Raw genomic sequence first — 56,394 nt, 5'->3', positions numbered from 1 at the left:
GCGCTGGAACAACAGCGACTTGTCGCGCGTGGCCGCGCTGACCCTGGCGGTGATCGTGTTCCAAGCCCTGCTGGGCATGTGGACCGTGACCTGGCTGCTCAAGCCCATCGTGGTCATGGGCCATCTGCTCGGCGGCTTGCTGACTTTCTCGCTGCTGCTGTGGATGGCCTGGCGCGCGACCGATCTGCCGATCCGTCTGGCCGAGGCGGTCACGGTGCGCAAGCTGGTGATCCTGGGCATCGTCCTGCTCGGCGTGCAGATCGCGCTGGGAGGCTGGACCAGCGCCAACTACGCCGCGCTGGCTTGCGGCAACGATTTCCCGACCTGCGTCGGCCAGTGGTGGCCCAAGCACGATGTGCGCGAGGCCTTCGTGCTGTGGCGCGGCATCGGCGTGGACTACGAAGGCGGCATCCTCGACGGCGAGGCGCGCATCGCGATCCAGCTCGCCCACCGCGCGATGGCGATGGTGGTGTTCGTGTACCTGCTGGGTCTGGCGGTGAAGCTGCTGCGCACGCCGGGCATGCTCGGCTGGGGCACGCTGCTCGCGCTGCTGACCCTGGCCCAGGTCGGCCTGGGCATCGCCAACGTCAAGCTCGGCCTGCCGCTGACGGTGGCCGTGCTGCACAACGCCGGCGCGGTGCTGCTGCTGTTCGTGCTGGTGTCCCTGCTGGCGCGCCTGCGCGCGCCGGAGCACTGAGCATGGCCGCCGCCCACGCCAGCCTGCGCCAGTACTGGTCGTTGACCAAGCCGCGCGTGGTCGCGCTGATCGTCTTCACCGCCCTGGTCGGGATGCTGCTCGCCGTCGACGGCGTGCCCACCGGCGCGGAGACCTTGCGCGGGCTGCTCGGCTTCCTCGGCATCTGGTTGGCCGCGTCCAGCGCGGCGGCGATCAACCAGTTGCTGGACTCGCGCATCGACGCCAAGATGGCGCGCACCTCGTGGCGTCCCATCGTCGCCGGCCAGATCACCCCGAGCCAGGCGCTGGTGTTCGCGCTGATCCTGGCGGCGCTGTCGATGGCGATCCTGATCCTGTGGGTGAACACGCTGACGGCGGTGCTCACCTTCGCTTCGCTGATCGGTTACGCGGTGATCTACACCGTCTTCCTCAAGCGCGCGACCCCGCAGAACATCGTGATCGGCGGCATCGCCGGCGCGGCGCCGCCGGCGCTGGGCTGGGCCTCGATCACCGGCACCCTCGACCCGCACGCATTGCTGCTGGTGCTGATCATCTTCGTGTGGACGCCGCCGCACTTCTGGGCGCTGGCGATCTTCCGCCGCGAGGACTACGCGCGCGCGATGGTGCCGATGCTGCCGGTCACCCACGGCGTGCAGTACACGCGCTGGCAGATCCTGTTCTACACCGTGCTGCTGGTGGCGGTGACCGTGCTGCCCTGGGCCACCGGCATGAGCGGCCTGTTCTATCTGGGCGGCGCGCTGGTGCTGGGCGCGGTGTTCCTGGGCTATGCCTGGAAACTGATGGACCCGCCGGACGAGCTGTACGCGATGAAGGTGTTCAACTATTCCATCGTCTATCTGATGGCGCTGTTCGCGTTCCTGCTGGTCGATCACTGGCTGCTGCCGCTGATGCAGCCGACGCCGCTGTTCGAGCTGCAGCCGGTGGTTTGAGGCCCAGCCTTCAGCCGCCGCAGCGTGGCGGCCAGTTCGTATCCACCGCTGGCTGCAGGTCGACCAGGAACAGTTCGCCGGAATCGCGCTCGTTGGCGGCCTGGCCGAACAAAACCCGATCGCCTTTCGGCGACAGCAGCGGGCCGACTTGGAACACGTCCTCGCGCGCGGGCACGCGTCCGCGCGCGACCCAGCCTTTGCCCGCGCGCGCGAACCGGTACAGGTGCGAACGTCCATCGCCGCGCTGCCCGACCAGGATCAGTTGGTTCCCGTCGCGCGATACCTCGACTTCGTACTCCTGCTCGGCGGTGCTGATCGGCGGACCGACCAGCCCCACGTCCCAGCCGCCGTCCTTGCGCAGCCGGCCCTCGTAGATATCGGTCAGGCCCGGCCCGCCGGGTCGCGAGGAGCCGAAGTACAGGCGTCCGCCCGCGGTCTCGCGCGGCAGCAGTTCCGATTCGGGCGAGTTCACCGGCGCCGGCAGGCGTTGCGGCGCCGACCATGCGCCGCTGGCGTCGCGCCGCACCATCCAGATATCCAAGTCGTCGGCGTTCGCACCCTGGCGCGAGGACACGTAGTACAGGCGCTGGCCGTCGTGGCTGACAAAGGGGTCGGCCTCCTGCGCGTCCGGCGGGCCGGCGAAGGGCGGCGGCAGCGGCGCGCTCCAGCCACCGGGCTCGCAGCGCGACATCAGCAGACGGTAGCGGCCGAAGGCGCGGTCGCTGCGCATGAAGTAGAGCTCGCGGCCGTCGGGTGTGAACGTGGGCGAGGATTCGTACTGGTCGCTGGCGATCGCAGCAGGCGTCCACGGCCGCGCCTGCGGCCGGGGTTCGCCGGCATGGCAGGGCAGCGCGAGCAGAGCAGGCAGGCACCAGTCCAGGCGCGGGAATCGTCGTCGCATCGCGGCATGCTCGGGCGGTTCGGCTGCGCCCCGGTGATTCCAGGCTAGCGCGCCTCTACCGGTAAAACAAGTTTTAACGGTTATGATCGCGGCCTATCCGGAACGAGGGCGGACGATGGACAGGAGGGGCTTCTGCGCGATCGGGCTGGCGCTGCCGTTGACGGCGATGCCGGCTGCAGAGAGCAAAACGGGGCGGCGCAGCTACGCCGTCGCCGACGGCACCTACGCCCAGGCCGCGGAGATACGCGAGCCGCGGCGGCTGCTGTTCGTGAGCGGGCAGGTGCCGGCCGACGCCGAGGGCGAGGTGCCGGCGGGATTCCGCGATCAATGCGCGCTGGCCTGGCGCAACGTCGGCGCCCAGCTCGAGGCCGCGGGCATGGCCTACGAACACCTGGTCAAGGTCACGGTCTATTTGGCCAGGCGCGAGGATCGCGAGGTCGCGCGCGAGGTGCGTCAGCAGGTGCTGGGCCGTCTAGCGCATCCGCCTGCCTTGACCGTGGTCGTGGTGGAAATCTACGACGGTGCCTGGCTGCTGGAGATCGAGGCGACCGCGGCGGCGTGATCGGCGGTCGCGCCAGGGCCGGCGGCCGTCTCGGCGTGGTTCCGTCTCCCGAGCGGACGATGCGTTGAATCGGTCAATCGCGAAGGCGCGGACTGGGCTAGAGTCTGCGCGACGCACCACGGAGGGCAGGCATGATCGATCGACGCACGTTCATCGGCGCCGCGGGACTGGCCGCATTGGCCGCCGCCAGCAATCCCGTATTCGCCGCCGCGGCCGCGCCGCCGCGCTGGAAACCGTATCGCGACACCCTCGCGATCGACGCGCTCGGCGGCACCGAGCTGTTCTACATAAAGGCCGACGACCCGGGCGTGCCCCAGGCCGTGCAGGCGCTGCGCGAGTGCGGCCTGAGCGGGATCATGGCCAGCGTCGCGCCGCAGGGCCGCTTCTGGTACACCGACCAGGCTTACGCCGAAACCAAACAGCGCGTCGAGGACTGGAAGGCGGTGATCGCGCGCCATCCCGACGTGATGATGCTGGTGCGCGATGCCGCCGATCTCAAGTGCGCCCAGCGCGAGCGCCGGGTCGGCATCATCTTCACCTTCCAGGGCACCGAGCCGCTGGGCGAGGACGTCGACCGTATCGCGCAGTTCCGCGAGCAGGGCCTGCGCGTGCTGCAACTCACCCACAACCGCCGCAACCTGGTCGGCGACGGCTGCATGGAGCCGGGCAACGCCGGGCTGAGCAATTTCGGCCATCAGGTGGTCGAGCGGCTCAACGCCGAAAAGATCGTGGTCGATCTGGCCCACGGCGCGCCGCGCACCATCCGCGAAGGCATCCTCGCTTCGAAGGTGCCGGTGCTGATCGGGCATACCGGTTGCCGGGCCTTGTCCGATGTGCCGCGCATGGTCTACGACGCCGAGCTCAAGCTGCTGGCCGACCGCGGCGGCGTCGCCGGCATCATGTTCTGGCCCTACCTGCGCGCGCAGGGCCAGCAGACCTCGGCCGACATCATCCGTCACATCGAGCACGCGCTGAAGGTCTGCGGCGAGGACCACGTCGGCATCGGCACCGATCTCAACCTGACCGCGGTGGACATCACGCCCGAGTACGTGAAAGACAACACCGAGATGATCAAGGGCATGATCGGCGACGGCATCTTCGAGAAAGGACGCGATCCCAACCTGTTCCTGTTCGCGCCCGACCTCAATACCGCCGACCGTTTCGAGACCCTGGCCGGCATGCTGTCGGCACGCGGGCATTCCGATGCGCGCATCGCCAAGATCCTGGGCGGCAATTTCGCGCGGGTGATGACCGAAGTCTGGGGCTGACCCATCCACCAATGGAGAGCATTGCATGGCAAGTAGACGCGAGTTCCTGATCGGCGCCAGCGCATTGGCGCTGGCGAGTTGGGCCAAGGGCGCGCATGCGCTGACGCCGCCGGCCCCGCCGCCGACCTGGGCGCCCTACGCCAAGACCTTCGCGCTGGACGCCTGCGGCACGATCGGACGCCAGGACCATCAGCCCGACGCCATGCTCAGCGCCGCGGAACTGGCCGACCTGCGCGAATCCGGCCTCAGCGCCTTGCAGATCACGGTGGCGCCGGTCGGTCACTACCTCAACGCCTTCGAGGAGACGATGGGGCAGATCGCGTTCTGGGACGCGGAGCTGGCCGCGCACCCCGAGCAGCTGCTGTCGGTACGCGACGGCGCCGACCTGCAGCGCGCGCGCGACGAGAACAAGACCGGCCTGATCTACAACTTCCAGGACACCACGCCGTTCGGCGAGGACCTGGACCGCGTCGGCGTGTTCCATCAGCTCGGCGTGCGCTCGGTGCAGCTGACCTACAACCTGCGCAACCTGGTCGGCGACGGCTGTCTGGAACCGGCCAACGCGGGTCTGAGCAAGTTCGGCCGCCAGCTCATCGAGGCGCTCAATCAGAAGAAGATGGTGGTCGACCTTGCCCATAGCGGCCAGCGCACCGCGCTGGAAGCGATCGCGGCTTCGAAGTCGCCGGCGGTCATCAGCCACACCGGCTGCGCCGCGCTGGCCGCGCTGCCGCGCAACAAGACCGACGCAGAACTGCGCGCGGTCGCCGAGCGCGGCGGCGTGGTCGGAATCTACCTGATGCCGTTCCTGCGCACCCAGGGCCAGCCGATGGCGGCCGATCTGATCGCGCATCTGGAGCACGCGGTGAACGTGTGCGGCGAGGACCATGTCGGCATCGGCACCGACGGCACCGTGTCGGCGACCCAGCTGACCGCCGAGTACAAGGCCGAGCACCGCAAGTTCATCGCCGAGCGCCGCGCCAAGGGCATCTCGGCGCCGGGCGAGGCCGACGATGTCTACCTGATCCTGCCCGACCTCAACCATCCGCGTCGCTTCGAAACCCTGGGCGCGATGCTGTCGGCGCGCGGTCACTCGGACGCGCGCATCGGCAAGATCCTGGGCGGCAACTTCAAGCGGGTGATGAGCGACGTCTGGGGTTGAGCCCTGGGCCAGTGCCGACGGCGTCGACACGATCGAGAGCGTCGACGTAGGGTGTGGTGAGCGCTAGCGAACCGCACCGCCGCGCGAGGACGAGGCATGGCGATGATGCGGCTGTCACCGCACCCTACGGATGCTGTGAGCGCACCACGCGATTCGCCGCATCCGCTCCGCTCAGAGCGCCGGCCCCGAATAGCCCGCGATCTGCGCGCGCAGCGCGCGCGCGTCCTGCAGCAGGCGCGCGGTCTCGGCGCGCTCCTCCATGCTCAAGGCCGCGGGGCCGAGTTCGCGCAGCTTGTCGGCGATCTCGGCCTGACGCTGTTCCACCGCCTGCAGTTCGAGCTGGCTCATGGTGCCCAGGAAGTAACGGCTGATGACCTGCTCGTCGCCGACGAAGCTGCTGGCGGCGAGCTTTTGCAGCGCCTTGGCTTCCTCGCGTTCGGCGAAATGCTCGATCAGCGCGCCGGTGTTGATGTCCGGGCGCGCCGCGATGAGTCCGACGATCTCGGTCAGCAGCTCCACGCCGTTCTGGCGCAGCGCCGAGAAGCGGTAGGGCGCCTGCAATTCCAGGGCCAAAGCGGGTTGCTGCAGCAGCAGCTCGATCGCCGCGCGCACCAGCGAGCGTTTCTGCGTCGGCGCGGTACCCCGCGCTCGCTGCGCGGGCACGTGGGTCTCGGGCGTGCTCGCGCGCGCGCCCACGCCGGTGAGTTCGGTCAGGCGCTGGCGCATCAGGTCGCCGAAGGCGCCGTCGGGAATCTGCGCCAGCAGCGGCTTGGCGCGCTCGGCCAGGCGGCCCTTGCCTTCCAGGGTGCCCAGGTTGACGTCGGCGGCCAGGGAGTCGAACAGGAACTGCGACAGCGGCGTGGCCTCGCGCAGGCGCCGGTCGAAGCCCTCGGCGCCTTCCTTGCGCACCAGCGAATCCGGATCCTCGCCTTCGGGCAGGAACAGGAAGAAGGCCTGGCGGCCGTCCTTCATGCGCGGCAGCACCGATTCCACCGCTTTCCAGGCCGCGCCGCGGCCGGCGCGGTCGCCGTCGAAACAGAAATACACGTCGGCCGCGTTGCGGAACAGCAGCTCGGCGTGGTCGGGCGTGGTCGCGGTGCCGAGGGTGGCCACCGCGGTGTCCACGCCGTGCTGGAACAGCGCGACCACGTCCATGTAGCCCTCGACCACGATCAGGCGCGGGATCTTGTTGTGGGCCTGGCGCACCTGCCACAGGCCGTAGAGTTCGCGGCCCTTGTGGAACAGCTGGGTCTCGGGCGAGTTGAGGTACTTGGGCCCGTCTTCCTTGTCGAGCACGCGTCCGCCGAAGGCGATGGTGCGGCCGCGGCGGTCGTGGATCGGGAACATCACGCGGTCGCGGAATTTGTCGTAGACGCGGCCGCTGTCGTTCTTGGAGAACATGCCGGCGCGCTCCAACAGCTTCATGCGGCGCTCGTCGGTGCCGAGCGCGTCGCGCAGCGCGTTGAAGCCGTCGGGCGCATAGCCGATGCCGAAGCGCTCGCGGATGTCGGCGCTGACGCCGCGGCTGTCGAGATAGCCCTGGGCCTTGCCGCTCTGGCCGTACTGCTTCTGGAAGAAGCGCGAGGCCGCCTCGACCGCGGCGTAGAGATCGCGGCTGTCGGAATCCTCGTTGCGCTGCTGAGTATCGCGCGGTACTTCCACGCCGACGCGCTTGGCCAGTTCCTCGACCGCGTCGAGGAACTCGAGGCGGTCGTAGTTCATCAGGAAGCTGATCGCGGTGCCGTGCGCGCCGCAGCCGAAGCAGTGATAGAACTGCTTGGTCGGCGAGACCGTGAACGAAGGCGAACGCTCGTCGTGGAACGGGCACCGCGCCGAGTATTCCTTGCCCTGGCGCTTCAACGGGATGCGCGCGCCTATCAGCTCGACGATGTCGGAGCGGGCGAGGAGGTCGTCGATGAAGGCGTCGGGGATGCGGGCCATCGGAGGGCTAGGATGCCATGAGCCGGGGTCTAGGCGGGCTCGCCGTGGAATGGCTCGGCGACGATCTGTTGCAGGTCTTCGTACACGATGTAGCCGGGGCGATCGGCCATGACCATCTCGACCGGATGGCCCCGTTCCCGGAGCAGCGTCGCGACGGCCCGCATGCGGTCGACGGCCGGCGTGGCTTCGGCTTTCAGCCAGGAAACGCCATGCGTGTTCTTGTGGGACACGTTACGTTTCCGCGCGAAACGATCCGGCACCGGAAGATTCAGCTCCAGCCAGCGCAGATGTTCGCCGAGCTGCGCATGTTCCCACTCGGTGAGCTCGCCCGAACGGAGTTGCTCGTAGGCGAGCGTCAGCAGGCCAGTCGCTTGCCCGGTGCGCCAGTCGCGCGCCGGGATGACGAACCGCAGGAAAGGCATCGCACCTCAGCCGGCCAAGCGCTTCTTAACCAGCGCCGACACCTGGCCCATATCGGCCTGGCCGGCGAGCTTGGCCTTGAGCGGGCCCATCAGCTTGCCCATGTCGGCCGGGCCGGTGGCGCCGGTCTCGGCGATGGCGGCTTCGATCGCGGCCAGGATCTCGGCCTCGCCCAGCTTGGCCGGAACGTAGCGCTCGATCACCGCGATCTCGTCGCGTTCGATCACGGCCAGGTCCTCGCGCGCGGCGGCTTCGTACTGGCTGACCGAGTCGCGGCGCTGCTTGACCATCTTGTCGAGCACGGCGATCACGGCGGTGTCGTCCAGCTCGATGCGCTCGTCGACTTCCTTTTGCTTGATCGCGGCGTTGATCAGGCGGATCACGCCCAGGCTCTGCTTGTCGCCGCTCTTCATCGCGGCCTTCATGTCGTCGGTGAGTCGTTGCTTAAGGCTCATGGCGCGCTCCTTGAAGTAGGGCGGGAAGGGTAGGTAAGGGGGCGGCGGCCGGGTGGCGGCCGAAACGCAAAAAGCCGGCGGCGCAGGGCGCGGCCGGCTCCTTGGTCATCCCTCGCTGGCCCCGTCCACGGACGGTGGGGCTGCGCGGGATACGCGATCAGTACAAGCGCTGGCGCTTGGTAACGTCGCGCGAGGCGCGGCGCGCCTGACGCTTAACCGCAGCAGCGGCCTTGCGCTTACGCTCCTGGGTCGGCTTCTCGTAGAACTCGCGCTTGCGGGTCTCGGCGAGCACGCCGGCCTTTTCGCAGGTGCGCTTGAAGCGACGCAGGGCAAACTCGAAGGGCTCGTTTTCGCGGACTTTGACGCTGGGCATACGTAATCTCGATTCGGGGACCGGCCCGTGCAGACCGGGCGAGCCGTGCATTATAGCGGCGGCCCTACGGAAGGTGCAACATAGCCCCCATGAAGGCGACAGACCCCCAACAGCAGGCCCGCCGATGAAGGTTCTGGGCATCGAAACCAGCTGCGACGAGACCGGTGTGGCGGTGTACGACACCGAGACCGGGCTGCGCGCGCACGCTCTCTATAGCCAGATCTCGCTGCACGCGGAGTATGGCGGCGTGGTCCCGGAACTGGCCAGCCGCGACCACGTGCGCAAGCTGCTGCCGCTGATCCGCCAGACCCTGGATGAATCCGGGCTTCAGGTCGCGGACCTGGACGGGGTGGCCTACACCGCCGGCCCGGGCCTGGTCGGGGCCCTGCTGGTCGGGGCCGGGGTTGCGCGCTCGCTGGCCTGGGCCCTGGACCTGCCCGCGGTGGCGGTCCACCACATGGAAGGCCACCTGCTGGCGCCGTTGATGGAGGACGACCCGCTGGGGCGCCCGCAGCCGCCGTTCGTGGCCCTGCTGGTGTCCGGTGGGCATACCCAGCTGGTCGCGGTGGAGGCCATCGGCCGTTACCGTCTGCTCGGCGAAACCCTGGACGACGCGGCCGGCGAGGCCTTCGACAAGACCGCCAAGCTCATGGGCCTGCCCTATCCCGGCGGTCCGCAGCTGGCCGCCCTGGCCGAGCGCGGCCGGCCCGGCCAGTACAAGTTCTCGCGGCCGATGACCGACCGCCCGGGCCTGGACTTCAGCTTCAGCGGCCTCAAGACCCAGGTCCTGCTGACCTGGCGCGACAGCGACCAGAGCGAGCAGACCATGGCCGACATCGCGCGCGGCTTCGAGGACGCGGTGGTCGAGACCCTGGCGATCAAATGCGAGCGCGCGCTGGACGCGGCCGCCTGCGACACCCTGGTGGTCGCCGGCGGCGTCGGCGCCAACAAGCGCCTGCGCGCGCGGCTGGCGCAGATGGCCGAGCGCCGCGGCGGCCGGGTCGCGTTCCCGCGCCCGGCGTTCTGCACCGACAACGGCGCGATGATCGCCTACGCCGGCGCGCTGCGGCTGATGGCGGGGCAGCGCGAGGATGCCTCGGTGATGGTGACGCCGCGTTGGGATATGGCGCAGTTGCCCGAGGTGGCGTGAAGTTTGGAGCCGGCGCCAGCCATGAGCGTTCGCCGCCGACCGGGCTCACGCGCTAAAGTCACTGCATCCCCGCGCTCGCGGGGATGACGCTTACGGAGCGGCGATGCCGCTCGAATCCCGCGCTTTTCCGATTCACCCCTTCCGAATCCCCAATCCCGGCTCTTATGGACCACGTCTTCATCGAAGGCCTCGAGATCGAGGCGCTGATCGGCATCTACGACTGGGAGCGGCGCATCCGTCAGCCGCTGGTGTTCGACCTGGACATGTCGTTCGACAACCGCATCCCGGCCGCCAGCGACGCGATCGAGGACACCTTGAACTACAAGGCGGTCAGCAAGCGCATCATCGAATACGTGTCGCAGTCCGACTTCGGTCTGGTCGAAACCTTGGCCGAGCGCGTGGCCGCTATCGTGATCGAGGAGTTCGGCGTGCGCCGGGTCCGGCTCAAGCTCAGCAAGCCCGGTGCGGTGCGCGGCGCGCGCGCGGTCGGGGTGTCGATCGTGCGCGAGCGCGCCGGCGGCTGAGCCGCGACGCCACTTTCTCTTTCCGCCCCGCCACCGGCCGGGCGTACCGGATACCGCGATGGGCAAGGCCTACCTCAGTCTCGGCAGCAACCTGGATGCCGCGACCCACCTGCGCGGCGCGATCGCCGCATTGCGCGAACGCTTCGGCGAGGTGGTGCTGTCGCCGGTCTACCGCACGCGCGCGGTCGGCTTCGACGGCGCCGACTTCTACAACAGCGCGGCCATCGTCGACAGCGACTTGGAGCCGCAAGATCTCAACGACTGGCTGCACGCGCTGGAAGATCGCCACGGCCGCGACCGCAGCGGGCCGCGCTACAGCGACCGCACCCTGGACATCGACCTGGTGCTCTACGACGACCGCTTGCTCGAAGGCCCCGGCAACCTGCGCATCCCGCGTCCGGAGCTCAAGCACGCCTTCGTGCTGCGGCCGCTGGCGGACATCGCGCCGGAGGTGGTGGTGGCGGGCACCGGCCGCACGCTGGACGAGCTGTGGCGCGCGCATCCGGACTACGCGCAGCCGGCGGTGGTGGCCGACCTGGGCGACTGATCCGCGCGTAGACGGATCGTTCCGATACCCGCGCGCCGGGCGCTCGCCGACGGTCACATTCCTCGCCTCGCCCGGGTCTATGTCGGGGAGCGAGCGCGCCGCCGGTCGGCGCACGCACGCCAACGCTTGCGATGTGCCGAGTTTGGCCCGAGCATGCGTCCATTCATCCACGGGGGATCGCACGATGTTCGAAAAGTTTTCGCGTAGCTGGGGCCTGGTCAAGGCGAGCGCGGGCGTGTTGCGCTCGGACAAGGAACTGATGCTGTTCCCGATCCTGTCCGGCGCGGCCACGCTGCTGGTGCTGGCGACCTTCCTGGTGCCGATGTTCGCCTTGCGCCTGTTCGAGAACGGCGTCGGCGTGGGCGGGATCGTGTTCGGCTTCCTGTTCTACTTCTGCCAGTACAGCGTGATCATCTTCTTCAACTGCGCCCTGGTCGGCGCGGCCATGATCCGCCTCGACGGCGGCGATCCGACCCTGCGCGACGGCTTCAACGCGGCCAAGTCGCGCCTGCCCTCGATCCTGGGCTACGCCGCGATCGCCGCGACCGTGGGCCTGATCCTGCAGTCGCTGAAGGACCGCGACAACAACTTCATCGTGCGCATGATCGGCTCCGGCCTGGGCGCGGCCTGGACCCTGGCTACCTTCATGGTGGTGCCGGTGCTGGTGAGCCAGAACGTCGGCCCGATCGACGCGCTCAAGCGCAGCATCGGCCTGCTCAAGCAGACCTGGGGCGAGAACGCGATCGGCAACGTCGGCATCGGCGCGGCGTTCGGTCTGATCACCTTCGCGGTGATCGTGGTGGGCGCGGCGCTGGCCTTCGCGGCGGCGCAGGTCTCGGTGGGCCTGGCGATCGCGGTGGGCGCGCTGTTCCTGATCGCGGTGCTGCTGCTGGGCGTGTACCAGGCGGCGCTGAGCGGCATCTACTCGGCGGCGCTGTACCGCTACGCGACCGACGGCGAGGCGCCGGAGGCGTTTCGCGCGCTGGAGTTGCAGTCGGCGTTTCAGGCCAGGTAATGAACCGATAGCCTCTCTCTCGCTGGCGGGAGAGAGGCTGGGGTGAGGGCCGCTGCGGGCGTGTAGCTCCAACCTCAGTCGCTGCCCTCATCCGCCCTTCGGGCACCTTCTCCCGCCTGTGGGAGAAGGGAGTGCGAAGAAGGGCGTGAGATAGCCCCTCTCCCGCTGGCGGGAGAGGGGTTGGGGTGAGGGCCGCCGCGGGCGTATAGCTCCAATCTCAGTCGCTGCCCTCATCCGCCCTTCGGGCACCTTCTCCCGCCTGCGGGAGAAGGGAGTACGAAAAGAAGAAAGGCGTGAGGAATGGGAGAGTCGAAGGCTTTGAGCCTCACCCCCCCAGCAAGCGCCCGCCATCCACTCGCAGCACCTGCCCGGTGGTATAGCGCGCCTCGCGCAGCAGCCAGCGCACCGCTTCGGCGATTTCCTCGGCGCTGCCAGTGCGGCCCAGCGGCGTGCGCGCCAGCATCGCCGCCTTGGCCGCCTCGTCCTTGGCGCCCTCGGCTTCCGGCCACAGGATCGCGCCCGGCGCGACCGCGTTCACCCGTACGTCCGGTGCCAGTTCCAGCGCCAGCGCACGCGTGGCCATCACCAGCGCGGCCTTGGCCATGCAGTACAGGCTGTGGTCGCGCAGTGGGCGCTCGGCGTAGATGTCGACCAGGTTCACGATCGCGCCGCGCGCGGCCTTCAGGTGCGGCGCGGCGGCCTGCGCCAGGAAGAACGGCGCGCGCGCGTTGCTGGCGAACAGCGCGTCCCATTGCGCGGGCGTGGCGCTGCCGATCGGCGTGGGCGCGAAACCCGAGGCGTTGTTGACCAGGGCGTCGAGGCGGCCGTAGCGGCCGACCGTCTGTGCGATCAGCTCGGGCAGGCGATCGAACTCGGCCAGGTCGGCCTGCAAGGTCAAGGTGCTGCCCGGGCGCGCAGCTTCCAGCTCGGCCGCGAGCGCGGCCATGGCCTCGCCCGAGCCGCGGTAGTGCAGGGCCAGGTCGTAGCCGTCGGCGTGCAGCGCGCGCGCGATCGCGGCGCCGATGCGCTTGGCGCTGCCGGTGATCAGGGCGACGGGAGTGGCGGGAGTGGCGGACATAGGCGTGTCTATGGGGGCAGCAACCAGTGCGTAGTAACGCGTAACCAGTGAAAAGCACGGCTCCTGCGCGTTACCCGTTACTTTGCACTAGTTACTTATACTGCAGACCGCCCGCTGCGCCCCCAAGCCGCCATGCCCGACCCCACCCCGAACGACCCCCACCGCGAAGCCGCGACGCTGCCCGCGCCGGGCCAGGACGCCCTGGAGCACAGCGCGCGCCTGGAGGCGCTGATCCGCGAGCAGATCGGGGTCAACGAGGGCGCGATCCCGTTTTCGCGCTACATGGAGCTGGCCCTGTACGCGCCCGGCCTGGGCTACTACAGCGCCGGCGCGCGCAAGTTCGGCGACGACGGCGATTTCGTCACCGCGCCCGAGATCGGACCGGTGTTCGCCGCCTGCGTGGCCGAAGCGGTGGCGCCGGTGCTGCGCCAGCTCGGGCCGGGCGCGCGTTTCCTCGAGCTGGGCGGCGGTACCGGCGCCTTCGCCGAGGTCGCGCTCAAACGCCTGCTCGAACTGGATGCTTTGCCCGATCGCTACGCCATCCTCGAACCCAGCGCCGAGCTGCGCCATCGCCAGCGCGAACGCCTGCAGCAACGGCTGACGCCGCCGCTGTTCGAGCTGGTCGAGTGGCTGGACGGGCCGTTCCCGGAAGACTGGGACGGCGTGCTGTTCGCCAACGAAGTCATCGATGCCCTGCCGACGCCGCGCTTCGCGATCCGCAACGGCGAGGTCTACGAAGAGAACATCGTGATCGACGGCGACGGTTTCGCGCGCGAGCTGCGCGAGGCCGACGCTTTCCTCGGTAATGCCGTGCGTCAGGTCGAACGCCGGCTGGAACGGGAGTTCGAGGAAGGCTATCGCTCCGAGCTGCTGCCGCAGCTGCCGTACTGGATCCAGGCCGTGTCCGGCGGCATGCGCGCGGGCGCGATGCTGTTCGTCGACTACGGCTACGCGCGCGCCGAGTACTACGCGCCCGAGCGCAGCGACGGCACCCTGCGCGCGTTCTACCGCCATCGCATGCACCACGATCCGCTGCTGTGGCCGGGTTTGCAGGACATCACCGCCTCGGTGGACTTCACCGCTCTGGCCGAGGCCGGCGTCGCCGCCGGTTTCGATTTCGCTGGCTACTGCTCGCAGGCCAGCTTCCTGCTCGGCAACGGCCTGGCCGGCGTGCTCGAACGCATCGAGGCGATAACCGACGAGGCCGAACGCCAGCGCCGCCACAACGAGATCAAGCGCCTGACCCTGCCCAGCGAGATGGGCGAACGCTTCCAGGTCATGGGCTTCGAGAAGGACGTCGAGTTCGGGATCGCCTTCCTGGCCGGCGATCTGAGCCACCGCCTGTGAGGGCGGGCAAGGGCGATGCCCGCAAGGGCCCCTGGCTGCGCCCGTTCCATACCCCGCGGCGCTGGCTGGCCCTGGGCGCGGCCGGCGTGCTGGCGGTGATCGCGGTGTCGCTGCTGCCGGCGGGCGACCTGCCGCCGTCGCCGTTCGCCGGCTCCGACAAGGTCGGCCACTTCCTCACTTACGCCGCGCTGTCGGCCTACGCCGGCATGCTGTTCGCGCGCATGCGCCCGCAGGCGCTGAGCGCGGCCGGCCTGATCGTGCTGGGGGTGGCGCTGGAATACGCGCAAGCCGCGCTCACCGACAGCCGCATGGGCGACAGCCGCGACGCCCTGGCCAACGCCCTCGGGGCGCTGACGGGGCTGGTCACCGCCTCCACGCCGCTGGCGCTCATGTTGCAGCGCATCGATGCCCGTTTGGCCGGAACTCGTTTGTCATAGTGTGATCGGGTTGGTAAAGCCAAAGTCGGCACAGTCACACGACGTATTGCGCAAAGGTTAAGAACTTGTGAACCTCGGGCCGGACTTTCGGGAAGTCCGTCCCCCGACCCTTTCGCAAGGAAACGACCATGTCCGCAGTGCACCGCAACCGACTGGCGCTGGCCGTGGCCGCCGCCATGGCCGCCAGCGCCGTCGCCCCCGTCTACGCCCAGACCGCGGCCCCCGCCGAGGACACCGCGACCACGCTGGACGCCGTCCAGGTCACCGGTTCGCGCGTGCGCGGCCGCACCGCCGAGGACACCGCTGCACCCGTGGACGTGATCGGCCGCGAAGAGATCAACGCCACCGGCGCGCTCGAGGTCGGCCAGATCCTGCAGATGCTGGAGCCCTCGTTCAACTTCTCGCGTACCTTCGTCAGCGACGGTACCGACATCCTGCGCCCGGCCACGCTGCGCGCGCTGGGCCCGGACCAGGTGCTGGTGCTGGTCAACGGCAAGCGTCGCCATCAGCAGGCGCTGGTCAACGTGCAGCAGACCATCGGCCGCGGTTCGGCCGGTACCGACATCAACGCGATTCCGGTCTCGGCGATCGAGCGCATCGAAGTGCTGCGCGACGGCGCCGCCGCCCAGTACGGTTCGGACGCGATCGCGGGCGTGATCAACATCATCCTCAAGCGCCAGACCGACCACACCGAGCTGTCGATCGAGGGTTCGCAGTACTACGCCGGCGACGGCGAGATGCTGCACGGCTCGGTCAATACCGGCTTCAAGCTCGGCGCCGACGGTTTCATCAACCTGTCGGCCGAAGCGCGCAACCGCAACGAGACCAACCGCGCCGGCCCCGACAGCCTGCGCACCAACCCGCCGCGCGTGACCCAGCGCCTGGGCGACGCCGACGCCAAGGACTACTACCTGTGGCTCAACGCCGGCCTGCCGGTGGGCAAGGGCGAGCTGTACTGGTTCGGCGGCATCTCGCGCCGCGAAGGCGATTCCTCCGGCTTCTTCCGCAGCGCCGGCGACAACCGCACGGTGCCGGCGCTGTACCCCAACGGCTTCCTGCCCAACATCCTGACCACGGTCGACGACGCCTCGCTGGCGGTGGGCTACAAGGCGCCGATCGGCGAGAACTGGGATTGGGACATCTCGATCAATCACGGCCGCAGCAAGTTCGGCTTCGAAGAGGCCAACTCGGTCAACGTGAGCTGGTGGTACGAACCGCGCGATCCGGCCAACCCGGCCGCCGGCATCTACGCCGCCTCGCCGACCACCGCCAAGACCGGCACGCTCAAGTACGACCAGACCACCTTCAACCTAGATTTCCGCGGCAGCGTCGACGGCTTCAACGACAACCGCCTGTACCTGGCCACCGGTTTCGAATGGCGCCAGGACAACTACGCGATCGAAGCGGGCGACCCGGTGTCGTACATGTACGGTCGCACCAACAACCCGGCCATCATCATTCGCGGCCAGACCGGCGACATCGCGCCGGGCGGCATCCAGGGCTTCCCGGGCTTCACCCCGGGCACCGAGGTCGACGAAGGCCGCCACAGCATGGCGCTGTACTTCGACGCCGAGACCAACCTGACCGATCGCTTCCTGCTCGGCGGCGCGGTGCGCTTCGAGGACTACTCCGACTTCGGCAACACCACCACCGGCAAGCTGTCGGCGCGCTTCAACGCCACCGAGACCTTCGCCGTGCGCGGCACGCTGTCCACCGGCTTCCGCGCGCCGGGCGTGCAGCAGCAGTACTACAACCAGGTCTCGACCAACCTCAACCCCGACGGCACCCTCACCGACACCCTGACCGCGCGTCAGGACAGCGCGGTCACCCGCGCGCTGGGCGTGGCGCCGCTGAAGGAAGAGACCTCGCGCAGCGGTTCGGTGGGCATGGTGTTCAAGCCCAACGAGCGCTTCTCGCTGAGCGCCGACCTGTTCCGCATCGACATCGACGACCGCATCATCTTCTCCGGCGTGATCGCGCCCGAGTCGGTCGGCAACGACGGCCAGCCCTGCGCGGCCAACTTCAGCAACTGCCCGATCGCCGGCGCGCTGGCGCCGTTCCGCGTCGGTCAGGCGCAGTTCTTCACCAACGCCATCGACACCCGCACCACCGGCCTGGACATCGTCGCCAACCACAACACCGAGTTCGCCAGCGGCAGCAACCTGACCCTGACCGCGCTGGTGCACTTCAACAAGACCGAAGTGCGCGAGATCCATTCGAACTCGCCGATCCTGGCCCCGGGCCAGCTGTTCGACGCGGCGCAGATCACCCTGGTCGAGCGCGGCCAGCCGCGCGCGCATCACGTGCTGCAGAGCGTGTACGAAACCGGCCCGTGGACGATCACCGGCCGCGCCAACTACTACGGTTCGGTCACCGGCGAGTTCTTCGCGCCGGAACAGACCTGGGGCGGCAAGACGCTGTTCGATCTGGCGGTGCGTTACTCGTTCACCGACGACCTGCACCTCACCGTCGGAGGCAACAACATCTTCGACCAGTACCCCGACAAGTGGTCGGTCGGCGCCGACAACCCGGGCGTGAATCCGTTCCCGTCGCTGGGCTTCAAGTACGGCTGGGAAACCATGCCCTTCGGCATGAACGGCGGCAGCTACTACGTGCGGCTGGACTATCGCTTCTGATTCGCGACACCGATGGAGTGGTTGGAACGCCGGGCGGCCGCGAGGCCGCCCGGCGTTTCGTTTTTCTGGTGTGCCTGCCTGGGTGGGAGCGGAATCGGCAGGGCCGGGTAGGAGCGGCGCGAGCCGCTCCCACAGAAAGCAGGAAAGCGGAGTTGGCAGCGCCGGGTAGGAGCGGCGTGAGCCGCGACTCGGGATTCGGCGTGCGTGGTTGGTTTCGTCGTGGGTGCGGTTTCGCGGTCGCGGCTTGCGCCGCTCCTACAGGTGGCGATCGGAAGGGGCGTGGGTGGGGGCGAGCGATGTTCGGGGTGCGTTGCGCTGGCGCTGTGGGAGCGGCGTGAGCCGCGATTGGGCTGCGGCGGTGACGCGAGTTGCGCGACGAGTGCGGGGCATTCATCGCGGCTTACGCCGCTCCCACAGGAAGCAGAAAGCGGTGTCGGGATGGCCGGGTAGGAGCGGCGCGAGCCGCGACCCGGAATTCGGCGTGTGTCGTTGGTTTCGTCGTGGGTGCGGTGTCGCGGTCGCGGCTTGCGCCGCTCCTACAGGGGGTGATCGGAAGGGGCGTGGGTGGGGGCGAGCGATGTTCGGGGCGGGTTGCGCTGGCGCTGTGGGAGCGGCGTGAGCCGCGATTGGGCTGCGGCGATGACGCAGGTTGCGCGACGAGTGCGGGGCATTTATCGCGGCTTACGCCGCTCCCACAGGAAGCAGAAAGAGGAGTTGGCAGGGCCGGGTAGGAGCGGCGCGAGCCGCGACCCGGGATTCGGCGTGCGTGGTTGGTTTCGTCGTGGGTGCGGTTTCGCGGTCGCGGCTTGCGCCGCTCCTACAGGTGGTGATCGGAAGGGGCGTGGGTGGGGGCGGGCGATGTTCGGGGTGCGTTGCGCTGGCGCTGTGAGAGCGGCGCTACCGAGCCGGAGCGCCAAGGCAGGCGGTGCGCCGGACTATTTGCCGTTTACGACGGCGATCGCGGCGATGCGCGCGCGGCGCAGGGCTTCGCCGACTTCGGGGCCGCTGCGGCCGGCGGCGACGTCCGTGGCGCGCACCGCGAGCGCGGCGTCGAGGGCGTCGCGCAGGCGCTGCGCCTGCGGGTAGTCGACCTCGGACAGGCCGGTGCGGCCGCGCTTGTCGGCCTCGCAGACCAGGCTGAGGCGGCGCACGCGCTCGGGTTGGCGGAAGCCGTCGCAGCGCGCGATCAGCTCGTACACCGTGGCCGCGCGCAACTCGTCGTAGCGGTGCACGTTGAGGTGCTCGCGGCACGCGGCCTCGGCGAGTTGGCGATGTTCGGTCGGCACCTTCAGGCGCTCGTTGAGTGCGCGCAAGGGCTCCAGGCCCGCACGCTCGTGACCGTGATGCTTGGGCAGCGCCTCGCTCGGCGTCAGCGCCTTGCCCAGGTCGTGGGTGAGCGCGGCATAGCCGATCAGATCGTCGCCCGGCGCCAGCCGCGCGGCCATGTCGCAGACCAGTTCGGTGTGCAGTCCGCTGTCGACCTCGGGGTGGTACTGCGCCGGCTGCGGCACGCCGTACAGCGCGTCCACTTCCGGCAGCACCGCGCCCAGCGCGCCGGCCTCGCGCAGGGTGCGCAGGAAGGCCGAGGGCCGTTCGCTGGCGAGCGCGCGCCGCAGCTCCTGCCATACGCGTTCGGGCACCAATTCGGCGAGCTCGCCGGACTCGGCCATGTGCCGCATCAAGGCGGTGGTTTCCGGCGCGACGCTGAAGCCCAGCGCGGCGAAGCGCGCCATGAAACGGGCGGCGCGCAGCACCCGCAGCGGATCCTCGACGAAGGCCGGACCGACGTGACGCAGCACGCGCGCGTCCAGGTCGCGCGCGCCGCCGTAGGGATCGACCAGGCGGCCGTCTTCGTCCTGGGCGATGGCGTTGATGGTGAAGTCGCGCCGGCCCAGGTCTTCCTCCAGCGAGACCGAGGGATCGGCGTCGACGACGAAGCCGCGGTAGCCGCGCCCGGATTTGCGTTCGGTGCGCGCCAGCGCGTACTCCTCGCCGGTGTCCGGATGCAGGAACACCGGGAAGTCGCGCCCGACCGGCTTGTAGCCGGCGTCGAGCATCGCCTCCGGGGTGGCGCCGACCACCACGTAGTCGCGATCGCCCGGCGTCCGTCCGAGCAGGCGATCGCGGACGGCGCCGCCGACCAGGTAAGTCTTCATCGCATCGCCGTCGGCCGCGGGCTCAACGCGGCGAGTTCTGCGCCAGCAGCGCGATGATGTCCTCGGCGCCGCTGCTGCGGCCGAGGTGGCGCACGATCGGCGCCGGCTGGCCCGAGACCCAGACCCGCAGTTCCGATTCGAGATCGAAATGGCCCGCGGTTTCCAGCGAGAACATCACCACGCTGCGGTAGGGCAGGCTGAGGAACTCGGTCTTGCGACCGGTCACGCCCTGCTTGTCGACCAGGATCAGGCGGCGGTCGGTGAACACGATCAGGTCGCGGATCTCGCCGAACGCGCGCTGCACGGTTTCGCCCGGCGCGAGCAGGGGCATGAAGTCTTCGGCGATCTTGTCCACCGGCTTGTCGCCGGCGTGGCCGAGCAGGGTGTCGAGCAAGCCCATGGCGGCGCTCCTGTGTGGGTTCGGATGTCGATGCTAAGGGTTGTTGGGTGGCAGGGCGAGGGGCGTTGTCGTCTGCCTCAGCGATGAATCCGGGAGAGACGAGCGGATCGAGCGGAGCTCTGCGCCGTTGCCGTCATTCCCGCCCTCCAGGTAATGACGGGCCAAAGCAGCGGCAAGGGCGAGCCGGCGCGCAACCGTAGGATGCGGTAAGCCGCAGGCGCACCGCATCGAACGCCATCGTGGCAACGACGATGATGCGGCGGTCACCGCAATCCTGCGAGGCTGGACCGCATGCAGCGGCGACGGGCGCCACCCGTCGCAACCGAACCTCAATCGCCCGCCGGCGCCAAGCCGAGGATTTCCCGCAGCCGCGGCGCCACCGGCGTCGCCGCGATGCCGAGCCGGGACAGCCCGTTGTCGGCACTGACCGAATCGGTCTGCAGCGAGCGCCAGTTGTCGCGGCTGATCGGCTTGCCCGGCAGGTGTTCGCCGATGCCGGCCTGCAGGCGGCCCAGCGCCTCGGGCAGCGGGATCACCGCGCGCAGGCGGCCGCGCGTGCGCGCGGTCAGGCGCACCAGCTCGGCCAGAGTGTAGACGTCGGGGCCGACCAGGTCGTAGCTGTGGCCGATGCTGCCGCCGTCGGCGAGCGCGCGCGCATAGGCCTGGACCACGTCGCCGACCCAGACCGGCTGGAAGCGCGCCTCGGCGCGGCCGATCGGCAGCGCCGGGGCGAAGCGCAGCAGTTGATCGAAGCGGCAGAACAGGCCGTCGCCGGGACCGGCGATGACCGAGGGGCGGAACAGGGTCCAGTCCAGTCCGGATGCGCGCACGCGCTGTTCGGCGCGCCCGCGTGACTGCAGATAGTGGCTGTCGCCGCTGCCGGCACCGAGCGCGCTCATCTGCAGCAGGCGGCGCACGCCCATCTCGCGCATGGCCTCGATCAGGGATTCGAGCTGGCCCACGTACACGCGCTCGAAGCCGCTGCCGTCGTCGCCGCGCTCGTTGAGGATGCCGATCAGGTTGACCACCGCGTCGGCGTCGTCGAGCACCGCGCGCAGGAAACCCGTGTCGTGCACGTCGCCTTCGATCAGGCTGGAGTCGCGCGGCAGCAGCGCGCGTTTGGCCGGATCGCCGCCGCGGCTGAGCACGGTCAGGCGATGGCCGTCGCGCAGCAGGCGCGCGACCAGGCGCCGGCCGACGAAGCCGGTGCCGCCGAGTACGACGACGTGGCGCCGCGCCGCGGTGTTCACGGCGACTTGGCGGCCGGCGCGGCCGCGAGCGGGCAGACGAAACGCTTGCGCGGCGCGTCGATGCGGCCGCGCATGCGGTCGGTCATGTTCATCGCGTCGCCGTTGAGGCGCCAGTCGTAGATCACGCTGAAGGCCAGCACGCGCGCCACGTACTCGCGCGTTTCCTTGTAGCTGATGGTCTCGATCCAGAAGTCCGCGTCCATGCCCGGGCGCTGCGACTGCCAGCGCGCCAGCGGCGCCGGACCGGCGTTGTAGCCGGCCATGGCGAAGTAGGGCTGGCCGCCGTACTTGTCCAGCAGTTCGCGCAGGTAGGCGGTGCCCAGGATGATGTTGGTGTCGGAGTCGTACAGCGTGGCCGCGCCGCCCCAGGGCAGGCCCAGGCGCTTGGACACGTTGGCGCCGGTCGCCGGCACCACCTGCATCAGACCCATGGCGTTGGCGCCGGAGCGGGCGTTGGGATCGAACACGCTTTCGGCGCGGATCTCGGCCGCGACCCAGGCCGGGTCGAGGTTGTTCTTGGCCGACTCGCGCCGGATCGTGGCGTCGTGGTGCAGCGGGAAGCGCAGGTTGTACAGGCGCAGCTCTTCGGGATTGCCCTTGCCCAGCGAGAACACCGCGCGGTCGAACCAGCCGTGGCTCTGCGCGACTTCGACCGCGATGCGGCGCTGGTCGTTGTCGAAACGCGACAGCGCGTCGTCCCACTCGCGCACCGCCCAGGATTTGCGCTCGATCTTGTACAGGCCCATCGCGCGCAGCACCGCCGGATCGCGCGCGATCGTCGCCTTGGCCGCGACGCTGTCGTTGGGGATCAGCGGACACAGCGCATACGGCTGGCCGATGCGGTCGGCGGCGAGGAAGCCGTGGAACTCGGGCTTGCGCGCGGCTTCGCGGTAAAGGCGGTCGGCGCCGGCCTTGTCGCCCGCGCGTTCGCTCAGGCGCGCCTCGAAATACTGCCAGCGCGAGTCGCCGCGCTGCTTGGCGCCCATCTTACGGATCGCGGCCAGCGCACTGGACCAATCCGAACGCGCCATCGCCTCGCGCGCGCGCCACTCGTGCAGGCGCTCGTCGTAGGACACCGCCGGCACGGCGTTGAGACGTTGCGCGGATTCGGGGCCGTACGAGGCCACCGTCCACAGCGCGGTCTGGTACAGCACGCGGCCGCGGTCTTCGTCGCTGAAGCCCAGCGCGTTGGCGTACTTGGGCAGCTGCGCTTCCGCGGCGTCCGGTGCCGATTTGCCCAGGCGCGCCAGGCCGTAAGAGGCCATGCGCCGGCTGCGCTCGGTCTTGGGCCAGTTCAGCGCGCGCTCGTTGACGCCGTCGATGAAGGCGGCGTAGTCGTTGGCCTGGGCCTGCTGGTCGGCGGGCAGCCCGCGCGCGGCGCTGCGCATCACCGCCGGCAGCCCTTCCGCGGCGGCGGCGTCGATGCGCTGCCAGCGCAAGGTGTCGTCGAGCCCGCCCTGGGCCGCGAGCAGCGCCATCGGTGCGTCGCATTCGTTGGGCAGGGCCTTGCCGCTGGCGCTCCATACCGCCTGCGCGTCGCGCGTCCATTGCGCGTCGGCGCGACGCAGGGCCTGGCGCGCGCTGAGTTCGGCGCAGCGCAGCGCGGTGTTCTTGACCAGTTCGGGCTTCCAGGCGGCGATGAAGGCCGGCCAATCCTCGCGGCGCGCGGTCGCGGCCAGCCAGATCTCGCGGAAGGCGCCGCCGGCGGCCTGATCGCCGTAGCGGGCGAGGAAGCTTTGCGCCTGCGCGTTCGACAGCGAATCGATATTGCGGCGCAGGCCGGCGTACTCGACCCAGCCGTACAGCGGATGGCGCGCGAGGTCGGCGTACTGGGCGGCGTCGAAGCTGCCGTTTTCGGCGGCCTCCAGCGCGGCGCGCACGCGCGGCAGCAGCGGATCGGCGATGGGCGCGGGTACGCTGGCGACGGTCGGCGGCGCGGCCGTGGTCTGCGCGCAGGCGGCGGTGGCGAGGGTGGCCGCGAGCGCGGCGAACAACAGGGGGAGAGGGCGCGGGAGCATGAGCCGGACTATAGCCCAGCGACGATGAATCTCCGGCGTGAAGGCGAGCCGCCGGGCAAGCGCACGTCGTAGGATGTGACGAGCGCAACGCGAATCGCGACTCGTACGGCGCGCATCGCGACGATGCGGTTCGCCCACGGCGCATCGCATCCTACTCAGGCAAGGCAAAGGAGACGCTGTGACGATCGCTTGGCTGGCATTTCTGGTACTCGGGGCGATCGCCGGCGTGCTCGCCGGATTGCTGGGCGTCGGCGGCGGCCTGGTGCTGGTGGCGGCGCTGTCGTGGCTGGCGCCCTGGGTCGGCGTGCCGCAGGAAGCGGCGATGCACACCGCGCTGGCCAGTTCGCTGGCCAGCATCGTGTTGACCGCGGCGGCGTCGGCGCGCGCGCACGCCAAGCGCGGCAGCGTGCTGTGGCCGACGGTGGCCTGGATGGTGCCGGGCCTGCTGATCGGCGGCTGGTTCGGCAGCATGGTCGCGGTGCGCATCGACGACGATCTGCTGCGCTACATCGTCGCCGGCTACTGCCTGATCGCCGCCGCGCAGCTGCTGTTCGGCAAGAACCGCGCGGCCGTGGCCGATCACGAGCCGCCGCCGCGCGGCCTGCCGATGAGCGCGGCCGGGGTCGGCATCGGCGCGGTTTCGGCGGTGGTCGGGATCGGTGGCGGCAGCATGACCGTGCCCCTGCTGGTCTGGCGCGGGATCGCGCCGGTGCGCGCGGTCGGCACCTCCTCGGCCTGCGGGGTCGCGATCGGCCTGGCCTCGGCGGTGGGCTACGCCCTGCACGCGCCGCCCGGGGCGCTGCCGCAGCACGCGATCGGCTACGTCTACCTGCCGGCCGCGATCGGCGTGGCGATCGCCTCGGTCCTGGCCGCGCCCTACGGCACGCGATTGGCGCATCGCCTGAGCGGAGCGACCCTGAAACGGGTGTTCGCGGCCTTCCTGGTGGTGGTGGCGGTGAGCCTGCTGCTGGGCGGCTGAGGCGCGCCTGCGGGCAGGCGGCGCGTGCTGCGGTGATCCGGGCGCCAGGACGCGGCGCTCATCTGATCGCCAGCTGAACATGTAACTGATTGATTTTTATTAAATCGGCTGCCTGAACGGGCGGCCCAGCGGTGTCCTGCGTCCCGAATTCGGCATTTCGCCGCGACAGGGGGTACTTTGCCGCTTGTGGCGGATTCACGAATTGTTTACAACCTCGTGACGCCAGGGAACAGGGGCCCGGCGCCCAAAACAAAACACAGCCACGTCTTACTTAGGGAGAGAGAGATGAAGCCGCTGCGCCGCCAGTCCTTGGCGAAAGCCATCCAGTTGTCCTTGCTGATCAGCCTGCCCGGCCTCGCCGCCGCACAGGACGCCGCCCCCGCCCCTTCGGCCACCACCTTGGATACGGTGACGGTCACGGGTACCCGCATCAAACAGACCAACGCGGTCACCGCCCAGCCGGTGTTCGTGCTCGATCGCCAGAAGCTCGAGAAGACCGGCGTGCAGACCGTCGGCGAAGTGCTGCAGCAGCTCACCGCCGGCGGCAAGGCGCTCAACGCCAAGTTCAACTCCTCGGGCAACTTCGGCTATCCGCCGGACGGCGGCGGCATCGGCGCCGGCTCGGCCCAGGTTGACCTGCGCAACCTCGGCTCGCAGCGCGTGCTGGTGCTGGTCGACGGCATCCGTTGGGTCAACGAATCCTCCGCATCGGGCGTCAGCGGCAGCGCCGACGTCAACACCATCCCGCTGGCGATCGTCGAGCGCATCGAAGTGCTGGAAGACGGCGCCTCGGCGATCTACGGCTCCGACGCCATCGCGGGCGTGGTCAACATCATCACCCGTCGCAAGCTCGACGGCGCCGAAGTCCACGCCTATTTCGGCCAGTGGGGCGACGGCGGCGACACCACCGAAGCCAGCATGACCCTGGGCGGCGCCGGCGAGCGCTGGTCGGCCGTGTTCGGCGCCAGCTACTTCGAACAGAAGGCGATCAGCTCCGGCAGCTGGAAGCAGTCGTCCGAGCCGGTACCCGGCGGCGGTCTGGCCGCGGGCAGCTCGGGCATTCCGCAGGGCCGCTTCACCTTCTGCGATCCCAGCCGTCCGGTCACCGGCGTCGGCGGTTGCGACGCGGCGGGCGACAACTGGTACGACATCACCCTCAATAACGGCACCACCGTGCCGGTGTTCGATCCGAACAACCCCAACGGCGGCACCTACCACGGCTTCAGCGGCGCCGACCGCTTCAACTTCGCGCCGTTCAACCTGCTGTTGACCCCGAGCAAGCGCAAGGCGCTGTTCACCAGCCTCAACTACGACCTGACCGAAAACACCCGGTTGCACGTGAAGGCGCTGTACAACAACCGCACCTCGACCAACCAGGCCGCGCCGGAACCGATCTTCGTCGGTCCCTTCGCCGGCACCGGCGGCATCGCCGACACGGTCATCGTGCACGCCAACAACCCGTACAACCCGTTCGGCATCACCCTGGACCCGGCCACCAACTTCGGTTGGGTGACCAAGCGTCCGATCGAAGTCGGCCCGCGCATCTTCGAGCAGGACGTCGACACCACCTACTTCAACATCGGCCTGGACGGCGTGTTCGATATCGGCGAGCGCGGCTTCGGCTGGGACGCCAACTACGTGCACTCGGAGAACAAGGCCGAGCAGACCTTCCGCAACGGCTACAACGTCGCCAAGATCAAGCTCGCCCTGGGCGATCCGGCGGTGTGCGCGGCGGTGCCGGGCTGCGTGCCGCTGGACCTGTTCGGCGGTCAGGCGCGTCCGATGACGCAGGCCATGATCGACTGGATCCGCACCAAGCAGATTGACTCGAGCAAGCAGGTGCTGGACCTGTTCTCGGCCAACATCACCGGCGACCTGTTCAACATCGGCGATCGCGCGGCCGGCTTCGCGGCCGGTGTCGAGCACCGCCGTTACCGCGGCGAGTTCAACCCCGATCCGCTGCGTCAGACCGGCGAATCGCAGGACTCGTTCGCCGCGCCGGTCAACGCCAGCTACGACGTCAGCGAAATCTATACCGAGTTCAACTTCCCGGTGTTGTCGACCTTGGACATCACCGCCGCGATCCGCTACTCGGATTACTCGACCTTCGGTGGCGCCACCACCGGCAAGGCCGGTTTCCGCTGGCAGCCGATCGAGGACCTGGTGATCCGCGGTACCTACTCGCAGGGCTTCCGCGCCCCCAACCTGGGCGAGCTGTACGGCCTGACCCAGTTCGGCGCCAGCCTGGTCGACCCCTGCGGTCCGACCGGCGGTGGCGGCCCGGCTCCGCAGTACGTGGCCGGCTGTAACGCGCAGGGCGTGCCGCCCGGCTTCGAGCAGGCCAACACCCAGATCACCACCTTCACCGGCGGTAATCCGAACCTGGAGCCGGAAGAGTCCGACAGCTACACCTTCGGCGTGGTCTACAGCCCGGGTTGGGCCGATGCCACCTCGTGGTCGAGCAAGCTCGACTTCGAAGTGAACTACTACCACCACGAGATCGAAGGCGCGATCCAGGCCCGCGATCTGCAGGCCCTGCTCAACGCCTGCTTGGCCAGCGGCGGCACCACCCCGTCGGTGTGCTCGCCGTTCTCGCGCGCCGCCAGCGGCAACCTCAACCCGCCCAACAACTTCCTCAGCAACCTGGGTAGCGTCAAGACCGACGGCGTCGACATCAAGGTCAACTGGGCCAGCCCGGATTGGAGCTGGGGCCGTCTGACCGCGGGTATGCAGTCGACCTTCGTCAACGACTACAAGGCGGTGGACATCGACGGCAACGTCTCCCAGCGCAAGGTCGGCGTGGAAGTCAACGACAGCGCGATTCCGGAGTGGCAGACCAACCTGCAGCTGGGTTGGAACAAGGGCGACTTCGATGCGAGCTGGAACGTGCGCTACATCGCGTCGGTCGACGAGGATTGCGGCAACTCGGTCTACGCCGGTCCCAAGCCGGGCTGCTTGAACCCGCAGAACGTCAACACCCTGGGTTCGGTGACCTATCACGACGTCCAGTTCGGCTGGAAGAACGCGTTCACGCTGGAAGGCCTGAAGCTGTCGGCCGGCGCCAACAACGTGTTCGGCAAGGACCCGCCGGTGTGCGTGACCTGCTCGCTCAACGGTTACGACGCGGGCACCTACGACCTGCCGGGCACCTTCTGGTACGTGAGCGCCGATTACCGTTTCTGATTCGCGCTTAGGTGTTTAACGCGACGGCCGGCGATGCGAATCGCCGGCCGTTTCGTTTACGGGGAGCGACCTCGTACGCGTAGTCCCAAGGCTTTCGGGCTGGGATGCCGGCGCTCTATCGCTGTGGGAGCGGCGTAAGCCGCGATAAGCGCACGGCCATGACGATGCTTGCGCCGCGGCGCGTGGCGACATCGCGGCTTACGCCGCTCCCACAGAAAGCAGGAGCGGCTTGGATTTGGGGGTAGGAGCGGCGCGAGCCGCGACCGGGGATGCGGCGTGCGTCGTTGGTTTCGTCGTGGTTGCGGCTTCGCGGTCGCGGCGTGTGCCGCTCCTACAGGGGCCGCCTGCTTCACGGCGTGGGGCGATCAGCAGTCGGCGGGTTGGGTGCGGCGGTAGACCACCACGATCACCAGATCCTGCTCGCCGAGTTGTTTCAAACCGTGCGTGCTGCCCTTGCGGGTCAGGATGGCGTCGCCGGCGCCGACTTCGCGGTGGGCCTGGTCCAGCATCAGTTCGCCGCGGCCGCTGAGCACGTAGTAGATCTCGTCCTTGTCGTTGCGGTGCTCGCCGATGCTGGCGCCACGGTGCAGCGCGCGCTGGCGGAACACCAGGTCGAAATCCGCGGCCTGCTCGAAGAAGGGATAGGCGGTGGTGCGGCCCTGGCCTTCGTGCGGGCCGGGCTGGTCCACGGCCAGGTCGCGCGCCTGTTCGACATAGGACCCGCTGCGTGGCGCGCAGGCCGGCGGTGCGGCCTGGGCGACGCCCGCGCACAAGACGAGCGCGAGCAGGCAAGCGATTCGGAACCAGCGCAGCTTCCTCATGCCGACACCTCCACTAACGCTCAGCGCGCGAGCCAGCCGCCGTCGACGGGCAGGATCGCGCCGTGCACGTAGTCGGCCGCGCGACTGGCCAGAAACACCGCGGCGCCGCCGAGATCGGAGGGATCGCCCCAGCGTCCGGCCGGAATCCGCGCCAGGATCTCGCGGTTGCGGCCCTCGTCGGCGCGCAGCTGGGCGGTGTTGTCGGTGGCCATGTAGCCCGGCGCGATCGCATTGACGTTGACGTTCTTGCCGGCCCATTCGTTGGCGAGCAGGCGAGTGATGCCGGCCAGGCCGGATTTGCTGGCGGTATACGAGGGCACCCGGATGCCGCCCTGGAACGACAGCATCGAGGCGATGTTGATGATCTTGCCGCCGCCGGCCGCGATCATGCGCCGGCCCACCGCCTGGGCCAGGAAGAACGCGCTCTTGAGATTGACGTCGATCACCGCATCCCAATCGGCCTCGCTGAAGTCGACCGCGTCGGCGCGCCGGATCAGGCCGGCATTGTTGACCAGGATGTCGACCGAACCCAGCTGCGCGACCGACTCCTCGACGATGCCGGCGATCGGCGCCAGCGTCGACAGATCGGCTTCGATCGCGTGGAAGCGCCGGCCCAGCGCGCGCACGTGGCGGCCGGTGTCGGTGGCCGCGCCGGTGCTGACCGCGACGATATCGGCGCCGGCCGCGGCCAGCGCCAGGGCCAGCCCTTGGCCGAGGCCGCGATTGCCCCCGGTGACCAGGGCGACACGACCGCTGAGATCGAACGGCGAAACGCTCATGCGCGCGGCCTCACTTGAGTTGGCACAGATCGAGCTGGTGCATGTCGGTGTAGTCCAGGTTCTCGCCGCCCATGGCCCAGATGAAGCAGTAGTTGCGCGTGCCCGAACCCATGTGGATCGACCATGGCGGCGACACCACCGCCTCGTCGTTGCGGATCACCAGGTGGCGCATGTCGGCCGGTTCGCCCATGAAGTGCATCACGCTCTGGTCGCCGAGATCGAAATAGAAATAGACCTCGGAGCGGCGGTCGTGCAGATGCGGCGGCATGGTGTTCCAGACGCTGCCGGTCTTGAGCACGGTCAGGCCCAGCAGCAGCTGGCAGGACTGGCAGGTGGCCGGCACGATGTACTGGTAGATGGTGCGTTCGTTCGAGGTCTCCAGCGCGCCGCGTTCCAGCGGCACCGCCTTGTCGATCGAGATGTGCACGGTCTCGTAGCGCGCGTGCGCGGGCGTGGAGGCCAGATAGAACTTGGCCGGGTGGGCGGCGTCGTCGGAGGCGAACTCGACCTGAGCGCTGCCCATCGGCACGTAGAGGCCGTCCCTGGGCTGCAGCGCATAGGCCTGGCCGTCGACCGTGACCGTGCCGGCGCCCGCGCCGACGTTGACCACGCCCAGTTCGCGCCGGGCCAGGAAGGGCTGGCCGGCGGCGGACGTGGGTTCGGTCTGCGCCGGCAGCGCCACCGGCGCGGCCACGGGCGCGGCGCCGCCGATCACGAAGCGCTCGTTGTGCGAGTAGTTGAGGCGCACTTCGCCGGGCGCGAACAGCTCGCCGATCAGGTAGCGGTCGCGCAATTGCTCGTTGCTGGCGCCGGCCATCATGTCGGGATGGGTGGCGTGGTAGGTCTTGCGGAACATCGGGCCTCCGGAAAGCGCATGCCTGCGATGCCGCCCGCGGCGGCTGACCCGGGGATCATAACGGGGTTTTGGTAACCGGTGTCAAAATGCCGTGCACAGACCCGCGGGCCTGCGCGGGCGACCGCGTCATAGCGCGATTCGGAAGCCGGATTCGGGCCGCCCGCAGGCGACGGGGCTCAGGCCGGCGGGCGCTGGCTGGAGTCGCGCACCACCAGGTGCGGGGTGACCGAGACCGACTCGGCGGGGGCGTCGCCGTCCTCGGGCTCCGGCGCCAGCAGCATCTGCGCGGCCTGGCGGCCGAGGTCGCGGATCGGCGAGTGGATGGTGCTCAGGGCCGGCCACAACTGGGTCGCCAGCGGGCTGTCGTCGTAGCCCACCACCGACAGATCGGCCGGAATCGACAGGCCGCGCCGCATCGCGGCCTTGTACACGCCGGCGGCCATCTCGTCGTTGCAGGCGAAGATCGCGGTCGGGCGCGGCGACTTCGCCAGCAGGTACTCGGCGCCGGCCACGCCGGACTCGAAGGTGTAGCCGCCCTCGAACACGTAGTCCTCGGCCAGCTCGATGCCGCGCTGGGCGAGGCCGTGGCGGAAGCCGCCGCCGCGTTCGATCGAGGAGCGGTAGCGGCGCGGGCCGGTGATCAGACCGAGCTGCCGGTGGCCCAGCGACTGCAGGTAGTTGGCGGCTTCGACGCCGGCCAGGCGGTCCTGGGTGTGCAGCATGTTGGCCGGCTCGTCCAGCGGGATCGAGGCGATGCGCACGTAGCGCACGTCGATCTCGCGCAGGGCCGCGGCCAGTTGGTCGTCCTCGGACACGCGCGGAATCAGGATCACGCCGTGCAGTTTCTGCTGCAGCGCGAAGCGGCGGATGCCGTCGATGTAGTCCTCGCGATGGCTGTCGCAAGGGTGCACGACCAGTTCGTACCCGGAATCGCGCAGGGCGTCGAGCGCGCCGTACTGCATGTTGACGATGTACTGCGCGGTCGGGTTGTCGTAGACCAGCCCGATCAGGAACGAGCGCCGGAACGCCAGCCCGCGCGCCTGCGGATCGGGCGCGTAGCCCAGCTGCTTCATCAGCGACTGGATCTTCTCGCGCGTGTCCGGGCGCACCAGCGGCGAGTTGTTGATCACCCGCGACACCGTCTTCTTCGACACCGCCGCCAGGCGCGCGATGTCGTTGATGGTGGCCTTGCCCGGCGCCGGCATCCGCGGCGGCGCGGCCTCGCCTGCGGCCGCATCGGCGGAACGGGCGCTGCGCGGTCCGCGGCGTGAGCCGCGCGGGGGGGCAGGATTCATGGCGGCTCGGCAACGGGGAAACGAGCCGGTGCGGGCACCGGGGCTGAGCCGATTCTAGCCGCCCGCGGCGGCGATGTCCCCGGTGGACATCGCGTGCCTACTTCAGCAGCGCCGGCAGCCACAGCGACAGCTGCGGCACGAAGGTCACCACCAGCAGCACCGCCAGCGCGGCCAGCCAGAACGGCCAGATCGTGCGCAGGGTCTCGCCTATGCTGATCTTGCCGATCGCCGTGCCCACGAACAGCACCGAGCCCAGCGGCGGCGAGATCAGGCTGATGCCGCCCTTGAGGATCAGGATCACGCCGAAGTGCACCGGATCGACGCCGATCGCCTTGGCCAGAGGCAGGAAGATCGGCGTGCAGATGATGATCATCGGCGCCAGGTCCATGAAGGTGCCCAGCACCAGCAGGATCAGGATCATCAGCAACAGCAGCAGGTTTTTGTCGGTGGTCAGCGAGGTCAAGGCCTCGACCGCCGCGGTGGGCACCTGCAGATAGGCCAGCAGCCAGCCGAACGAGGCCGCCGAGGCGATCACGAACAGGATCATGCCGGTGGTGCGCGCGGCGCCGGTGACGGTCTCCAGGAAATCGCGCCAGCGCAGATTGCGATAGACCAGCGCGGTCACCAGCAGCGCGTAGACCACGGCGATGGCCGCGCTTTCGACCGCGGTGAAGATGCCGGCGCGGATGCCGACGAAGATCAGGGCCACCAGCAACAAGCCCGGCAGCGCGGCGACGAAACGGCGCAGCACGATGCCGAAGCCCGGGAAGGGCTCGACCGCGTAGCCGCGCCGGCGCGCGATCACCCAGCAGGTCGCCATCAGCGTGACCGTCATCAGCAGCGCCGGAACGATGCCGGCGGCGAACAGGTCGGCGATGGAGATGCTGCCGCCGGCCGAGGCCGAGTACAGGATCAGGTTGTGCGAGGGCGGCACCAGCAGCGCGACCATGGATGCGGTCATGGTCACGTTGACGGCGAAGTCGCGGTCGAAACCGCGCTTGACCATCTGCGGGATCATCGCGCCGCCGATCGCCGAGACGTCGGCGATGGCCGAGCCGGACACGCCGCCGAAGAACAGCGAGGACAGCACGCTGACCTGGCCCAGGCCGCCGCGCAGATGGCCGACCAGGGCCGAGGCCAGGCCGATCAGGCGTTCGGAGATGCCGCCGCGCAGCATGATTTCGCCGGCGAAGATGAAAAGCGGAATCGCGATCAGCGACGCCGAGCCGGCGCCGGCCGCGGTCTGCTGCACCACCACGATCGGCGGCAGGCCGATGCAGATCAGGGTCGCCAGCGCGGCCGAGGACAGGGCATAGGCCACCGGCACGCCGACGATCAGCAGCACGGCGAACACGCCGAAAAGTATCGCGACTTCCATCAGGCGCTCCGGTGGGTGTCGGTGAGCGGCGCGGTCAGCGCCGCGACCATGCGTTGCAACGCGAACACCGCCATCAGCGCGCCGCCCAGCGCCATCGGCGCGTACACCGCGCTCTGCGGCAGCGGCGCGCCGGCCATGGGAATGTCCAGTCCGTCCAGCAGCAGTTCCCCGCCCCACACCGCCAGCACCGCGCCGATGCTCGCGATCACCAGGTTGGAAAACGCGAGCAGCCAGCGCCGCACGGCCGGGCGCGAGCGGTGGACCAGGATGAAGAAGCCGAAGTGCGAGCCGCGGTGCACGCCGGCGGCGGCGCCGAAACTCATGGCGGTGTTCAGCAGCAGCAGCGCGACCGGCTCGGTCCAGCCCGGCGAATCGTTGAGCACGTAGCGCGCGAACACCTGCAGGGCCTGCACCGCGACCATGCCGACCAGGGCGGCGCCGGCGACCGCGACCGCGATGCCGGCCAGCCGGTCCAGCGCGCCGCGCGGCGCGGTCCGGTCCTGCTGGTGTTCGATGTCCGCGTTCGCGGCGAGGGGAGCGTCTGCCACGGGATCTGCCTCAGGCCAGGGAACGGATGCGGCGGTACAGGGATTCGATCGCCGGGTCGCGGTGGTAGTCGTCCAGCAGCGGCTGCACCGCGGCGCGGAACGCGGGCAGGTCGCAGTCGTTGATGCGCACGCCGCCCTCGACCACCGCCGCGCGCGCGACCGCCTCGGATTCGTCCCACAAGCTGCGCATCACCGCCACCGAGCGGCGCGCGATGTCCAGCAGCAGGGCGCGGTCGTCGGCGCGCAGCGAGTCGAAGCTGCGTCGTGACATCAGCAGCACGTCCGGGGCATAGGAATGCTGGGTCTGCGACCAGTAACGCGCGGCCTCGAACTGACGGCTGGAGTGGTAGCTGCGCAGGTTGTTCTCGGCGCCGTCGATCAGATGCGTCTGCAGCGCCGAGAACACTTCGCCGTAGGCCAGCGGAGTCGGATTGCCGCCGAGCAGGCGGATCATGCGCATGAAGATGTCCGAGGCCGGCACCCGGAACTTCAGGCCGTGCATGTCGGCCGGGGTGAGGATCGGGCGGCGCACGTTGTAGAAGCAGCGCGCGCCGCAGTCGTAGATCGCCAGGCCGACCAGCTCGCGGCGGCCGAAGTCGCGCAGCACCGCCGCCCCGACCTCGCCGTCCAGCGCGCGGCGCAGATGCGCGACCGAGTCGAACACGTAGGGCAGCGACAGCGCCTGGGTCAGCGGGAAGGCGTTGTTGAGCGCGCCGCTGTAGACGCGGGTGATGTCGATCGCGCCGAAGCGCGCCATGTCGATCGCCTCGGACTCGCGACCGAGCTGGCCGGAGTGGTACAGGCGCAGGCGCAGGCGGCCGTCGGTGGCGCGCTCGAGCTCGCGCCCGATCCATTGCACGGCGGCCACGGTGGGGTAGTCCTTGACGTGCACGTCGGTGGCGGTGAGCAAGCGGCTGCCGTCGCCCGCGCGCAATCCGGCCGAGGTCGCGGCCAAGGCGCAGGCCGCGCCGAGTCCGCCCAAGACTTGGCGACGAGTGGTCATGCCGGCTCCCCGCTGGCGCGCACCGCCTCGCAGTGCAACCGGCCCCAGCGCCCGAACGAGATCATCGCGCGTTGTCCGGCCAGGATGTCGTGGATGCCGGTGGCCGCGCCGGTGGTGACCAGCATGCCGGCCTTGAGCGGATAGCCGCGGCGCGCGCAACGCGAGAGTGCGAACGCCAGCGCCGCGAGCAGGCCGCCGGCGATCGAACCGGCGCCGCCGCGCCCGACCGAGGCGTCGTCGATAAAGGTTTCGCAGCGCAGATCGGCCTCGGCCAGCGCGCGCCAATCCGGAATCTCGGGGCCGACGATCAGGCCGGCGTTGTTGCCGAAGTCCGAGACCACGATCGGCGGGCCCAGGGTGTTGATGTCGGGCAGCGGGCTGCCGGCCAGTTCGATCCCGATCAGCAGGGCTTCGACCAGATCCGCGGCCTGGGCGTGGTCGAACTCGGTGCGGCCGGCGGGCGCGTCGCGGCCGAGCCGGAACACGAACTCGGCCTCGACCGCGGCGAAGCCGTCCTCGATCACCTCGAAGCGCGCCGTTTGTCCACCGGTGGCGGTCTGCACCGCGTTGGCGAAGATAGGGCCGACCAGGCGCTCCTCGCCGAGCCGGGTTTCCCAGGCCGGCGGGATGCGCCCGACCTTCCAGCCTGCGATCGGCTGCGGCCACTGGCCGATGGCCAGGTCCTGGATCGCGTAGCCCTGATCCAGCGTGGCCGGCAGCGGACCGGGGTAGTCGGGCAGGGCGCGCGCGCCACGGCGTGCCGCGACCAGCCGGTGGGCGATCGCGGCGCCTGCGCTGCCGTCGTCGATGGTCGGTGTCTGCATGCCGGATCGGGTCCCCTGCGGCGTTTCCTGTCCGGAACTGTTGTATAGGAAACCGGTGTCATTGACAATCCAGGCTAGACTCCAGGCAGCGGAAGGGGACCGATCGATGATCCAGCGGGCAGGGTGGGACGGCGCCACGAAGACGGCGCGCGGCGCAGGCGGATGGGGGCTGCGTTGGCGGGTCGCGGGCCTGTTGGCCCTGGTCTGCGCCGGCGCGCTAGCCGCCGAGGCGCCCGCGCCCAGTGCCGCCGCCGCGCTCGCCTTCCCGGGCGCGCAAGGCTGGGCCGCGCATACGCCCGGCGGCCGCGGCGGCCGCATCATCCGGGTCACCAGCCTGGCCGCGAACGGGCCGGGGTCCTTCGCCGAAGCCGTGGCCGCGAGCGGCCCGCGCATCGTGGTGTTCGAGGTTGGCGGCGTGATCGACCTGCAGCGCCAGGAACTGCGCATCGCCGAGCCCTATCTCACCGTCGCCGGACAGACCGCGCCGCAGCCGGGCGTCACCTTCATCCGCGGCGGCCTCATCATCGCCACCCACGACGTGGTCGTGCGGCATATCCGCGTGCGCCCGGGCGAAGCCGGCGCGGCCAAGATGGCCGGGCCGGATTTCGACGCCATCACCACCGTGCGCGGTGCGCGCGATGTGATCGTCGACCATTGCTCGCTGACCTGGGCCACCGACGAGAACCTGTCGGCGTCGAGCACGCGCTTCCATGGCGAAAGCGAGCAGGACTGGATGCGCAACGCCTCGCGCCGCATCACCTTCAGCAACAACCTGCTGGCCGAGGGCCTGGCCAACGCCAGCCACGTCAAGGGCGAGCATTCCAAGGGCTCGCTGATTCACGATCACGTCAACGAGGTGCTGATCGTCGGCAACCTCTACGCGCACAACTACGAGCGCAATCCGCTGTTCAAGGGCGGCGCGCGCGGCCAGGTCATCAACAACCTGATCTACGACCCCGGTCAGCGCGCGCTGCACTACAACCTGATCGCCGAGGAATGGCTGGGCCATCCCTATTCGACCGGGCAGATGGTCGCGCGCGGCAACGTGATGCGCGCCGGCCCTTCGACCGAGGAGCTCGCGTTCTTCATGGTCGGCGGCTCCGGCGATGTCGAGTACTACGCCGAGGACAACCTCGCCGTCGATCGTCTCGGCCGTCCCTTGCCCCAGCAAGGGCGCTACACCACCACGCCGCTGCGCGTGATCCAGCCCGAGTCGGCGCCGCCGCTGCCGTTCGGCGTGCGCCTGCTGCCGTCGGCGCAGGTGCAGGACGCGGTGATCGCGCAGGCCGGCGCGCGCCCCTGGGACCGCGACGACATCGATCGCCGCATCCTGGCCGACACCATCGAAGGGCGCGGCAAGATCATCGACAGCGAAAGCCAGGTCGGCGGTTATCCGCGGCACGCGCCGACGCATCAGGCCTTCGTGCCCGAAGACTGGGACCTGGCGACGATGGAACCGCTCAAACCGCTGCCGCGGCGCGCGCCCTTGAAGTGAGGCGCGCCGCTTACGGCGTCGCGTCGTCCTTGCGTAAGCGCGAGGCCAGCGTCAGGTCCGATGCGCGCAGGGCGGCGGCGAACTCGAACGCGATGCGGCGCGCGCCCAGCGGCGAGAAGTGGGTGTTGTCCTCGACGCCCTGCGGATAGTTGGGATGGGCGCCGGGCGCGAGCTGCAGGAACAGCCGTCGCGAGCCCTCCACGCCCGCCTCCTGCAGCACGGCCTGACTGCGGCGCTCCAAATCGATCAGGGCCACGTGCTCGCGCGCGGCCAGCGCGCGCACCCGGCCCGGGTACTCGCCATGGCTGTCCTGCACGCGGCCTTCGCCGTCGTAGCGACGTCGCGCCACCGGCGTCAGCAGGATGGGCGTGGCGCCGCGCGCGCGCACGTCGGCGACGAAGCGCGCGAGATTGCGCTCGTAGTCGGCCAGCGGCGTGTAGCGATCGGGCTTCTCGACCGACTGGTCGTTGTGGCCGAACTGGATCAGCACCCAGTCGCCGGCCTGCAGGCCGTCCAGCAGGGCCTGCCAGCGGCCTTCTTCGATGAAGGTACGGGTGCTGCGACCGTTCTTGGCATGATTGAGCACGCGTACGCTGCCCGGTTGGAAGCGTGCGGCCAGCTGCTCGCCCCAGCCGGTTTCCGGGCGCTTCTCCGGCAGCTTCTCGGCCAGCGTCGAATCGCCGGCGAGGTGGATCGCGGGCACTGGCGCGGGTGCGGCCGGCGCGCTCATGGGCAGCGCCAGAGCCCAGCCGCACAAGCCCAGCAGCAAGCCGAGGCGCATGCGCATCGGCGCCCTCACGGCGGCGGCTCCCAGCCGGCCAGCACGAGCTCGCGACGATGGCGCGCGAGCGCGGTGCGATCGAGTTGGCGCCGGCCCGGCGAGCGCGCCGCGCCGGGGCCGCGGCTGTCGTACTCGTACAAGCGTGCCGCTTCCGGCGCCAGCATCGTGCGCGCGCCGTCGCGTGCGGTGTAGCCCATCGCATCCCATCCGCGCGGGTCGATATGCGCATCCATCCAGCACGACAGATAGACGGCGGCGCCGACAGCATCGGGGTCGCCGTACTTGCCGTCGGCAAAGCTGCGCCCCGGGCGCCAGGCGCGTCCCAGGGCGACGCTGGCATCGGCTACGTCGGCATCGCGGCTCAGCCGGCAGCGCAGGAAGCTCAGCCCGTAAGCCTGCGCACTGGGCGTGCACGGCACCGCGACATAGCCCTGCCGTTCCTTGCCTGGGCGAAAGCGCGAATGCAGCACGCAGTCCTCGAACCAGGCATTGCCGCCGCCGAACACGAAATCGACGCTGCCGGCGATGCGGCAGCGACGGAACGCGCTGCGCCCGGCATCGGCGAACAAGGTGTCCTGATGCCCATGCAGATCGACCTCGTGCAGCACGCTGCGTTCGGCACCCGCGTCCAGCATCAGGGCCACCGCCTGCGCGCCGTTGGGGCCGATCGGTTCGAACTTCGGCGCGCTCAGATTGCCCACGTAGTCGAAATCGTTGCGGATGCTCAGGCGCTCGGCGCGGAAATCCGGCGCGCGCACGATCACGCTGGCGCAGCCCCAGGTGCCCCAGGGCTCGCCGTCGGGACGCGCCATGCCGGCGGCGGCGTCGTAGCTCAGCACGCAACCGGCGCGATCCTCGCCGATCAGGTGGATGTTCGGTTTGTCGATCACCAGTTTCTCGCGCCACAGACCGCGATCGATGCGGATGCGGAACGGCCGCCGCCCGTGCGCGGGCGCGGCGGCGATCGCGGCGCCGACACTGGGGTAGACCGGTACGCCGGTGTCCGCGCCCGGCGCGCGCGACACGCGCGCGTCCCAGCGCTGGTCCGCGCGTGCGGACCCGGCGAGCAAGGCGCCGCCGGCGAGCAGCGAACCGGCAAGGAAGTCGCGACGGTGCATGCGATGCGCTCCAAAAAAAGCGCCGCGAGATGCGGAGCGTCGAGGGCGGCGGCTCCGCACCCGCGCGGCGCAGGTGCAACTAGTTCGTCGGCGCGGACTTCACAGCTTGTAGCGGATGCCCAGGAAGTACTGACGGCCGGTGTGGTGGTAGACCGAGGCGCGGTCGCCGACCGAATCCACCCACTGGTCGTTGTACTCGTCGGTGAGGTTCAGGCCTTCCAGGGTCAGCTCGATGCGGTCGTTGAGCTTCCACGACGCCGACATGTCGATGGTGGTGGTGGCCTTGGTGCCTTCGACGTCGTTGTTGTTGCGGCCCGGCACCGTGGTCAGGTAATCGTCGCGATAGGACGCCGACACGCGCGCGCCGAAACGCTCGCCCTCGTAATAAAGCGTGGCGTTGTAGGCGTTCTTGGACAGGCCGACCAGATCGGTCTTCAGCGAGGCCGCGCCGGTCGAGGTCACGTACTGGATCTTGGAGTCGACGTAGGTGTAGTTGAGCTGCACGCCGAAGTCCTGCCAGAACCCTTCCGGCAGGAAGGTGAAAGGCTGCTGGTAGCTGAGCTCGAAGCCCTGCAGGCTGCCGCCGGGCGTGTTGACCGGAATGTTGAACTGGAAATCGTCGGTGGGTTGCGCGCCGGTGCCCGCGAGCAGGCTGTCGGGCAGGCCGGAGGTGTTGTACGGACGCGTTTCGCGCGAGGTCTGCACGAAGGTGTCGATGTCCTTGTAGAACAGCCCCAGGCCCAGAAGCGCTTCGTCGGCGAAGTACCACTCGAAGCTCAGGTCGTAGGTCTTGGCGCGGAACGGTTCCAGCAGCGGATTGCCGCCGTTGACCGTGCGCGCGCCGCCGCTGACGTTGACCGTGACGCCGGGCGTGAGATTGCCCAGGCCCGGACGCGACATCACCTTGGCCGCGCCGAAGCGGACCAGGAAATCCGGCGTGAGGTCGGCGACCAGATTCAAGGACGGCAGGGTGTCGTCGTAGCTGCGCTGCACCGTGGTCTGCACCGGCACGCCGCCGACGATGGCGTAGCCGGTCGAGGTCTGCTTGGTGTCGACCTGGCGCAGGCCGATGTTGCCGCTGATCGGGATCGAGCCGATCTGGGTATTGAAGTCGCCCTGCAGGTAGAAGCCCTGGTCGCGCTCGGTGACGCTGCGGTTGTTGCCCAGCACCGCGGCGACCTTGTCGCTGACGCTGAAGATGCCGGTATTGCTGTACAGGCCGAACACGCGGTTGAAGGCGTCGATGTCCGGGATCAGCCAGACCGAATCGTTGCCGGAACCCACGCGGGTGTTCTGCAGACCGATCAGCGAGGTCAGATCGGCCAGGGTCGTGCCGGCCGGCAGCGCCGGCGTCACCAGCTCCGAGGCGCGCCGGAACTCGCGGCTTTCGAAGGTGTATTCCTTGAACTGCGCGCCGCCCTTGAGCTTGAACGAAGGCGCCAGATTCCAGGCGAAATCGAACTGGGCGGTGTCGTAGGTGTTGCTGGCGAACTGCGGACGCAGGCGCACCTCGGAGATGCCGTTGACGAAGGTCCACTGGCTGGGATCGGCGACGTCGAAGCCGTTGTCGATCACCGGCAGGCGGTCGTTGCCGCGGTAGTCGTAGCTGTAGCCCTGCACGTTCTGGCGATCCAGCGTGATCGTGGTCTGGATCGGGTTGTCGAACTCGGACTTGGCGCGGCCGACCTGGGCGTGCAGCTTCACGTCGTCGGTGAGCTCGTGATCGGCGTAGAAACTGAACTGGGTGAACTTGGTGCTGAGTTCGTCGTAACGCGCTTCCGAGCGCACGTCGACGTTGTTGAAGCGGCCGTAGACCAGGTTGCCGTTGGCGTCGACCTGGCCGTCCAGCACCACCGTCTGCGGCTTGCCGGTGCCGGTGCGGCTGAACGACACCGCCTCGATGAAGTTCTCGGTGCGGGTGGCGTCGAATTTGGCGTACAGCAGATCCAGGCCGACATCGGTGCGGTCGCTGACCTTCCATTGCAGCGCGCCGGTCACGCCCAGGCGTTGCTGGTCGTGTTCGAGCACGCCGTAGCGCGGAATGCGCGGATGGAACACGCCGGCGCCGCGCGCGGCCGCGAACGGCGAGGCCGCGCTGAAGCCGCCGCTGCTGGGGCCGTTGTCCCAGCGCACCGTGCTGTGGCCTTCCTCGACCAGGCGGCGGTCGGTGTAGGCCACCGACAGCAGGGCGCCGAAGCGGCCGTCGCCCCAGGTGTTGCTGATCAGCGCCGAGGCGCGCGGATCGGTGTCGCCGGACAGGTCGTTGTAGCCGAGCTGGCCGCCGGCGACGAAAGTGAAGCCGTCGTAGTCGAACGGACGCGCGGTCTGCAGGTCGACGGTCGCGCCCAGCGAGCCTTCCTCGACTTCGGCCGACGCGGTCTTGCGCACCTTGAGGCTGTTGAACAGTTCCGAAGCGAACACGTTGAAGTCGAAGCCGCGGCCGCGATTGGCGCCGCCGGAGCTGTCGGTGCCGCCGGTGGTGGTCAGCGCCTCCATGCCGTTGATGCGCACGCGGGTGAAGTCGGGGCCCAGGCCGCGCACCGAGATCTGCCGGCCTTCGCCGGCGTCGCGCGCGATCGACACGCCCGGAATGCGCTGCAGCGATTCGGCCAGGTTCAGATCGGGGAAATCGGCGATGTCCTCGGCGACGATGGCGTCGACCACGCCGACTTCGCCGCGCTTGATGTCCAAGGCGCGCTCCAGGCTGCCGCGAAAGCCGGTGACGGTGACCCCTTCCAGGTCCTTGGCCTCGTCGCTGGCGGCTGCGGCGGTGCTGCTGTCTTGCGGCGGCGTGGCCGCGGGCGGCGCCGCGGCCTGTTGCGCGAACCCGACCGCCGGCGCCATCTGCAGCGCCAGGGCGATGGCGCCTGCCAGAACGGTAACCGGTGTCTTTTTTGCCGCGCGTTGCGATTGCATCAGGATCCCCTCCCAAAGTGGTCCGACGGCTGTAAAGCGCTTATTGACTAGCTTGTAGCGCTTGCTATGGTGTCCCGGACGGCAAAATGACACCGCTGGTCAAAACCCTAGCAAAAGCTCGGGCCAACATCATGCTGCGGTGCGCAAAAGGCCATACAAGGGGCGGATCGGCCCGGGGCTGGGAGGCGGAATGAGTCAACGCATAGTGTGTTTCGGCGAAGTGCTGCTGCGCCTGGGGGCGCCCGGGCACGAGCGCCTGCTGCAGTCGCCGGCGTTGCAGGTCCACGTCGGCGGTGCGGAGGCCAACGTGGCGGTGGCGCTGGCCCGCTACGGCCATGAGGCGGCGCTGGTCGGCCGGGTCGCCGACAACGCACTGGGCGCCGCCGCCGTCGCCGAGCTGCGCCGTCACGGCGTCGACACCCGCGCGCTGCAGGCCGGGCCCGGACGCATGGGCCTGTACTTCCTGGAAACCGGCGCCGGCCACCGGCCCAGCAGCGTGCTCTACGACCGCGCCGATTCGGCCTTCGCGCGCGCGAACGCCTACGACTGGCCGGCGCTGCTGGCCGGCGCGCACTGGTTGCACCTGTCCGGCGTGACCCCGGCCCTGGGCCAGGCCAGCGCCGACACCGCGATCGCGGCCGCGCGCGCCGCGCGCGCGGCCGGCGTGCGCGTGAGTTTCGACGGCAACTTCCGCGGCAAGTTATGGCAGGCCTGGGATGGCGACGCCGCGAGCATCCTGCGCGAACTGATGGCGCAGGCCGACTGGCTGTTCGCCGACCATCGCGACATCGCCGTCGCCTTGGGCGTCGAGCCCGCGAGCGACAACGCCGAGGCGCGCTTCGACGCCGCCGCGCGCGCGGCCTTCGCGGCCTTCCCGCACTTGCAGCGCGTGGCCAGCACTGTGCGCGTGCAGCACAGCGTCGACCGCCAATCGCTGTCGGCCTTGTCGCTGGATCGCGACGGCGCCGCCGCGCGCACGCCGGTGTGCGAACTCAGCGCGATCGTCGACCGCATCGGCACCGGCGACGCCTTCGCCGCCGGCGTGCTGCATGGCGCGCTGGCCGGCCTGGACGCGCAGGACAGTGTGCTGTTCGGGTGGGGCGCGGCCTGCCTCAAGCACTCGGTGCCGGGCGATTTCGCCCTGTTCGACGCCCAGGACGTGCAGGCCTTCGTCGCCCAGGACGGCTATCACGTGCGCCGTTGAGGCCGACGCCGCGCCTCAGCGCAGCGCGTGATCCGGCACTTCGAGTTCCAGCGACAGCGCCAGGTGATCCGATTGCGCGGCCGGCACGGCGCGCGCCGACGAGCAGCTCAGGCCGTCGCCGATCAGGATGTGGTCGATCGCGCGTTGCGGGCGCCAGCTCGGGAAGGTCGGCAGCGCCGCTTCCGGCGGTTGCAGGCGCGTGCGCTGGAACAGCGTGCGCATTTCCGGCTGGTCGATCGAGCAATTGAAATCGCCCATCAGCACCGCGTGCGGATGGTCGTGCAGCAGCTCGGCGATGAAGGCCAGCTGCGAGGCGCGCGAACCCGCGCCCAGCGACAGGTGCGCCACCGCGACGGTGAGCGCGTCCTCGTGGTCACCGAAATGCGCCATCAGCACGCCGCGGCCCTTGACCCGGCCGGGCAGCGGATGGTCGATGACTTCGCGCGGTTCCAGCTTGCTGAGCAGGCCGTTGGCGCTGGAGGCGACGCTGCCGACGCGACGATTGGGCTGGTGGCTCCAGTAGTCGAAGCCGGCGCGCTGGGCCAGATAGTGGGTCTGGTTGGTGAAGCCAGAGCGCAGGCTGCCCGGATCGCTTTCGTTGAGGCCGACGATGTCGTGCTCGCCGGCCAGCTGGGCGATGGTGTCGAGGCTGCCGCGCTTGTTGCCGGCGGGCAGCACGTGCGACCAGCTGCGGGTCGCGTAATCGCTGTAGCGGCGCGTGCTGGACCCGGCCTGGATATTGGCGCTGAGCAGGCGCAGTCGTCGGCGCGTATCCATGCCGGCCGGGTCCATGAACGAATTACTGCGCGGCTGCCGCGGCCGGGCCGGTGGTGGCCGGAGCGCTGCCTTCGGCGGCCGGAGCCGCGCCGCCGCCGGCGCGCTTGGCGCGTTCCTGCGCGACCAGGTGGTCGGTGATGCGCAGCATGTCCTCGAAGTTCTTGCCGATCACGCGGTACTTGCCGTCGACCACGATGTTGGGCGTGGACTCGACGCCGCTGCGGGTCAGGAAGGCCTCGGCGCGCTTGAGCTTGGCGTCGATCGCGAAACTGGCGTAGGTGCTCTCGAACTGCTGCTTGTTGGCGCCGAACTTGGCGTAGAACTCGGCGAAGTCGACCGGCTTGACGCCGTTGACCGGCAGGCTGCGGTCCAGGTGCACGGCGCGGAACATGGCGTCGTGGCTGCGGCCGACCAGGCCCATCGACTCGGCGGTGTAGAAGGCCTTGGCGTAGGGCACCCAGTAACCGCCGAACGGCGCGGCGACCGGCACGAAGTTGACGTCGGCGGTCTGCTTGGCGCGCCAGGACACGACCAGCGGTTCGAACTCGGCGCAATGCGGGCAGGTGTAGCCGAACACCTCGACCACTTCGATCTTGCCGGCGGCCGGCGCGTACGGGGTGCCGCCCGGGATCTCGACGTAGTCGGTGCCGGCGACGGGCGCGGCGCCGCTGGGCGGCGTGGCGACGGCGGCCGGCGCGATCTCCGCGGCGGGCGCCGCGGCTTCGGCCGTCGGCGTCGGCACGGCATTGGCCGGAGTGGCGGCGGCGCTGGGTGCGGCGGTGTCGGCGGCCGGCGCGGCGGCTTCCTGCTGCTGGGTGCAGGCGGCCAGCGCGAACAGCGCGGCGAACAGAATGGGGTAGCGATGCGACGGGGCCAGGCGCGGGGTCATGGATCGAATCTCCACAAAACGGTCGGATCGGATTGGCGGCGCGCGCGCGGCGGAACCGGCGCGACACCGGGGGAATGCGTCGGCCGTCAGGATACCGGCCGGCGCGCTGAACGCGGAGTGTAGGCGAGACGGCGCGAACGGCCGTCGCGCATCAACGCTTGCCCTTGGCGCGGCTGCGTTCCTGCGCGACCAGTTGGTCGGCGATGCGCAGCACGTCCTCGAGGCTGTTGCCGCCGGTCACGCGGTACTTGCCGGCGACGATGAAGGTCGGCGTGCCCTCGACGCCGCTGCGGGTCAGGAACTCGCGCGTGGCCTCGAGCTTGGCCTCGATCGGCGCGCTGTCCATGGCCGCGGCGAACTTGTCGGCGTCGGCGCCGTAGCGCGCGTAGAAGCTCGCGATTTCCTGCGAGGAGGCATTGCTGATCGGCAGGCTGCGCTCTTCGTGCAGGGCCTTGAACACGGCCTCGTGGGTCTTGGCGACCAGGCCCATCGACTGGGCGGTGTAGTAGGCCTTGGCGTAGGGCTGCCAATAGCCGCCGAACGGCGCGGCCACCGGCACGAAGCTCACGTCCTTGGGCAGCTTGGCTTTCCAGGCGTCGATCGCCGGCTGCGCGTGCGCGCAGTGCGGGCAGGTGTAGCCGAATACCTCGACCACTTCGATCTTGCCGCGCACCGGCGCGTAGGGGCGGCCGCCTTCGATCAGCTCGTAATCGCGGCCCGCTTCCGGCGCCGGGGCGGCGCCCTTGCCGGCGGCCGACGCGGCCAGCGGCAGCAGCGCGCCCAGGGCCAGGGCGGCGAGGGTGGTGAACAGTCGGGGCGTGGTGCGTGGGGTCATCGCAGGGTCTCGCGGCGATCGGGGCGGGGTGGGGCCGCGTCAGCGGCGGCGTCCGGACAAAAAAAGACGCCGGCGTTAAGCATAACGGCCGGCGTCTTGAACCAGGAGTATCGGGTGTGACCGGCGTCGCGGGCGGAAGTTCCGGCGCGGCCGGCCGCCTCAATGCGGGCGGGCGGCGCGCTCCTGCGCGACCAAAATGTCGGTAATACGCAGCATGTCCTCGAAAGTGGTGCCGATCACCCGGTATTTTCCGTTAACGACCAGGGTCGGGGTCTGGCTGACCCCGCTGCGTATCATGAATTGCTTGCCGCGGTTGACCTTGGTGACGGTGGCGAAGCTGTTCATGGACGCCACGAACTGCTGCGGGTTGGCGCCGTAGCCGCCGTAAAAGCGGCCGATCGCGGCGTCGTCGGGCTTGTCGCCCTCGCCGGGCATGCTCTGTTCGAGGTGGATGGCGCGGATCAGGGCGTCGTGGCTGCGTGCGACCAGGCCCATGGAATCGGCGACGTAGTAGGCGCGCGCATAGGGCTCCCACTCCGGACCGAATGGCGCGGGCACGTAGGTGAAGTGCACGTCCGCGCCCTGTTTGGCCTTCCAGGCGTTGACCATGGGCTGGAACTGCGCGCAGGCGGGGCAGACGTAGCCGAATACCTCGACCACCTCGATCTTGCCCGGCACCGGCGCGAACGGCTGGCCGCCTTCGATGAGCTCGTAGTCCGTGCCTTTGACCAGGCCGCCGGCTGCGGCGGGCGGCGCCGCTGCGGCCGGCGCCGGGGTCGCGGCCGCGGCGCTGGGCGCGGTCGCCGCGGTGTCGGCCGATACCGCCGGCTCGCCTTCGACCGCGGGTTCGGCGGCGACCGGGGCGGCTTCCGCGGCGGGCGCCGTGGGCTGGGCGGGCGCGGAATCGCCGGGCTTGCAGGCGCCCAGGCTCAGCGCTGCGATCAAGAGCAAGGCAAGACGGATCTGGGGCATGGTCGGCTCCGGGCCGGATCGTGGGCGGCCCGGGCGGGCCGCATCGGCGCTCACGATAAAAGAAATCGCGGGCCTGCGAGTTGCCATGCGCAAACGAAAACGCCGGCCCAGGGGCCGGCGTTCAAGTACGGGGCGCGGCGTGCGCCCTGGGCTCAGGTACCGGCGGCCGGCTTGACCGCGGCGTCCTTGGCCGGCGCCGCCGGAGCGGGGGTGGCCGGTGCCGGTGCCGCGACAGGCGCGGCGGCGGCCGGGGCGGCCGGCGCATCGGCGGCGGCGAAGTCCTCGGCGCGGTCGTGCAGGCCCTGCAGGTAGCTGGACAGCGCGCCGATTTCCTCGTCGCTGAGGTTCTTGGCCACGCTCGCCATCACGTTGAACAGGTGCGGATCGCGCTGGGTGGTGGTGCCGGCGCGGTATTCCTCGAGGCGGCGCTGCGAGTACGCGGCCTGCTGACCGGCGATGTGCGGATAGGCCGGGCCCGGGTTGCCGGCGCCGCCGGGACCGTGGCAGGCCATGCACGCCGGGATGCCGCGCGCCTTGTCGCCGCTCAGGAACAGCTGCTGGCCGACTTCGAAGAACTTCTTGTCCTTGTTCGGGCCGGTCGCGATCACGGTGTCGTCGGCCACGCCGGCGCCGGACTTCTGGGTCGCGAAGTAGGCGCCCAGATCGCGTGCGTCCTGCGCGGTCAGCGCATCGGCGTAGGGCTTCATCGCCGCGGCCATGCCGGTGTTGCGCTCGCCGCTCTTGAACAGCGCGATCTGATGGGCGATGTAACGCTCGCTCTGACCGGCCAGACGCGGGTACTGCGGATCGGTCGGATTGCCGTCGAGGCCATGGCAGGCCGCGCAGGTGCCCGCCTTGGTGGCGCCCGCCTTGACGTCGCCCCACGAGGCCGGCTTCTCGACCAGTGGCGCGGCCTGGACCGGCTCCTTGTCGGGGATCGGCGTGATCGTGGGCTGGGCGTAGGCGACGGCAACGGCCGCCAGAACGGTCAGACCGACGATGCCTAGGACGCGGGCTTGGCTCATGTAGCTGGGCTCCGAAACACTGGGAGGGCGGGCCGCGAAGCGGTCGCCGGAACCTCGGAATTATCGTCGCGGGGGCAGGGCGGGTCAACGCGAATCGGTGCCCGCGCGCGGTTCGGCGCGGCCTTTCGGGCCGAAAACACGGCCCGCGACGGGCGTTGGGCACCGCCGGCGTGCGATCCTAGCGGCATGGTCAATCCCCTCGCCCGCGCCCGCTACCTGTTGGCGGCGCACACTCCCAAGCAGCTGCCACCCGATGGCGGCTTCGAGGTCGCCTTCGCCGGCCGCTCCAATGCCGGCAAGTCCAGCGCCCTCAACGCCATGTGCCAGCAGAACGCGCTGGCGCGGGTGTCCAAGACGCCCGGACGCACCCAGCAGCTGGTCTTTTTCGATATTCCGCCCAGCACCGACCGCTACCTGGTCGACCTGCCCGGCTACGGCTACGCCAAGGTCCCGCAGGACCTGCAGGCGCATTGGCAGGCCTTCATCGACCAGTACTTCCAGACCCGCCAGGCCCTGCGCGGGCTGGTGGTGGTGATGGACATCCGCCATCCGCTCAAGGACTACGACCGCCAGATGCTCGGCTACGCGGTCTCGCGCGGCCTGCCCGCGCACGCGCTGCTGACCAAGGCCGACAAGTTCGGCCGCGGCCAGCAATCGCAGGCCCTGCTGGCGGTGCGCAAGGACCTGTTCTCGGCCTACGGCAACTCGGTCAGCGTGCAGACCTTCTCCGGCGAGTCCAAGCAGGGCGTGGACGAAGCGCGCGCGGTGGTCGGCGGCTGGCTGGGCTTGTAGCCGCCTGGGCGGCTACCGCTGCGCTTAGGCGCGGCGCGCGATGCAGGCGGCGTGCGCCGGCAGGCGCAGACACTGGCCGTCCCATTCGCCTTCGGCCAGGCCGTGGCCCCGCAACGGCTGCCAACGCTCGTGCGCGGCCAAGCTCAGCGCCTGCGGCTGCGACGACAGGTTGAACACCAGCAGCAGCTCCTCGTCCTCCAGTCGGCGCGTGAACGCCAGCACGGGGTCGGCGGTCTCGCGGAATTCGATCTCGCCCAGGCGCAGCGCGGGTTGTTCGCGTCGCCAGGCCAGGAAGCGGCGGAATCCGTGCAGCGGCGAATGCGGGTCGGCCTCCTGCGCGTTGACCGAGCGTGCGCGGTGACTGTCGGGGATGGGCAGCCACGGCGTGCCGTCGCTGAAGCCGGCACCGGCGCTGCCGTCCCAGGGCATCGGCGTGCGGCAGCCGTCGCGGCCCTTGAAGCTGGGCCAGAACGCGATGCCGTAGGGGTCGCGCAGGGCCTCGAACGGCACGTCGGCCTCGGGCAGTCCCAGTTCCTCGCCTTGGTACACGCATACCGAGCCGCGCAGCGAACAGGCCAGCGCGCTGAGTAGCGTGGCGTAGCGCGCCGGTTCGTCGCCTTCGCCCCAGCGCGTGACCACGCGCTGCACGTCGTGGTTGGAGATCGCCCAACACGGCCAGCCTTCGCGCATCTGCGCCTCCAGCGTCTGCACGGTGGCGCGGATATAGGCCGCGCTGCGGTCCTGGGTCAGCAGCTCGAAGCTGTAGCCCATGTGCAGACGCCCATCGCGGGTGTACTCGTCCATGGTCGCCAGCGAGTCCTCCGACGAGATCTCGCCTAGCGCGGCCGCGCCGGGGTAGCGGTCCAGCAGGGCGCGCAGTTCGGCCAGGAAAGCCAGGTTCTCCGGCTGGGTATTGTTGTAGTGGTGGTATTGGAAAGCGTAAGGGTTGTCGGGGCTGAAGCCACGGCCGACGCGGCGTTCCTTGGGCTTGGGCGGGTTGTCGCGCAGCAGCGCGTCGTGGAAACAGAAGTTGATCGCATCCAGGCGCAGGCCGTCGACGCCGCGTTCCAGCCAGAAGCGCACGCTGTCCAGCACTGCTGCGCGCACCTGCGGGTTGTGGAAGTTCAGATCCGGCTGCGCCGCCAGGAAGTTGTGCAGGTAGTACTGCCCGCGCCGCGGCTCCCACTTCCAGGCCACGCCGCCGAACAACGACAGCCAATTGTTCGGCGGGGTGCCGTCCTCGCGCGCGTCGGCCCACACGTACCAGTCGGCCTTGGGGTTGTCGCGGCTGGCGCGGCTTTCCTTGAACCAGGCGTGCTCGGCCGAGGTGTGGCTGAGCACCTGGTCGATCATCACCTTCAGGCCCAGGCCGTGCGCCTTGGCCAGCAGATCGTCGAAGTCCTGCAGGCGGCCGAATAGGGGATCGACCTCGCGGTAGTCGGCGATGTCGTAGCCGAAGTCGGCCATCGGCGATTTGAAGAACGGCGAGATCCAGATCGCGTCCACGCCCAAGCCGGCGACGTAGTCCAGCTTGTCGATGATGCCGCGCAGGTCACCCACGCCGTCGCCGTTGGCATCGCGGAAGCTGCGCGGATAGATCTGGTAGATCACCGCGCCGCGCCACCACGGCGCCGCGCGCCGCGCCGCCTCGTCTTGCGTTTCGCCGCCGGCGAGGCCTGTGTGGACCGAATCGTTCAAAGCCACCTCGAAGGGATACGGGCGGCGCGCCTGCGTCGCCGCGGAGTGCTGGCGAGCTTACCGGTCGCCGATGCGGCTGCGCGCGACTGCATACGTATTCACTCCGATGCTGCATTGCAGCGCCGTGCATGAATGCGACATCGATGCGCATGCAAGGCCATGAATACGTATGCAACGTGCGCTGCAAGGCGATCGGCCTGCCTAAGATTGGCCGCACCGCCGGAGCGACGCGACCGGCGAACGAAGCGGCGCGGCGCCATCGGCGCAGCCGCACACGAAACAAGCTTCTGGGAGGGGGCATGTTGAAATTGAAGTCGGCTTCGTTGAAGCCCAATCTGCTGACCGTCGCCCTGGCTTCGCTGGGTCTGTGCAGTCCCTGGACCGCGTGGGCGGCAGGACAGGACGCCACGGCGCCCGCGGACGCGGCGCCGTCCACCGAGGCGCAGGCGCACCAGCTCGACGCGGTCACCGTGACCGGCAACCGTCGCGAACAGTCGATCCAGAAATACTCCGGCTCGATCCAGGCCTTCACCGGCGACGAGCTCGACAAGCTGGCCATCAACGCCGACATCCGCAACCTGCAGAACGTGGTGCCCGCCCTGCAGATCACCAAGCAGGAAGGCAAGTACGAGATGTACCTGCGCGGCATCGGCGCCTCGGACTCGGATTTCTCCTCCGATCCGGCGGTGGCGACCTACTACAACGGCATCTACCTGCCGCGTCCGCGCTCGATCGGCCCGATGTTTTTCGACGTCGAGCGCGTGGAAGTGCACAAGGGCCCGCAGGGCACGGTGCGCGGCCGCAACGCCGCCGCCGGCTCGATCAACGTGATCTCCAAGCGGCCGGAGTTCGACACCTTCAACGGCAACCTCAAGATCGGCGCCGGCAACTACGACTTCCGCACCTACGAGGGCGTGCTCAACGTTCCGTTCGGCGAGACCTTCGCCGCGCGCCTGGCCTTGTTCGACGAATCGCGCGACTCCTACATCAGCAACGGCTATCCCTTCGATCTGGAGGGGCCGGGCGCCATCGACAACTCGGCCGCGCGCCTGAGCCTGCTGTGGGAGCCCAACGAACGCTTCAGCGCCTTCGTCATGATGGACAAGGTCAAGGAGGAGGGCACCGGCGATCCGGGCATGTTCACCGAGCGCGCGCAGGCGCGCGGCATCGACATCGGCGACCTCGACGACCCGTTCCGCCAGTACTTCCGCACCCAGGGCGAGACCACCAACGACATCGAAGGCATTTCCGGCACCTTTACCTACCGATTCAGCGACGCCTTCGCGGTCGAGTTCAGCACCGCTTACCGAAAGTACGACTTCTACAACCGCAACGCCTCGCGCGAATGGCAGCTGGGGCCGGTGTATCCGGGCAGCGAGGTCGAGGCCTATCACAACCCCGAACGCCTGCAGTGGTCCGACACCTTCATGCAGGCCGACAAGTCCAGCACCTCGATCAACGAGCTGCGCTTCTACGGCGACACCGGGCGTCTGATCTGGTCGGCGGGCGTGTTCAACTACCAGGAGAAGTACGACTACGTGTCCTGGGACGTCGGCAACGGCTACTGGGGCGATTGCGAATGGTTCGCTCCGGGCACCACCTGCGGTTGGCAGGACGGTCTGGGCGGCGAGAACCGCGGCGACGGCTCCAAAGTGCGTTCCAACGCCGTCTACGGCGATTTCACCTTCTCGGTCAACGACGACCTGCGCCTGCTCGCTGGCCTGCGCTACACCGAGGACAAGAAGACCGCGCGCGAGCGCCACGTGAAGTACCAGTTCGTGGTGCCCGATGCCCTGTTTCAGCAGTTCTTCGGCACCGCGCCCAACACCGGCACCAATCCCTGGACCACCGGTCTGACCCTGCTGTCGCCGGGTTTCCGCCTGCGCGATCCGGGCGCGCGCATGCCGGCACCGACGGTGTGCACCAACAACGACTGGACCCCGGCCGCCACGGCCGGCTGCAACAACGGCCTCGACTACTTCCTCGACGGTTTTCAAAGCCTGGGCTATCGCGACAACTGGGACGAGTTCCTCACCCGCTATCGCGATCAGATCGACGTGATCATGCGGTCGGACTACGGCCCCGGCGCGACCAACGTCAGCGTCTACGAGGACGACTATCTGGACTGGCGCGTGGGCGCCGAGTACGACCTGGCCGACAACCAGATGCTGTACGCCACCGTGTCCACCGGCACGCGTTCGGGCGGCCTCAACCGGCCGATGACCCTGGCCGACGGCCGCGTGCTGTCGATCCAGTTCAAGCCCGAGCAGCTCACCTCCTATGAGGTCGGCTACAAGAGCGACGTGCACTGGGGCGAGATGCCGGTGCGCTTCAACGCGGCCGTGTTCTATTACGACTATCAGGACAAGGTGCTGCAGAACATGATCGACGTGCCGGCGCCCACGCCGGACAACCCGAACGCGGTCACCCGCCAGGTGCTCAACGACAACGCCGCCAACGCCAGCGTGCTCGGCCTGGAATTCGAAGGCCGCTTCGGTTTCGAGCACGGCCTGAGCCTGGGCTACAACTTCACCTATCTGGATACCGAGTTCAAGGACTCGGACGTGCTCGACACCCGCTCCAGCCTGATCGTGCCGCTGGACGGCAACCGCCTGCCGAATACCTCCAAGATCAATCTCAACCTCAACCTGTCGCAGAACATGGGCGTGGATTGGGGCCCGGTCAGTTCCTTCGACTGGACGCTAAGCCTGGCCTACCGTTCCGATTACTACCTGACCGCGTACAACAGCCGCGGTTTCGGCCTCGACGCCAACGGCAATGTGATCGAGATCCCGCTGTCGCAGATGGCCTTCAACAACGGCTCCAACCCGGCCGGCGCCGGCCCCGCGGCCAACGGACTGGCCATGAACGACAAGGTGGACGGCTACACCACGCTCAATCTGTCGGCCGGCCTCAATTTCGGCCAGGACGAGCGCTTCCGCGTCGACGCCTTCGTCTCCAACCTCACCGACGAGGCCTACTCGGGCAAGGGCTTCATCAACAACTCGGTCAATATCCGCTACCTCAATACGCCGCGTATGTTCGGACTGCGCTTCGCCTCGAAGTTCTGACCGACGCCGCCGCGACCGTCCGCCCTTCCCGCCGCACGGGCAGGGCGGTTACGGTGACGGCGCCTCCGCCATGACGGGCACCCTCCGATGACGACCAAACCGACGCTGTCGTTCTGGCAGATCTGGAACATGTGCTTCGGCTTTCTCGGCATCCAGTTCGGGTTCGCCCTGCAGAACGCCAACGTCAGCCGCATCTTCCAGACCCTGGGCGCCAGCATGGAGGCGATCCCGGTGCTGTGGATCGCCGCGCCGCTGACCGGCTTGATCGTGCAGCCCATCGTCGGCTACCTGTCCGATCGCACCTGGACCCGGCTGGGCCGGCGCCGGCCGTATTTCCTGATCGGCGCCGTGCTGGCCACGCTGGCGCTGTTCGCGATGCCCAACTCGCCGACGCTGTGGATCGCCGCCGGCCTGCTGTGGGTGCTGGACGCGTCGATCAACATCTCCATGGAACCGTTCCGCGCCTTCGTCGGCGACCAGCTGCCGACCTCGCAGCGCGCCGGCGGCTACGCGATGCAAAGCTTCTTCATCGGCGTGGGCTCGGTGATCGCCAGCGCCCTACCGTATGCGCTCGCCCACTATGGCGTCGGCAACACCGCCGAGCCTGGCGGCGTGCCCGACACCGTGCGCTACGCGTTCTACTTCGGCGGCGCGGTGCTGCTGCTGTCGGTGGGTTGGACCGTACTGCGCACGCGCGAGTATCCGCCGCAGACGCTGCGCGCGCACGACAGCGCCCCGCGCGCGCCGCAGCGCGCGCTGGATGTCGCGCGCGCACGCCGCAACGGCTTGATCTGGCTGGTCGTCGGCGCGGCGGGCGCCTATGCGGTGCTGCGCTTCGGCCTGGATCGACAGCTCTACATCCTGGCCGGCCTGCTCGTCGCCTATGGCCTGGCCCTGATCCTGGTCGGACTGTTGCGTCGCGACGGCGCCTTCGCCCAGATCATCGGCGACCTGCACGACATGCCCGCCGAGATGCGCAAGCTGGCGGTGGTGCAGTTCTTTTCCTGGTTCGCCTTGTTCGCGATGTGGATCTACACCACCGCCGCGGTGACCCAGGTGCATTACGGCAGCAGCGACCCGTCCTCGCCCGCCTACAACGAGGGCGCTAACTGGGTCGGCGTGCTGTTCGCGGCCTACAACGGCTTCGCCGCGCTGGCGGCGATCGCGATTCCGTGGATGGTGCGCCGCATCGGCCTGCGCCTGAGCCATCTGATCAACGTCGGTCTGGGCGGCCTGGGCCTGCTGTCGTTCCTGCTGATCCGCGACCCGCACTGGCTGCTGTTGTCGATGCTCGGGGTCGGCTTCGCCTGGGCCTCGATCCTGTCGCTGCCGTATGCCCTGCTGTCCGATAGCGTGCCGGCGGAGAAGATGGGCGTGTTCATGGGCATCTTCAACTTCTTCATCGTGATTCCGCAGCTGGTCGCGGCCAGCCTGCTGGGCTTCCTGCTCAAGACCTGGTTCGGCGGCCAGCCGATGCAGGCCCTGGCGATCGGCGGCGTGAGCCTGATCGTGTCGGGTGCATGCGTGCTGCGGGTGCGCGAGCCGGCGGTGCGCGCGTCATGAGCGCCGCTGCCCTGCGACGCTGTTGGAGTGCCGCGTTGCTGGCGCTGTGCGCGGGTTCGGCCAGCGCGGGCGAGGCGTCGGGAGACTACTACGGCACCCTGGAGCCGTTCGCCAGCGATGCGGTCTACTTCGTGCTCACCGATCGCTACGTCAACGGCGACACCGGCAACGACCAGCGCGAACAGGGCGGCCCGGATCCGGCCACGCGCAGTTTCGATCGTCCGCTACCCGACGCGCCGCCCGGCGAGAGCGACAACATCGGCTACCAGGGTGGCGACTTCAAAGGCCTGCTGGCCAACGCGGGCTACATCCGCGAGCTGGGTTTCGGCGCGGTCTGGCTCACGCCCATCGTCGACAACCCGGATCAGGCCTTCACTGGCGGCGACACGGTGACCTGGGGCGGTGCCTTCCAGGATCGCGGCAAGACCGGTTATCACGGCTACTGGGGCGTGGACTTCTACCGCCTGGACGAGCACCTGCCCAGTCCAGGCCTGGATTTTGCCGGACTCAGCGCGGGTTTGCGCAAGCACGGCCTCAAGACCGTGCTCGACATCGTCGCCAACCACGGCTCGCCTTCGTTCACGATGCCGAGCGACCAGCCCAAGTTCGGCGAGCTCTACCGCGAGGGGGTACTGGTCGCCGATCATCAGAATCTGGCGCCGGACCGGCTCGACCCCGCGCACCAGCCCTTGCATCGCTACTTCCATTCCCAAGCCGACCTGGTCCAGCTGTCCAATCTGGACGACAGCCGTCCCGAGGTGCTGGAGTACTTCGTCGGTGCGTACGCCCAGTGGATAGAGCAGGGCGCCGACGCGTTCCGCATCGACACCATCCGTCACATGCCGCATGCGTTCTGGAAGGCGTTCGCCGATCGCATACGCGCGAAGCGGCCGGGGTTCTTCATGTTCGGCGAGGCCTTCGACTATCAGGCGCGCAACATCGCGCCGTTCACCTGGCCGGAGAACGGCGGCGTGAGCGTGCTCGATTTCCCGCTCAAGCAACGCATGGGGGAGGTGTTCGGTCGCCAAGGCGCCGGCTACCAGCGGTTGCGGGAGCGGTTGTACCTGCAGCGCGGGCCGTACGCGAATCCCTACGAGTTGATGACCTTCTACGACAACCACGACATGCCGCGCCTGGACGCGAGCGACGAAGGCTTCATCGATGCTCATAACTGGTTGTTCACTGCGCGCGGGATCCCGGTGCTCTACTACGGCTCGGAAACCGGCTTCATGCGCGGTCGCGCCGAGCACGCAGGCAATCGCAATTACTACGGCCAGGCGCGCATCGACGCCGCGCCGGGTCAGCCGATCTACGAACGGCTCAAGCGCATCGCGCGCCTGCGCGCGGCCACGCCGGCGCTGCAGCGTGGGCTGCAGCTGGATATCGCGTTGCAGGGCGACCGCGCCGCGTTCTATCGCGTCTACCGGCATGGTGACCAGGCCCAGATCGCGCTGGTGCTGCTCAACAAGGGCGCGACGCCGGCGGACTTCGAGGTGCGGCGCTACCTGGAGGCCGGCGTCTGGCGCGATGCGCTGTCCGGTCAGGATCTGGCCATCCCCGCCAAGGGCGCGCTCTCGACCAGCGTGCCCGCGCACGACGTGAAGGTGTTCGTGCTGGACGCGGTGCCGACGCGCAAGGACCTGCGCCGCGCGCTCGATGCCCTGATGCGGCGCAAGTTGCAGCGCTAGGCCGTACGCGCCGCAGATCGACCGCCGCGCTCAGGCGCCGCTGGAGCGTCGCACCACCAGCGAGGCGGGCAGGGTGATGCTCTCGGTGGTCTCGCCCAGGATCTGGCGCAACAGGGTTTCCACCAGCAGTTCGCCGGCGCGCTTGGTGTCCTGGAACACGGTGGTCAGCGGCGGGCTGGCGAAGCGCGCCATCGGGATGTCGTCGAAGCCGACCACGGCCACGTCCTCGGGCACGCGCAGGCCGGCCTCGGCGAAGGCGCGCAGCGCGCCGATCGCGATCAGGTCGCTGGCGGCGAACACCGCATCGAAGCGGCCGCCGCGCGCCATCAGTTCGCGCGCCGCGGCGTAACCGTCCTCTTCGAAGCTCTCCGCATCCACCTGCAGGATCGCCTCCATGGCGCCGCCGACCTCGCGCAGCGCGGCATCGCAGCCGCGGAAGCGGTCGAAGAACTCCGGGCAATGGCTGGAGGCGCCACCCAGAAAAGCGATGCGCCGATGGCCCAGGCCGACCAGGTGCTCGCCGGCCAGGCGCCCGCCGTTGAAATTGTCGCAGCCGATCGACACGCCCGGCTGATCCGCCAGCACCGCCCCCCAACGGACGAAACGCGTCCCCTGCGCGACCAGCTTCTCCAGCTTTCCTT

47 protein-coding genes and 2 pseudogenes (2 of these 49 only partly in view) are annotated in these 56,394 nt (G+C 69.4%); 20 read left to right on the top strand and 29 right to left on the bottom strand.

Features of this window, described 5'->3' with window-relative positions:
- Together BMZ45_RS18540 and cyoE are read left to right on the top strand one after the other, a co-directional pair.
- Positions 1-697, top strand: the 3' portion of a protein-coding gene (locus BMZ45_RS18540; protein WP_091638006.1) for a COX15/CtaA family protein. The gene continues 452 nt to the left of window position 1, outside the view; the window shows 697 of its 1,149 coding nt (coding positions 453-1,149); its start codon lies beyond the left edge, outside the window; its stop codon occupies positions 695-697.
- Positions 698-699: 2 nt separating this feature from the next.
- Complete coding sequence (gene cyoE / locus BMZ45_RS18535; protein ID WP_091638005.1) at positions 700-1,626, top strand: heme o synthase; 927 nt, start codon at positions 700-702, stop codon at positions 1,624-1,626.
- A 10-nt stretch (positions 1,627-1,636) separates the two neighbouring features.
- Here the strand turns inward: cyoE and BMZ45_RS18530 are convergent, their stop codons facing one another.
- Complete coding sequence (locus tag BMZ45_RS18530) at positions 1,637-2,527, bottom strand: TolB family protein (protein WP_091638004.1); 891 nt, start codon at positions 2,525-2,527, stop codon at positions 1,637-1,639.
- A gap of 115 nt (positions 2,528-2,642) precedes the next feature.
- Here BMZ45_RS18530 and BMZ45_RS18525 point away from each other — a divergent pair, with 115 nt between their 5' ends.
- The 3 genes from BMZ45_RS18525 (at position 2,643) to BMZ45_RS18515 (ending at position 5,516) form a co-directional block, all read left to right on the top strand.
- Entirely contained in the window at positions 2,643-3,089 is a 447-nt protein-coding gene (locus tag BMZ45_RS18525) for a RidA family protein (protein WP_217643237.1), read from the top strand.
- Between the two features lie 131 nt (positions 3,090-3,220).
- Positions 3,221-4,357, top strand: coding sequence for a dipeptidase (locus tag BMZ45_RS18520; RefSeq protein ID WP_091638003.1), 1,137 nt, complete (start codon positions 3,221-3,223; stop codon positions 4,355-4,357).
- Between the two features lie 25 nt (positions 4,358-4,382).
- Positions 4,383-5,516 carry a dipeptidase gene (locus BMZ45_RS18515; RefSeq protein WP_091638002.1) on the top strand — a complete coding sequence of 378 codons (1,134 nt, stop codon included), beginning with the start codon at positions 4,383-4,385 and terminating at the stop codon, positions 5,514-5,516.
- A gap of 171 nt (positions 5,517-5,687) precedes the next feature.
- Here BMZ45_RS18515 and BMZ45_RS22145 read toward each other — a convergent pair whose 3' ends face one another.
- The 5 genes and pseudogenes from BMZ45_RS22145 to rpsU all read right to left on the bottom strand — a co-directional run bounded on the left by BMZ45_RS22145 (position 5,688) and on the right by rpsU (position 8,705).
- Entirely contained in the window at positions 5,688-6,242 is a 555-nt protein-coding gene (locus tag BMZ45_RS22145) for a hypothetical protein (protein ID WP_256374562.1), read from the bottom strand.
- Positions 6,219-7,457, bottom strand: a pseudogene (dnaG, locus tag BMZ45_RS18510) (DNA primase); the annotation flags it as partial. The gene BMZ45_RS22145 and the pseudogene dnaG, both read right to left, overlap by 24 nt.
- 29 nt (positions 7,458-7,486) lie before the next feature.
- Entirely contained in the window at positions 7,487-7,879 is a 393-nt protein-coding gene (locus BMZ45_RS18505) for a hypothetical protein (protein ID WP_091638000.1), read from the bottom strand.
- A gap of 6 nt (positions 7,880-7,885) precedes the next feature.
- On the bottom strand, positions 7,886-8,332 hold the full coding sequence (locus BMZ45_RS18500) for a GatB/YqeY domain-containing protein (protein WP_091637999.1): 447 nt from the start codon (positions 8,330-8,332) through the stop codon (positions 7,886-7,888).
- 157 nt (positions 8,333-8,489) lie between these two features.
- On the bottom strand, positions 8,490-8,705 hold the full coding sequence (gene rpsU, locus BMZ45_RS18495) for a 30S ribosomal protein S21 (RefSeq protein ID WP_031371286.1): 216 nt from the start codon (positions 8,703-8,705) through the stop codon (positions 8,490-8,492).
- A gap of 124 nt (positions 8,706-8,829) precedes the next feature.
- On the opposite strand from rpsU, the gene tsaD reads away from it, so the two are divergent.
- The 4 genes from tsaD (at position 8,830) to BMZ45_RS18475 (ending at position 11,941) form a co-directional block, all read left to right on the top strand.
- Positions 8,830-9,855, top strand: coding sequence for a tRNA (adenosine(37)-N6)-threonylcarbamoyltransferase complex transferase subunit TsaD (gene tsaD, locus BMZ45_RS18490; protein WP_091637998.1), 1,026 nt, complete (start codon positions 8,830-8,832; stop codon positions 9,853-9,855).
- A 164-nt stretch (positions 9,856-10,019) separates the two neighbouring features.
- Positions 10,020-10,379 carry a dihydroneopterin aldolase gene (folB, locus tag BMZ45_RS18485; RefSeq protein WP_091637997.1) on the top strand — a complete coding sequence of 120 codons (360 nt, stop codon included), beginning with the start codon at positions 10,020-10,022 and terminating at the stop codon, positions 10,377-10,379.
- Positions 10,380-10,437: 58 nt separating this feature from the next.
- Entirely contained in the window at positions 10,438-10,926 is a 489-nt protein-coding gene (folK, locus tag BMZ45_RS18480; RefSeq protein ID WP_091637996.1) for a 2-amino-4-hydroxy-6-hydroxymethyldihydropteridine diphosphokinase, read from the top strand.
- Between the two features lie 184 nt (positions 10,927-11,110).
- On the top strand, positions 11,111-11,941 hold the full coding sequence (locus BMZ45_RS18475) for a DUF6159 family protein (protein ID WP_091637995.1): 831 nt from the start codon (positions 11,111-11,113) through the stop codon (positions 11,939-11,941).
- A gap of 325 nt (positions 11,942-12,266) precedes the next feature.
- On the opposite strand, the gene BMZ45_RS18470 is transcribed toward BMZ45_RS18475, so the two are convergent.
- The gene (locus BMZ45_RS18470) at positions 12,267-13,019 is read right to left on the bottom strand and encodes a pteridine reductase (RefSeq protein ID WP_091637994.1); all 753 of its coding nucleotides are present in this window, start codon (positions 13,017-13,019) and stop codon (positions 12,267-12,269) included.
- Positions 13,020-13,151: 132 nt separating this feature from the next.
- On the opposite strand from BMZ45_RS18470, the gene BMZ45_RS18465 reads away from it, so the two are divergent.
- From BMZ45_RS18465 to BMZ45_RS18455, 3 genes are all read left to right on the top strand, one after another.
- A complete protein-coding gene (locus BMZ45_RS18465) occupies positions 13,152-14,366 on the top strand; it encodes a class I SAM-dependent methyltransferase (protein ID WP_091637993.1) in 1,215 nt (404 codons plus the stop codon).
- Complete coding sequence (locus BMZ45_RS18460) at positions 14,363-14,803, top strand: hypothetical protein (protein WP_091637992.1); 441 nt, start codon at positions 14,363-14,365, stop codon at positions 14,801-14,803. Before BMZ45_RS18465 ends, BMZ45_RS18460 begins: the two co-directional genes overlap by 4 nt.
- Positions 14,804-14,931: 128 nt before the next feature.
- Positions 14,932-17,439, top strand: a complete 2,508-nt coding sequence (locus BMZ45_RS18455; protein ID WP_091637991.1) for a TonB-dependent receptor plug domain-containing protein — start codon at positions 14,932-14,934, stop codon at positions 17,437-17,439.
- 935 nt (positions 17,440-18,374) lie between these two features.
- Here the strand turns inward: BMZ45_RS18455 and BMZ45_RS18450 are convergent.
- The 4 genes from BMZ45_RS18450 to BMZ45_RS18435 all read right to left on the bottom strand — a co-directional run bounded on the left by BMZ45_RS18450 (position 18,375) and on the right by BMZ45_RS18435 (position 23,263).
- The gene (locus tag BMZ45_RS18450; protein ID WP_091637990.1) at positions 18,375-19,595 is read right to left on the bottom strand and encodes a multifunctional CCA addition/repair protein; all 1,221 of its coding nucleotides are present in this window, start codon (positions 19,593-19,595) and stop codon (positions 18,375-18,377) included.
- Between the two features lie 22 nt (positions 19,596-19,617).
- Positions 19,618-19,995: a PH domain-containing protein gene (locus tag BMZ45_RS18445; RefSeq protein WP_091637989.1), complete on the bottom strand. Its 378-nt coding sequence runs from the start codon at positions 19,993-19,995 to the stop codon at positions 19,618-19,620.
- Between the two features lie 329 nt (positions 19,996-20,324).
- Positions 20,325-21,245 carry a complex I NDUFA9 subunit family protein gene (locus BMZ45_RS18440; RefSeq protein ID WP_175489149.1) on the bottom strand — a complete coding sequence of 307 codons (921 nt, stop codon included), beginning with the start codon at positions 21,243-21,245 and terminating at the stop codon, positions 20,325-20,327.
- Positions 21,242-23,263, bottom strand: a complete 2,022-nt coding sequence (locus tag BMZ45_RS18435; RefSeq protein WP_091637988.1) for a lytic transglycosylase domain-containing protein — start codon at positions 23,261-23,263, stop codon at positions 21,242-21,244. Before BMZ45_RS18435 ends, BMZ45_RS18440 begins: the two co-directional genes overlap by 4 nt.
- 178 nt (positions 23,264-23,441) lie before the next feature.
- Here BMZ45_RS18435 and BMZ45_RS18430 point away from each other — a divergent pair, with 178 nt between their 5' ends.
- Positions 23,442-24,242, top strand: a complete 801-nt coding sequence (locus BMZ45_RS18430) for a sulfite exporter TauE/SafE family protein (RefSeq protein WP_254776687.1) — start codon at positions 23,442-23,444, stop codon at positions 24,240-24,242.
- Positions 24,243-24,527: 285 nt separating this feature from the next.
- Entirely contained in the window at positions 24,528-27,425 is a 2,898-nt protein-coding gene (locus BMZ45_RS18425) for a TonB-dependent receptor plug domain-containing protein (RefSeq protein ID WP_091637987.1), read from the top strand.
- Between the two features lie 365 nt (positions 27,426-27,790).
- Here the strand turns inward: BMZ45_RS18425 and BMZ45_RS18420 are convergent.
- The 8 genes and pseudogenes from BMZ45_RS18420 to BMZ45_RS18385 all read right to left on the bottom strand — a co-directional run.
- Positions 27,791-28,126, bottom strand: a pseudogene (locus tag BMZ45_RS18420) (cupin domain-containing protein); the annotation flags it as partial.
- A gap of 140 nt (positions 28,127-28,266) precedes the next feature.
- On the bottom strand, positions 28,267-29,025 hold the full coding sequence (kduD, locus tag BMZ45_RS18415) for a 2-dehydro-3-deoxy-D-gluconate 5-dehydrogenase KduD (protein ID WP_091637985.1): 759 nt from the start codon (positions 29,023-29,025) through the stop codon (positions 28,267-28,269).
- Between the two features lie 10 nt (positions 29,026-29,035).
- On the bottom strand, positions 29,036-29,881 hold the full coding sequence (kduI, locus tag BMZ45_RS18410; RefSeq protein ID WP_091637984.1) for a 5-dehydro-4-deoxy-D-glucuronate isomerase: 846 nt from the start codon (positions 29,879-29,881) through the stop codon (positions 29,036-29,038).
- A 176-nt stretch (positions 29,882-30,057) separates the two neighbouring features.
- A complete protein-coding gene (locus BMZ45_RS18405) occupies positions 30,058-31,086 on the bottom strand; it encodes a LacI family DNA-binding transcriptional regulator (protein ID WP_091637983.1) in 1,029 nt (342 codons plus the stop codon).
- Between the two features lie 187 nt (positions 31,087-31,273).
- Positions 31,274-32,554 (bottom strand): TRAP transporter large permease, encoded by a 1,281-nt coding sequence (locus BMZ45_RS18400; RefSeq protein ID WP_056181083.1) that lies wholly within the window; start codon positions 32,552-32,554, stop codon positions 31,274-31,276.
- Entirely contained in the window at positions 32,554-33,069 is a 516-nt protein-coding gene (locus BMZ45_RS18395) for a TRAP transporter small permease (RefSeq protein ID WP_254776693.1), read from the bottom strand. Before BMZ45_RS18395 ends, BMZ45_RS18400 begins: the two co-directional genes overlap by 1 nt.
- 43 nt (positions 33,070-33,112) lie before the next feature.
- Positions 33,113-34,105, bottom strand: a complete 993-nt coding sequence (locus tag BMZ45_RS18390; protein ID WP_091637982.1) for a TRAP transporter substrate-binding protein — start codon at positions 34,103-34,105, stop codon at positions 33,113-33,115.
- Positions 34,102-34,929 carry a 2-keto-4-pentenoate hydratase gene (locus BMZ45_RS18385; RefSeq protein ID WP_091637981.1) on the bottom strand — a complete coding sequence of 276 codons (828 nt, stop codon included), beginning with the start codon at positions 34,927-34,929 and terminating at the stop codon, positions 34,102-34,104. The genes BMZ45_RS18390 and BMZ45_RS18385 overlap by 4 nt, the downstream gene beginning before the upstream one ends.
- A gap of 106 nt (positions 34,930-35,035) precedes the next feature.
- Between BMZ45_RS18385 and BMZ45_RS18380 the strand changes: the two genes are divergently transcribed.
- Positions 35,036-36,424: a pectate lyase family protein gene (locus BMZ45_RS18380; RefSeq protein ID WP_217643236.1), complete on the top strand. Its 1,389-nt coding sequence runs from the start codon at positions 35,036-35,038 to the stop codon at positions 36,422-36,424.
- A 10-nt stretch (positions 36,425-36,434) separates the two neighbouring features.
- Here BMZ45_RS18380 and BMZ45_RS18375 read toward each other — a convergent pair whose 3' ends face one another.
- The 3 genes from BMZ45_RS18375 to BMZ45_RS18365 form a co-directional block, all read right to left on the bottom strand.
- Positions 36,435-37,211 carry a rhamnogalacturonan acetylesterase gene (locus BMZ45_RS18375; RefSeq protein ID WP_091637980.1) on the bottom strand — a complete coding sequence of 259 codons (777 nt, stop codon included), beginning with the start codon at positions 37,209-37,211 and terminating at the stop codon, positions 36,435-36,437.
- An 8-nt stretch (positions 37,212-37,219) separates the two neighbouring features.
- Complete coding sequence (locus BMZ45_RS18370) at positions 37,220-38,323, bottom strand: pectinesterase family protein (protein ID WP_091637979.1); 1,104 nt, start codon at positions 38,321-38,323, stop codon at positions 37,220-37,222.
- Positions 38,324-38,422: 99 nt separating this feature from the next.
- A complete protein-coding gene (locus tag BMZ45_RS18365; protein ID WP_091637978.1) occupies positions 38,423-41,239 on the bottom strand; it encodes a TonB-dependent receptor in 2,817 nt (938 codons plus the stop codon).
- Positions 41,240-41,429: 190 nt separating this feature from the next.
- On the opposite strand from BMZ45_RS18365, the gene BMZ45_RS18360 reads away from it, so the two are divergent.
- Positions 41,430-42,443, top strand: a complete 1,014-nt coding sequence (locus tag BMZ45_RS18360) for a sugar kinase (RefSeq protein ID WP_091637977.1) — start codon at positions 41,430-41,432, stop codon at positions 42,441-42,443.
- Between the two features lie 15 nt (positions 42,444-42,458).
- On the opposite strand, the gene BMZ45_RS18355 is transcribed toward BMZ45_RS18360, so the two are convergent.
- From BMZ45_RS18355 to BMZ45_RS18335, 5 genes are all read right to left on the bottom strand, one after another.
- A complete protein-coding gene (locus tag BMZ45_RS18355) occupies positions 42,459-43,220 on the bottom strand; it encodes an endonuclease/exonuclease/phosphatase family protein (protein WP_091638043.1) in 762 nt (253 codons plus the stop codon).
- A 22-nt stretch (positions 43,221-43,242) separates the two neighbouring features.
- Complete coding sequence (locus BMZ45_RS18350; RefSeq protein ID WP_091637976.1) at positions 43,243-44,109, bottom strand: thiol:disulfide interchange protein DsbA/DsbL; 867 nt, start codon at positions 44,107-44,109, stop codon at positions 43,243-43,245.
- 151 nt (positions 44,110-44,260) lie between these two features.
- Positions 44,261-44,944, bottom strand: a complete 684-nt coding sequence (locus BMZ45_RS18345) for a thiol:disulfide interchange protein DsbA/DsbL (protein ID WP_091637975.1) — start codon at positions 44,942-44,944, stop codon at positions 44,261-44,263.
- 159 nt (positions 44,945-45,103) lie between these two features.
- Entirely contained in the window at positions 45,104-45,916 is an 813-nt protein-coding gene (locus tag BMZ45_RS18340; protein ID WP_091637974.1) for a thiol:disulfide interchange protein DsbA/DsbL, read from the bottom strand.
- Positions 45,917-46,068: 152 nt separating this feature from the next.
- A complete protein-coding gene (locus BMZ45_RS18335) occupies positions 46,069-46,941 on the bottom strand; it encodes a c-type cytochrome (protein WP_091637973.1) in 873 nt (290 codons plus the stop codon).
- Positions 46,942-47,127: 186 nt separating this feature from the next.
- Between BMZ45_RS18335 and yihA the strand changes: the two genes are divergently transcribed.
- Positions 47,128-47,733, top strand: coding sequence for a ribosome biogenesis GTP-binding protein YihA/YsxC (yihA, locus tag BMZ45_RS18330; RefSeq protein WP_091637972.1), 606 nt, complete (start codon positions 47,128-47,130; stop codon positions 47,731-47,733).
- Positions 47,734-47,757: 24 nt separating this feature from the next.
- Here the strand turns inward: yihA and BMZ45_RS18325 are convergent, their stop codons facing one another.
- Positions 47,758-49,344 (bottom strand): alpha-glucosidase family protein, encoded by a 1,587-nt coding sequence (locus BMZ45_RS18325; protein WP_254776692.1) that lies wholly within the window; start codon positions 49,342-49,344, stop codon positions 47,758-47,760.
- Between the two features lie 386 nt (positions 49,345-49,730).
- Here BMZ45_RS18325 and BMZ45_RS18320 point away from each other — a divergent pair, with 386 nt between their 5' ends.
- The 3 genes from BMZ45_RS18320 to BMZ45_RS18310 all read left to right on the top strand — a co-directional run bounded on the left by BMZ45_RS18320 (position 49,731) and on the right by BMZ45_RS18310 (position 55,753).
- Complete coding sequence (locus BMZ45_RS18320) at positions 49,731-52,502, top strand: TonB-dependent receptor (protein WP_175489148.1); 2,772 nt, start codon at positions 49,731-49,733, stop codon at positions 52,500-52,502.
- 87 nt (positions 52,503-52,589) lie between these two features.
- Entirely contained in the window at positions 52,590-54,065 is a 1,476-nt protein-coding gene (locus BMZ45_RS18315) for an MFS transporter (RefSeq protein ID WP_091637969.1), read from the top strand.
- Positions 54,062-55,753 carry an alpha-amylase family glycosyl hydrolase gene (locus BMZ45_RS18310; RefSeq protein WP_091638042.1) on the top strand — a complete coding sequence of 564 codons (1,692 nt, stop codon included), beginning with the start codon at positions 54,062-54,064 and terminating at the stop codon, positions 55,751-55,753. Before BMZ45_RS18315 ends, BMZ45_RS18310 begins: the two co-directional genes overlap by 4 nt.
- A gap of 30 nt (positions 55,754-55,783) precedes the next feature.
- Here BMZ45_RS18310 and BMZ45_RS18305 read toward each other — a convergent pair whose 3' ends face one another.
- Positions 55,784-56,394: the 3' portion of a LacI family DNA-binding transcriptional regulator gene (locus BMZ45_RS18305; protein WP_091637968.1), read on the bottom strand. 421 nt of this gene lie beyond the right edge of the window; only the last 611 of its 1,032 coding nucleotides appear in the window; its start codon lies beyond the right edge, outside the window — the gene reads right to left on this strand; the stop codon is at positions 55,784-55,786.

Source organism: Lysobacter sp. cf310, from assembly GCF_900114355.1.
Taxonomy (GTDB): Bacteria; Pseudomonadota; Gammaproteobacteria; order Xanthomonadales; family Xanthomonadaceae; genus Lysobacter.
This window is presented reverse-complemented; position numbering and strand designations above follow the sequence as displayed.

Excerpts from the sequence above, each read along its gene's own strand:
- cyoE (WP_091638005.1), top strand. The coding sequence starts at position 700 with ATGGCCGCCGCCCACGCCAGCCTGCGCCAGTACTGGTCGTTGACCAAG.
- BMZ45_RS18530 (WP_091638004.1), bottom strand. The coding sequence starts at position 2,527 with ATGCGACGACGATTCCCGCGCCTGGACTGGTGCCTGCCTGCTCTGCTC.
- BMZ45_RS18525 (WP_217643237.1), top strand. The coding sequence starts at position 2,643 with ATGGACAGGAGGGGCTTCTGCGCGATCGGGCTGGCGCTGCCGTTGACG.
- BMZ45_RS18520 (WP_091638003.1), top strand. The coding sequence starts at position 3,221 with ATGATCGATCGACGCACGTTCATCGGCGCCGCGGGACTGGCCGCATTG.
- BMZ45_RS18515 (WP_091638002.1), top strand. The coding sequence starts at position 4,383 with ATGGCAAGTAGACGCGAGTTCCTGATCGGCGCCAGCGCATTGGCGCTG.
- BMZ45_RS22145 (WP_256374562.1), bottom strand. The coding sequence starts at position 6,242 with ATGCGCCAGCGCCTGACCGAACTCACCGGCGTGGGCGCGCGCGCGAGC.
- BMZ45_RS18505 (WP_091638000.1), bottom strand. The coding sequence starts at position 7,879 with ATGCCTTTCCTGCGGTTCGTCATCCCGGCGCGCGACTGGCGCACCGGG.
- BMZ45_RS18500 (WP_091637999.1), bottom strand. The coding sequence starts at position 8,332 with ATGAGCCTTAAGCAACGACTCACCGACGACATGAAGGCCGCGATGAAG.
- rpsU (WP_031371286.1), bottom strand. The coding sequence starts at position 8,705 with ATGCCCAGCGTCAAAGTCCGCGAAAACGAGCCCTTCGAGTTTGCCCTG.
- tsaD (WP_091637998.1), top strand. The coding sequence starts at position 8,830 with ATGAAGGTTCTGGGCATCGAAACCAGCTGCGACGAGACCGGTGTGGCG.
- folB (WP_091637997.1), top strand. The coding sequence starts at position 10,020 with ATGGACCACGTCTTCATCGAAGGCCTCGAGATCGAGGCGCTGATCGGC.
- folK (WP_091637996.1), top strand. The coding sequence starts at position 10,438 with ATGGGCAAGGCCTACCTCAGTCTCGGCAGCAACCTGGATGCCGCGACC.
- BMZ45_RS18475 (WP_091637995.1), top strand. The coding sequence starts at position 11,111 with ATGTTCGAAAAGTTTTCGCGTAGCTGGGGCCTGGTCAAGGCGAGCGCG.
- BMZ45_RS18470 (WP_091637994.1), bottom strand. The coding sequence starts at position 13,019 with ATGTCCGCCACTCCCGCCACTCCCGTCGCCCTGATCACCGGCAGCGCC.
- BMZ45_RS18465 (WP_091637993.1), top strand. The coding sequence starts at position 13,152 with ATGCCCGACCCCACCCCGAACGACCCCCACCGCGAAGCCGCGACGCTG.
- BMZ45_RS18455 (WP_091637991.1), top strand. The coding sequence starts at position 14,932 with ATGTCCGCAGTGCACCGCAACCGACTGGCGCTGGCCGTGGCCGCCGCC.
- BMZ45_RS18450 (WP_091637990.1), bottom strand. The coding sequence starts at position 19,595 with ATGAAGACTTACCTGGTCGGCGGCGCCGTCCGCGATCGCCTGCTCGGA.
- BMZ45_RS18445 (WP_091637989.1), bottom strand. The coding sequence starts at position 19,995 with ATGGGCTTGCTCGACACCCTGCTCGGCCACGCCGGCGACAAGCCGGTG.
- BMZ45_RS18435 (WP_091637988.1), bottom strand. The coding sequence starts at position 23,263 with ATGCTCCCGCGCCCTCTCCCCCTGTTGTTCGCCGCGCTCGCGGCCACC.
- BMZ45_RS18425 (WP_091637987.1), top strand. The coding sequence starts at position 24,528 with ATGAAGCCGCTGCGCCGCCAGTCCTTGGCGAAAGCCATCCAGTTGTCC.
- kduD (WP_091637985.1), bottom strand. The coding sequence starts at position 29,025 with ATGAGCGTTTCGCCGTTCGATCTCAGCGGTCGTGTCGCCCTGGTCACC.
- kduI (WP_091637984.1), bottom strand. The coding sequence starts at position 29,881 with ATGTTCCGCAAGACCTACCACGCCACCCATCCCGACATGATGGCCGGC.
- BMZ45_RS18405 (WP_091637983.1), bottom strand. The coding sequence starts at position 31,086 with ATGCCGGCGCCGGGCAAGGCCACCATCAACGACATCGCGCGCCTGGCG.
- BMZ45_RS18400 (WP_056181083.1), bottom strand. The coding sequence starts at position 32,554 with ATGGAAGTCGCGATACTTTTCGGCGTGTTCGCCGTGCTGCTGATCGTC.
- BMZ45_RS18390 (WP_091637982.1), bottom strand. The coding sequence starts at position 34,105 with ATGACCACTCGTCGCCAAGTCTTGGGCGGACTCGGCGCGGCCTGCGCC.
- BMZ45_RS18385 (WP_091637981.1), bottom strand. The coding sequence starts at position 34,929 with ATGCAGACACCGACCATCGACGACGGCAGCGCAGGCGCCGCGATCGCC.
- BMZ45_RS18380 (WP_217643236.1), top strand. The coding sequence starts at position 35,036 with ATGATCCAGCGGGCAGGGTGGGACGGCGCCACGAAGACGGCGCGCGGC.
- BMZ45_RS18375 (WP_091637980.1), bottom strand. The coding sequence starts at position 37,211 with ATGCGCATGCGCCTCGGCTTGCTGCTGGGCTTGTGCGGCTGGGCTCTG.
- BMZ45_RS18370 (WP_091637979.1), bottom strand. The coding sequence starts at position 38,323 with ATGCACCGTCGCGACTTCCTTGCCGGTTCGCTGCTCGCCGGCGGCGCC.
- BMZ45_RS18365 (WP_091637978.1), bottom strand. The coding sequence starts at position 41,239 with ATGCAATCGCAACGCGCGGCAAAAAAGACACCGGTTACCGTTCTGGCA.
- BMZ45_RS18360 (WP_091637977.1), top strand. The coding sequence starts at position 41,430 with ATGAGTCAACGCATAGTGTGTTTCGGCGAAGTGCTGCTGCGCCTGGGG.
- BMZ45_RS18355 (WP_091638043.1), bottom strand. The coding sequence starts at position 43,220 with ATGGATACGCGCCGACGACTGCGCCTGCTCAGCGCCAATATCCAGGCC.
- BMZ45_RS18350 (WP_091637976.1), bottom strand. The coding sequence starts at position 44,109 with ATGACCCCGCGCCTGGCCCCGTCGCATCGCTACCCCATTCTGTTCGCC.
- BMZ45_RS18345 (WP_091637975.1), bottom strand. The coding sequence starts at position 44,944 with ATGACCCCACGCACCACGCCCCGACTGTTCACCACCCTCGCCGCCCTG.
- BMZ45_RS18340 (WP_091637974.1), bottom strand. The coding sequence starts at position 45,916 with ATGCCCCAGATCCGTCTTGCCTTGCTCTTGATCGCAGCGCTGAGCCTG.
- BMZ45_RS18335 (WP_091637973.1), bottom strand. The coding sequence starts at position 46,941 with ATGAGCCAAGCCCGCGTCCTAGGCATCGTCGGTCTGACCGTTCTGGCG.
- yihA (WP_091637972.1), top strand. The coding sequence starts at position 47,128 with ATGGTCAATCCCCTCGCCCGCGCCCGCTACCTGTTGGCGGCGCACACT.
- BMZ45_RS18320 (WP_175489148.1), top strand. The coding sequence starts at position 49,731 with ATGTTGAAATTGAAGTCGGCTTCGTTGAAGCCCAATCTGCTGACCGTC.
- BMZ45_RS18315 (WP_091637969.1), top strand. The coding sequence starts at position 52,590 with ATGACGACCAAACCGACGCTGTCGTTCTGGCAGATCTGGAACATGTGC.
- BMZ45_RS18310 (WP_091638042.1), top strand. The coding sequence starts at position 54,062 with ATGAGCGCCGCTGCCCTGCGACGCTGTTGGAGTGCCGCGTTGCTGGCG.